The following is a 56836-nucleotide window of genomic DNA, read 5'->3' as shown; positions in this document are numbered from 1 at the left end:
GAGCGTGATAACAGGTTCGAGGCTGAATAGGGTCCTTGGAGCAGCGTGAAACCGGTTATCCAGAAAGAAACGACAGGTTGCGCTATAGCAAGTGCTGCAGCGATTGCCGGTCTGTCCTATGAAGTCGTCAAGGCGGTGGCCAATGAAATGGCTATCCGCGCGGATGATCCTTCACTGTGGTCGGAGACGGCACATGTTCGTCGTCTGTTGAACAGGCTTGGTTTTCCTTCAGAAGAGAAAGAGAAGCCGTTTACGGGCTGGGAGACTCTGCCGGATTGTGCGCTGCTTGCAATCAAGTGGCATCTGGAAAAGGGCAAGCCATTTTGGCACAGGGTGGTTTTCATACGTGAAGACGGGCGGCAGTATGTGCTCGACTCAAAGGCGACGCTCAAGAACAAGGTGCGGACCGATTTTGGCAGGATGAAGCCAAAGTGGTTTATCGAAGTTGAAGCCAGCAGCTAGACTCTCGGGCGTCAGGGTGGGCGTGCCCGGTTTGCGAAGTCAGGTTTTTTTGCTGGCCCTGGCCAGTAACAGCGCTGACTCGATGGCAGCTTTGAGGCTGCCGGTTTCAGCATTGCCTGTGCCCGCAAGATCCAGCGCCGTGCCGTGGTCCACGGATGTGCGGATGATGGGCAGGCCGAGGGTAATGTTGACCGCATGGCCAAAGCCCAGGTGTTTGAGCACCGGTAAACCCTGGTCGTGATACATGGCCAGTACTGCATCCGCCTGTTCCAGGTAGCGGGGTGTGAACAGGGTGTCCGCCGGCAACGGGCCGTTCAGCGTCATGCCTTCCCCTCTGAGCATTTCAAGGACGGGCTCGATGGTCTCGATCTCTTCCCTGCCAAGATGACCTCCCTCGCCGGCGTGGGGGTTGAGTCCACAGACCAGTATGTTTGGGCGGTCGATGCCGAAACGGTTTGTAAGGTCTCGGTGCAGAATGCGTATCACCTCTTCCAGGGAGTCCCGGGTGATGGCGGCGCTCACATCCTTCAGGGGCAGGTGGGTTGTGGCCAGCGCGACGCGTAGCTCCGGGCAGGCCAGCATCATTACCGGACGGCCTCCGCCGGTCAATTCCGCCAGAAGTTCGGTGTGGCCGGTGAAGGGGAGTCCGGCTTCGTTGATAATGCCTTTGTGTACCGGGCCGGTGACCAGGGCGGCAAACAGGCCGTCGACGCAGCCCTTGGTGGCGACCTCCAGGGTCTTGACCACATAGCCGGCGTTGGCACTGTTCAATGCGCCAGGCCTTGCCGGTTGCTCCATCTCGACAGGCATTACGCTGATGGTGCCCGCTTCGTGATGTACCACGGGGTTGGCCGGGTCAAACAGGCGGATTGCCAGGGGCAGTTTCAGCTGCTCGGCCCGCTGGGTCAGTAAACCGGGATCGCAGACGGCGACCAGGGATGCCTCCCGTGGCTGCTGTACGTACTGGACAAGCAGGTCGGGGCCTATACCGGTGGGCTCACCCGGGGTGACGGCTAACAGTGGATCCTGTGGCATCGGGCAGACTCTGTAGTGGTTGAATCAGTGTTCTTTGTACTACAGATCTTCCAGGCGAATGTCGACGTAGGCCTCATCTCTGAGACGCCGCAGGTAGAGTTCGGTCTCTTCTGACATCTTGCGCTTCTGGATCGCTTTACGGGCTTCGGCTTTCTGCACTTCCCTGGTGCTGTCGTGCTGCCTGCGATCGAGCACTTCGGCAAGGTGCCAGCCGAATTCTGTGCGGAAGGGTTCGCTGACCTGCTTGGGAGGCAGCTTGTTGATCTCCTCTTCAAAGCGCGGCAGCAGGTCTCCCGGGGAGGTCCAGCCCAGGTCCCCACCCTTGATGGCGGAAGATTTGTCATCGGAGTGGGAGCGGGCCAAGGCGGCGAAATCGTCACCGCCGTCTATGCGCTGCTTGAGTTGTTCCAGGCGAATGCGTGCGTTCTGGTCCGAGGTGATCTCGTTGGTGTTGATGAGAATGTGGCGCACGTGGGACTGCTCGATGATGTGCCTGTCTCCGCCCTTGTAGTCTTCGAGCTTGATGATGTGATAGCCGCTCGGGGTGCGGATGGGATCGCTTATCTCACCCTTCTCCATTGTTTGTACCCGGTCGACGAACAGGGTCGGTAGCTGGTTGGCGGGCCGCCACCCCAGGTCCCCTCCCTCCAGGGCCTGCCTGCCGTCTGACTCGGTGAGGGCCAGGGTGCGGAAGTCGTTGCCGCTTCGCAGTTGTTGCACGAGTCCCGCTGCCTTATTCCTGGCGCTGCCAAGTTGTTCAGCAGATGCGCCTTCAGGGGTCGATATCAGAATATGGAACAGGCGATAGGCTGAGCGCTCTGAGAGTGTGCTGCCCAGGCGGGCGATAAAGGCGGCCACTTCCTGGTCGGTGATGCGGATGCGGCGGCGGATCTCCTGTTCCCGCAAACGGCGTATGATCATTTCATTGCGCACACCTTCGCGATAGCTGGCAAAGCTGATGCCACCCTGCTCTAGGACCTGGCGAAACTCACGCAGGGTAAGATCGTTGTTGCGGGCAATGTTGCCCACTGTCTGGGCCAGTAAATCTTCACCTATGGTAATGCCGGCCCGTTCTGCGGCGGCCAGTTGCAACTTCTTGAGGATCAGTCGCTCCAGCACCTGGCGCTCGAGAACATTGCGAGGTGGCAGTTTGGTGGTTTGTTGCCTGAGCTGGGAGACGATAGTTGCGAACTCCCGTTCCAGTTCACTCTTTACTACCACGTCGTCGTCGACAACGGCCACGATGCGGTCAACGGCCTCAACCTGGGCGGCAAATGGGGTTTGAAAAACGGAGAAGAGCGCAAGGCCCAGGAGCATGGCTCCCAGGCCGGATTTGAACAATCGAAAGGTCATGAATAGTGTCTAGCTGTCAGTTGTCTGCCTGGTAGCCGAGGATACCACGTTCCAGGAATTCGTCGATCTTTTCGCCAAAACCGGTCAGGCCCTTGAGTTCCAGCTGCAGAAAGATACCGAGATCCGGCTCTTCATCGGCGTCGGTGCGGTGTTGCCTGAGCACGACGCGGGTATTCCAGCAGCAGCTGTCGTACTCGAGACCACCGAATACCTCCATGGTGGTGTTGTCCCGCAGGGAGTAGTTCCAGCGGCCGACCAGGTGGGTGTGGCTGCCCACGGCCCAGCGCGCGGAGAGGTCGGTTTGCTCGATTAGGTCCTCGCTGAAGCGGTAGGCGAAATTGAAAATACGCTCATTTTCATCATTGTAATGAAATGAAAGGGCGCTCTTCTCCACCTCTTCATCGTTGTGCGGATTCCACTGTACAGCAGCCCGTGCGCGCCAATTCTGCCCCAGCTTGGTGTCCACCTCGGCTACCAGCGCAGAACTGTCATCGGTCTGTGTCGGGCCGGAGAGCTGCACTTCCCGGTCGCGGAAGTAGTAGATCTGCCCGATGCTTGCACGGAACAGCTCTTCGCCACTCTCGTCACTGAACTGGCGGCTGGTCAGGGCCAGGGTCAGTTGGTTGGCGTCGCCAACCCGGTCAGAGCCACTGAAGCGGTTCTCCCGAAACAGGCTGGCAAAGCTGAAGTCGTACTCGGATGTGTCGAAGTCGGGTAGGCTGCTCTGGTCCTCTTCGGGGGTATAGAGGTAGAAGAGTCGGGGCTCCAGTGTCTGGATGGTGGCATTGCCAAACCAGCTGGTTGTGCGTTCATAGAACAGGCCGCCATCCAGGCTGAAGGTGGGCAGGGTGCGGCTGGGGATGTCATTCGGGCCGGTGTGGTCTTCCAGGCTGTAGCTCGTGTAGCGTGCACTGAGCTTAGGTGTCAGGTAGCCCCAGGGTCTGCGCATGGGCAGGCTGATGCCGGGCTGGAGATCGAGGCGCGAACCGTGCACAGCGTCGGACTTGTCGAAATAGACATACTCCGCATGGAGGTGATACGTCAGGCCTGCCGCCTGGTTTGGCTTGTCCAGTTCGATCAGCAGTTGTGGCAGCTTTGCGTATGGCTTGGGGTCGTCTCCCACGATCTGGTAGTCATGTAGCCGGAGTCTCGCAAACCACCCATCACCGTTGTACTTGAGGTCACCCCTGCGCTCCAGTTTTTTCTGGCTGCTTACCGCCAGGCTCTTGCCCAGGTCATTTAAATACTCGTCATCGGAAACGTGGTTGATATCCACGTCAAAGCTCCAGTGGTCTGCCGGGGCTCCCTTGGCCTGGTAGGAGAATGATCCTCTGTTTTCGTCGATGCCGGGAGACACATTCTGATCGCCAGGCAGAATCTCTGCCTTGATCTCACCCTCGTGCCATTCGGCCAGGTATCTGAACTCCCCACCCAACATCAGGCCGCGGTCGGTCATGATACGGGGTGTGAGGGTGGCATCCATGTTGGGTGCGATGTTGAAGTAGTAGGGTATTTCCACATCCAGGCCGGTCTTGTCGCCGTAACCTGCGGAGGGGATCAGGAAGCCCGATTTTCTTCGGTTGTCCACCGGGAAGGTGATGGTGGGGACGTAGAACAGGGGGACTCCCTTGGAAGTGAGTTTCGCATCCTTCGCGCTGCCAACGCCGGTGGCCTTGTCTACGTGGAGCTCTTCCGCCTCGATCAGCCAGTCACTGTTGCCGGGACGGCAGGTGGTGTAGTTGACCTGTTGGAAATGGGAGCGGTCGCTGTTCTCGAGCTGTGCCAGTTTTGCACTGCCGCGGGCGCTCTTGTCCAGGAGCCTGTACTCCAGCTCTTCGATTTCACCTGAGTGTTCTTCGAGCTGCATGGTCGCTTTTTGTCCCGTAATTCGCAGACCGGGTTGCTCGAAGTAGATGCCTTCCTTCGCTTCCAGGGTATCGCTGGTCTTGTCGTAGCGGATGTGCTCCGCCTCAACCAGCTGATCCCCTTCTCGTACCACGACATTGCCGGTGAAGATTGCGATTTCGTTGTCGCGCTGGAACTCAAGTCCGTCGGCGCTCGCGTGGGTCAGGTTGTCTGGCAGGGGTGAGAGTGGCGGTACGTCGAAGCCCTTGTCAGGGGAGCACTGCTCCCAGTTCAGACCCTGGTCGATGCGTGGGATGCCTTGCTGGCTGAGCGGGCGGGAATCGACGGCTGCAACCTCAGCCTGGGCTGGTGGTTCTGCAGTGACCTGGCCGGGTGCGGCCTCTTCTCTTGCTTCTTCAGGTGCCTGTTCCGGCGCCGGTTCGCTCTCGACAGCTTCTGCTATTTGGGGTGCCTCTTCAACCGCCGGCTCCGGTTCAGGCGCTTCTTTTGTCTCGACCCGGTCTTCGGCAGGGGCGGTTTCCTGGGCGGTCTGGGGCTGCGCTACGGGTTGCCGTTCTGCCGGCTCAGGCTCAGGTGCCGGTTCGGGCTTGGGTGGTTCGTCTGCCAGCTGCTGTTCCGGCTGGGGTATTTCAGCCTCACGGACCGACTCTTTGGCCGATTCAGGTTCGGTTGCCGGTTCCCGTGTCTCTGTAACAGCAGGTTCAGCAGCAGGTGCGAGGGCTGCCGGCTCGGGTGGTACCCAAACCCCTTCCTTGAAGCAGTCCCATCCCCCATCGGGGCTGGGTCGACAATCCCACTGGGGGGCAGCTTCGACGCCGGGCGCCAGCAGCAGGCTGCTGATGGCGATGGGCAGAATCCTTCTTTTACCTGGCACGGCAACTCTCTGGTTATTCGTTATTTTGGCCTGTTAGGGCGGATCGAGGGCGCCACTGCAGTACTATTCTCTCCCCGCTGCAGGGGGCAACTCATTGTTAACCCGGTACATGTAGGCTGCCGGGTTGATGTTATTTTCCCTGCCATTGGCGGGAAGCGCATAAAATCGCATAGAATCGCCATTTCTTCAATGGTGAACCGTCGATAAAGGTCGCCGGAACCGACATAGAAACAGAGTCTGAATGGTGCTCATCAATGCCTGAACGTATGCGTGCCCTGGAGGTGTGGCTATCCAGCTCGGTGGGGTTGGAGGCGTTCGATCTGGCGCCCGCCTCGGCAGATGCCAGCTTTCGCCGCTATTTTCGAGTGACTCTGCCTGGAGGGCAGAACTATGTCGCCATGGATGCGCCTCCAGAGCAGGAGGATTGCCGGCCTTATGTCGCTATGGCGAGGCAGCTCGAGGCGCTCGGGGTGCATGTGCCGAAGATACACGCAGAGAACCTGGAGCAGGGTTTTCTGCTGCTTGAGGATTTCGGTTCGCTTCACTATCTGGACGCACTGGACGAGGCGTCGATGGGCAGGCTCTATGGCGATGCTCTTGACTCGCTGGCAATCATCCAGGCACGGGGTCCCCGGGAAGGTCTGCCCAGTTACGACGAGCCCATGCTGCGCAGGGAGATGGCGCTGTTTCCGGAGTGGCTGCTGGAGAAGCAATTGGCTATCGTTCTGGATACAGGTGAACAGGCGCTGCTTGATGCTGCATTCGATCTGCTGGTGGACAACGCCTTGGAGCAGCCGCAGGTGTGCGTTCACCGCGACTACCACTCACGCAACCTGCTTGTAACCGCTGAGCGCAATCCAGGCGTGCTTGATTTTCAGGATGCCGTGGTGGGTCCCGTTACCTACGACCTCGCTTCGCTGTTGAGAGACTGCTACATAAGCTGGCCCAGGGAGCGGGTGGAGGCCTGGGCCATGGATTGTTTTGCCCTTGCCGTACAGTCTGGGGTGTTGCGGCAGGAGCATGAGGCCCGTTTCATACGCTGGTTCGATCTGATGGGTATGCAGCGTCACCTTAAGGCCAGCGGTATCTTCGCCAGGCTCAATCAGCGGGATGGAAAACCGGGTTACCTCAAGGATATTCCCCGGACACTGGGTTACGTGGTTGAGGTGGCCGGTCGCTATCCGGAGCTGAATTGCTTTGGTGAGTTATTGGCTCAGCGGGTGATACCGCGGGTTGAAGCATTTGCAGGGTAGGAGCCCGGTTCCCCGGGTGATATTGTCATGCGCTTTCTTTTCGCCCGGGTGGGGGCGGGCTCCTACGGGTATGGATTTAGTGCACTCACCGCATCAGCGGATAGGCGGCTTGATGCTCCAAACCTTCTCTGCATACTCCTGGACCGTACGGTCGCAGGAGAAGTGGCTCATGTTGGCTGTATTGAGGATGGCCGCCTTTGCCCAGGCCTTTTGATCACGGTAAAGGGCGCACATTTGCGCATCGCTCTCCATGTATGAGTGGTAGTCCGCAAGTACCATGAAGTGGTCGCCCTTGTGGAGCAGGTTGTCGACAATGGTGTGGTAACGTTTCGGCTCTTCCGGTGAGAAGTAACCCTGTCCTATCATGTCGATGATCCGTTTCAGCTCAGGATCGCTTTCGTAAACTTGGTGGGGATCATAGCCCAGCCGGCGTTTTTTCTGGATCTCCTCTGCAGTGAGGCCGAAGGTGAAGAAGTTCTCCGGTCCGACACGCTCCCTGATCTCGATGTTGGCTCCATCCAGGGTGCCCATGGTCAGGGCGCCGTTGAGGGCCAGCTTCATGTTGCCAGTGCCCGATGCCTCCATGCCGGCGGTGGAGATCTGCTGGGACAGTTCCGCAGCGGGAATGATGTCGCATGCGGTAGAGACATCGTAGTTGGGGATGAAAACCAGCTTCAGCCGTCCGGCAACCGCAGGGTCGCTATCGATAATCGATGCCACATCGTTGATCAGCCGGATGGTCAGCTTGGCCATCTGGTAACCCGGTGCAGATTTGCCAGCCAGGATTACGGTGCGTGCAGGCGCATCGTAGTCCGGGTTTTCGCAGATCCTGAGGTAGAGGGCAATGATTCTGAGCACATTGAGCATTTGGCGCTTGTATTCGTGGATGCGCTTGATCTGTACATCGAACAGCGAGTCAGGGTCAACGGTCACTCTCATGTAGAACATGATCAGGTCGGCCAGCCTCGCCTTGTTGGCGCGCTTGGCTTCCAGGAACCGCTGTTGAAACTCGCTGTCGTCAGCAAGGGGTTGCAGCCGTTCCAGTTGCCCCAGGTCTTTGATCCACTCCGAGCCGATAGCACCACTGATCAGCTGTGACAGGATCGGGTTTGCCTCGTTGAGCCAGCGCCTTGGCGTCACGCCATTAGTGATGTTGATGAAGCGGTCGGGAAAGAACTCGTGAAAGTCCGAGAAGGTCTTCTCCTGCAGCAGGTTGCTGTGCAGTTCGGATACGCCGTTGACCTTGTGGCTGCCCACAATGGCCAGGTGGGCCATGCGTACCTTCTTGCCACCCTCTTCCTCGATCAGCGACATGCGTTGCAGCAGGGTGATGTCATCGGGGTGCAGGTGGGTAACGGTGAGCAGGAAGCGCCGGTTGATCTCGTAGATGATTTGCATGTGGCGGGGCAGCAGGCGTTCGAGCAGTCCCACGGGCCAACTCTCCAGTGCCTCGGGAAGGAGGGTGTGGTTGGTGTAGCTGAAGGTTCGTGTGGTGATGTCCCAGGCGTCACGCCACTGCAAGTGGTATTCGTCCAGCAAGAGGCGCATCAGCTCCGGGATGGAGATCGCCGGATGGGTGTCGTTGAGCTGGATGGCGATCTTCTCGGGCAAGTCCTGGAAGTCGCTGTTGATCTGCAGGAAACGGCGCAGGATGTCCTGCAAGGAAGCGCTGACGAAGAAGTACTGCTGGCGCAGGCGCAGCTCCTGGTTTTCGCTGGAGCGGTCGTCCGGGTAGAGTACCTTCGACAGGTTTTCCGAGATGGTCTTGTCCGCCACTGCCCTGATGTAGTCGCCCTGGTTGAAACACTCCAGGTCGAAGTCGTGGGAGGCCTTGGCTGACCAGAGCCGCAGGTTGTTCACGGTCTCGGTGTGAAAGCCCGGTATCGGGGTGTCGTAAGCCATGGCGAGCACCTCGTCACCCTCTATCCAGCTGTGGCGACGCTGCCCATCCGGTGCCTGGTACTCCATTACCTGGCCGCCGAAACGGACCTTGTAGACCACCTCGGGTCGGGGGAACTCCCAGGGGTTGCCGGCGGCCAGCCAGTTCTCGGGCAGCTCTATTTGCTTTCCGTCTTCAATGGCCTGGCGGAACATGCCGTACTCGTAGCGGATGCCGTAGCCGGTTCCCGGCAGGTCCAGGGTGGAGATGGAGTCCATGATGCAGGCGGCTAGCCTGCCGAGGCCGCCGTTGCCCAGTGCTGCATCGTATTCCAGTTGCTGGAGCTCCTCCAGGTCCAACCCGAGTTGCTTCAGCGCCTCTTCACAGTTCTCCCGGAAGCCGATGTTGAGCAATGCGTTATTGAGGCTGCGCCCGATCAGGAACTCCATGGAGAGGTAGTAGACCCGCTTTGCCCCTGTGCGGTAGTAGCTGCGGTGGGTCTCCATCCAGCGCTCGATCAGGCGGTCCCGCGTGATATAGGAGAGGGCCTGCAGCCAGTCGTGGGCAACCGCGGTATAGGGGTCCTTGCCGATGGTGTAGACTAGGCGGTTGTTTATCGAGAGCTGGATATCGTCGGGCTCGGTGCCGAGGTAGTCGTGCTTGAAGGTATCCGGGTCGAAATTACTCATCGCTTAGTTATGCTTCCGTGGCTTGATACTAATCGATATCGCTTCAGATTAATCGTTGGCCAGCTCTCTGGCAACGGCCCTGTAGCCGATGTCGGTACGGTAGTAGACGCCGTTCCACTGGATCTGCTCGGTCAGCAGGTAGGTATTGGATTGAGCCTCTGAAACCGACTCCCCCAGGGCGGTGGCGCAGAGTACCCGGCCACCGCTGGTGACTACCTCGCCGTTCTTCTCGGCGGTGCCTGCATGGAACACTTTGAGTCCCGGGCGCTCCTCCTGGGGTAGGCCGGTGATGATGTCCCCCTTGTTGTAGCTGCCGGGGTAACCGCCGGCTGCAAGCACCACGCCGAGTGATGGGCGTTCGTCCCAGGCAGCACTTTCCTGGTCCAGCTTGCCCTCGAGTGCAGCCAGGCAGTGTGCCACCATGTCGGATTGCATGCGAAGCATGATGGGTTGGGTCTCGGGGTCGCCGAAGCGGCAGTTGTATTCGATCACCTTTGGGGTGCCGTCGGCCATGATCATCAGTCCGGCGTAAAGGAAACCGGTATAGGGCAGGTTCTCTTCTGCCATACCGTTCACGGTGGGCATGATGACCTCGTCCATGATGCGCTGGTAAATCTCGCCGGTGATCACGGGGGCCGGGCTGTAGGCGCCCATGCCGCCGGTGTTGAGACCGGTGTCACCATTACCGGCGCGCTTGTGATCCTGGCTGGTGGCCATGGGCAGAACATGCTTGCCATCGGCCATCACGATGAAACTGGCCTCCTCGCCGTCCAGGAACTCTTCGATTACCACCCGGTGGCCCGCCTCGCCGAAGGCGTTTCCGGAGAGCATGTCACGTACTGCAGTCTCTGCCTCTTCCTCGGTCATGGCAACGATGACGCCCTTGCCTGCGGCCAGGCCGTCGGCCTTGATCACGATCGGGGCGCCTTTTTCATCGAGGTAGGCGAGGGCCTGGTGGACGTCGGTAAAGGTCTGGTATTCGGCGGTTGGGATGTCATGGCGGGCCAGGAAATCCTTGGTAAAGGATTTCGATCCCTCCAGCTGGGCGGCGCCCTGCGTGGGGCCAAAGCATTTCAAGCCGGCCTCGGTGAAGGCGTCCACCACGCCGATGACCAGGGGTGCTTCCGGTCCGACGATGGTCAGGCCGATCTCCTTCTCCTTGGCAAAGCTGATCAGGCCGTCGATGTCTTCAACGCCGATGGCCACGTTTTCAAGCTTCGGTTCCAGGGCGGTACCGGCGTTGCCGGGTGCGACATAGACGATGTCCGCGAGAGGAGATTGAGCTGCTTTCCAGGCCAGCGCATGTTCGCGCCCACCGCTGCCGATAACCAGAATGTTCATGTCTGTATGCCTTGAAAGATAGTGAGTTCTATTCCGGGCCAGCCTCGGCCGGTTTTGTCTTCGATTTGATTGTACGATGCGTGATAACGCCACGCTCGCTCTGCTCGAAAAAGCGGACGATCTTTTCCGTCTCGGGGGTCATTGTGCCACGCTTCAGTTCGGCCAGTGCCTGGCTTGTGTTGAGGTCCGAGTGATAGATGACTTTGTATGCCCGCTTGATAGCACTGCGTGCCTCGGCACGGAAGTCCGACCTTCTCAAGCCGACCACGTTGAGGCCGCAGACCCTGGCCGGGCTGCCGTCCACCATAGTGTAAGGCGGTACATCCTTCGCGATTTTCAGCACGCCGCCCAACATGGCGTTGTCGCCCACCCGGCAGAACTGGTGAATCCCCACCAGTGCGGAGATGAAAGCGCGGTCACCTACCTCCGCATGGCCACCAATGGTGGAATTGGGACCAAAGACGTTGTTGTCGCCGAAGATTATGTCGTGCCCGGCATGGAAGCCGCACATGAAGTAGTTGCCGTTGCCGACAACTGAACCCGCTTCGGTTTTTACCCCGCGGCTGAAGTTGACGCCTTCCTTGATGTGGTTATCGTCTCCGAAGGTCAGGGGGGTACTCTTCTCGGGGGTGAAGCTCAGGTCCTGAGGTTCGCAGCCGAGGGTGGCGCCGTGATAGACGCGGTTGTTCTTGCCGAGCCGGATGAGTCCGAAGATGCGTACGCCGCTTTCGATAACGCAACCTTCGCCAATGACCGCGCCGGCCTCAATGATTGAGTAGGGCCCCACCTGCACCGTGTCGTGCAGTGTTGCGCCCTCTTCTATTATTGCGGTGGGATGAATGTCGGGCATGGATTGTTATGTGGTGCCAATGGTCTTCAGAATGACAGGGTATTCAGAGAGAAACCCGGAGATCACAAAGCGGTCGAGAGCGCATTTTCTTTGTGAACCCGGTGTTCCTGTGCAGTCATTTTTGATCAGTGGCGGAAGTGGCGCATGCCGGTGAATACCATGGCGATGTCATGTTCATCGGCGGCGGCGATCACCTCTTCATCACGCATGGAGCCTCCGGGCTGGATCACGGCACGGATGCCCGCTTCGGCAGCATTGTCCAGGCCGTCCCTGAAGGGGAAGAAGGCGTCGGATGCCATTACGGAGCCCGGGACTTCGAGTCCGGCATGCTCCGCCTTGATGCCGGCGATGCGTGCGGAGTTCACGCGGCTCATCTGGCCGGCACCCACACCGATGGTCATGCCATCCTTGCCGTAGACGATGGCGTTGGACTTGACGAATTTTGCCACCTGCCAGGTGAAGATGAGGTCGTTCATCTCCCGCTCGGTAGGGGTACGCTTGGTGACCACTTTGAGCTCGTTGTTGATGAGCAGGTCTGCGTCCTGCACCAGCAGGCCGCCGTTGATCCGCTTGAAGTCGAGGCGGTGGATCTGCTCGGAGGTCCATTCGCCACACTCGAGCAGGCGCACGTTCTTCTTGCTGCTCACTGCTTCGACTGCAGCGGCTGAGATCTTGGGTGCGATGATCACCTCGACAAACTGGCGGTCGACGATGGCCTGGGCGGTCTCGGCGTCGAGCTCCTGGTTGAAGGCGATGATGCCGCCGAAAGCGGATTCTGGGTCGGTGCTGTAGGCGCGGTCGTAGGCGTACAGCAGGTTGTCACCGAAGGCGACACCGCAGGGGTTGGCATGCTTTACGATGACGCAGGCCGGACCTTCGGCGAACTGCTTCACGCACTCCAGGGCCGCGTCGGTATCGGCGATGTTGTTGTATGAGAGTTCCTTGCCCTGCAGTTGGCGGGCAGTGGAAATGCAGGCCTCGGGCTGATCGCACTCCACGAAGAAGGCTGCCTTCTGGTGAGGGTTTTCGCCGTAGCGCATGGTCTGTACCTGGCGGTACTGCAGGTTGATGGTGCGCGGGAAGTCGCTCGGCTCGTCGTCCAGTCGTGCGCCCAGGTAGTTGGCGATGGCGCCGTCGTAGTTGGAAGTGTGCTCAAAGGTCTTCACGGCCAGGTCGAAGCGGGTAGCGGCGGTGACCTCGCCATTGTTCTCGAACATCTCTTCGAGGATGCGCTCGTAGTCCGTGGCATCCACCACGACGGTGACGTCGGTATGGTTCTTGGCCGCGGCACGCAGCATGGTGGGGCCGCCGATGTCGATGTTCTCGATGGCAGTCGGCAGGTCGCAATCGGGATTGGCCACGGTCTGCTCGAAGGGGTAGAGGTTGACCACGATCATATCGATGGGAGCGATGCCGTTGTCTGCCATCACCTGGTCATCGGTACCGCGTCGGCCAAGAATGCCGCAATGGATTTTCGGGTGCAGGGTTTTGACCCGGCCGTCCATCATCTCGGGGAAATCGGTGTGCTCGGATACTTCGGTGACAGGGATCGATTGCTCGGTAAGCAGGCGGGCGGTGCCTCCGGTTGAGAGGATCACGATGCCCCGTTCATGTAGTGCACGTGCAAATTCCACGATTCCGGTTTTGTCGGATACGCTGATAAGGGCTCGGGTAATGGCTGCCATATCGCTCTCTCTGGTCTCTGTTTAATACAAACGCGGCCATGAGGCCGCGCAAAACATGAATTCTGTCCAGGTGCTCAGTCCAGGCCGTAAAGGGCCAGTTTCTTGCGCAGGGTACTACGGCTTATGCCCAACACGGTGGCGGCCTTGGTCTGGTTGCCCTCGGTGTGGTGCATAACGGTTTCGAGCAGGGGTTTCTCCACCTCGGAGATGACCATCTGGTAGAGGTCGGAGGTGGTGTGGCCGTCGAGTTGACGGAAATAACTGGTCATGGCATCACGAACGCACTCGCGCAGCGGCTCTGTTGATTTGTTCTTCGAGACGGTAAAACCGATCACCTTCTCTTCGTCGATGCGCGCTGCTTCCAGTGTCATGCTACCAGCTCCTTCTTTGTCGTTATTCGTCCGAAAAACGCGGCAATCTCTGCCAGCTGTTTTTCGGCGCTATCTGTCTGATTAATTGTTTTTCTAAATGCTGCTCCGCCGGGCTGTGTCTTGCTGTACCAGGCGATGTGTTTCCTTGCTACGTACTCCCATGTACTCCCCGTAAAAGGCGTAGAGGTTCTCCAGGTGTTCGAACAGTACATCCCTGATCCAGTCCGTTTCGGGCGGCTCAAGCAGGTCTCCCGTCTCCAGGTAGTGAGCGATCTCCCTGAAGATCCAGGGGCGTCCCTGGGCCGCTCTGCCGATCATGACGGCGTCGGCCCCGCTCAGTTCCAGTACCTGCCTGGCCTTCTGCGGGTTGTCGATATCGCCGTTGGCGATAACGGGAATTCCGATGCACTGCTTGATCTGCCGGATCGTGCCATATTCCGCCTCGCCAGAGAAACCGTCGGCCCGGGTGCGGCCATGCACGGCCAGCGCCTGTATGCCGCACGCCTCTGCAATTCTGGCGATGGCTGTGCCGTTTCGGTTCTCGTGGTCCCACCCGGTGCGTATCTTCAATGTTACCGGCACTTCGGTGGCACCAACCACGGCTTCCAGTATCTCCCCTACCAGGCGCTCATTTTTCATGAGTGCCGAGCCGGCGGAAACTTTGCAAACTTTTTTTGCCGGGCAGCCCATATCGATAATCTGGGCGCCGAGGTCGACGTTGACCTTAGCTGCTTCCGCCATTGCCTTGGGATCCGCACTAAGGATCTGAACCGATATCGGTCCCGGCTCCCCTGCGAAGTCCAGTCTGCGGACTGTCTTGGTAGTGCCCCGTAAAGCAGAGTTGGCCGAAACCATCTCCGAGACCGCCATGCCTGCGCCCATCCTGCGGCAGAGCTGGCGGAACGGTCGGTCGGTGACGCCGGCCATGGGTGCAACCACCAGGTTGTTATTCAATTTATAGGGTCCGATCTGCATCCCGAGCCTGTTCCGGATCCAATTATTCACAAGGGAAGGGCGGAATATTTTACGCCGAAACCGGGAGCAGGCAAGCCCTGATTTCATAGATGAGGGAAATGTAGGGGAGTGTTATTCCTGGGCGCCTTTCCATTAAGTGGGAAAAACTTCCAGGTGATTTCTTTTAGTTGTTAATATCTGTCGATAAATGATCTCGAATGGACGTGAAGTACCTGCCAACTTCGATTTGTCCGGTAGGCGTGTCAGGGCCTGTCATCAGACCCTAGAAAAAATCGAACTGAAATCCGGTTACGCTGCTGCCCGGATCCTCCAGGGGTAGCTCGATACTCACGTTGCCTCCAGCGGCGATGACCTCCGACCGGTCGATTTTGCGGCCCATGTATTCGTCCGGTGAGAAGAGGCGTCGCGCCGTCAGGTTTTCGTTGATGTCATAGAGGCTGAGTTGAAGACGGGGGTATGGTTGGGGGTGGCGGGCCTGGTTGGTGAAGTTCATGAGCAGTATCAATGCGTTTTCCTGCTGCGGATGGCTCGCCATCATCCGGCTGATGACCTTGAATTTCCCAGGTTCGTGCTTGGGTTTCAATTCGCATCCTGCAAAATCACAAAACTGCTCAACAACGTTAAGCATGCCAGGGTAGCTTGCGAGGTGCTCACGTCCGAACCAGGCAAGCTGGAATTGTGCGACCAGTACGAGCAGTATGATCACCGCTGCCCAGCCGACAGTTCCTTTATTGCGTTTGCGCTTTACGGCTACAAGTTCGTCCAGATCCGGAGGGCTGGATTCGCTGGGTTCGATATCCGGCAGGTTGTCGGGAACAGAGAATGGCAGCGTCTGCTCCGCTTCTTCGATCGCTTCAGGCAGTGCAGCAGTGTCCGGTTCTTCTGTATCGCCTGAAGAGGTCATCTCGGTCTCATTCAGTGCGAAGTGGGAGGGGATGGTGTCGGGTTCGTCGTAGAAGCCCTCTTCTTCTTCCGGTGAGGCCTCGTCATGGGGTTCTGAATATGGGGGCTCGGGTTCCGGTAACTCGACCATTGAGGAGGTGGCGGCCTCTTCCAGGGCAAACTGCGGGTGGGTGGAGTCAGGTTCGCCGTAGAGATTCTCTTCTTCTGAAACGGTTTCGCCCTGTTGCCCTGAATAGAGGGCGTCCGTCTCCTGGGGTTCGTCCGCAGGGGGGGGCGCTGCCTCTTCCACTGCAAACTGAGGGGAGGCGTCAGGTTCCTGTTCGAGGTTTTTCTCCGGCTCATCAAACGTCGCTTGATCCTCTTGCTCGAGGTAAGCGGCATCGATCTCCTCGCTATCGGCATCAAGTCCGGAATAGATGCTGGTGAAGCCGTCATCAGGCTCTTCTTCCGGGGCTGTTTCACACTCCTGGTTCCACTCGCTGGCCCATGGTAGCTGCTCTGCCGAGGGTTCAGCGGATTCCTGGCCGTCCTCCAGAATGTGAAAACTCAATTGGGAGTGGCCGGGGGAATCGGTGGTGTTCTCCTGTTCGCTGTCCAGGGATGGGATGGCGAGGTGTTCATCCTGGTCGTACAGTGTGAAAGCGTCGAAGCGTGGCTCCTGGTCCCTTGTCGATCCCGTCTCTTCACTCTCTTCATCGCCAAGCTCAGCAAGGTAGCCACTGAACACGGTGGGTGTCTCGGCAGTTGGCTCATCGCCATTCAGGGGTTGAGCGTGCGGGGTGGTGTCCGTGTCTGGCGTTGGAGGCGAATTTACAGCCACCTCGTCATGGGGTGCGAAGCTGTCGGTTTGCAGCTCCTCCAGCAGCCGCGAAAGGCTGTCGGTCACGTCTCTGTGTGGGAGAGGGAGGGGGGCGTCGTCTTTCGTTGGGTGGGATAACGTTGCACCGCTATCCCTCAGGTTACCAAGGGCATTGAAGACGTTGTCGCAATGACAGCAGTGCGCCTGTCCATTTGCAGCGCGCAACTGCTCAGCGCTGATTCTGAAAACCGTTTGGCAGTGTGGGCATTGTGTATGCACGGCGTAAAGGTATCAGGCGTTTCCTAGTTTTCTTTTCTAACGCCTTCCAGCAGAACCCAATCCTTGAGCTGTTCCGGCGGGTTGAGCTGGAAGTGTGTGCTGTAGGCTGCGCTCACATCTGCAGCCTGCTCTGCGAGTATACCCGATAGTGCAAGCCTGCCGCAGGGCTTGAGGTGGTCTGCCAATATGGGTTCGAGAGAGATCAATGCGCCTGCCAGAATATTGGCCAACAGTATGTCTGCCTTCAGCTCGGGGGCCTCTGTGTTGCTGTAGATCTCGAGTTCATCCAGTACGCCGTTCTTCTCGGCGTTGGCGCGAGTGGCTTCCAGGGCTTGGGGGTCATGATCAATCGCGATGGCCTTCCGGGCACCGAGGCGCAGGGCGGCAACCGCCAGGATGCCGGAGCCGCAACCGAAGTCGATAACGGTGGCCTCTTGTAGCGGTTGCTTGTCCAGTCACTTGAGACAGAGTGCAGTGGTTGGGTGGGTGCCTGTTCCAAAGGCCAGTCCCGGATCCAGTTCGACGACTATCGCCTCCCGGTCATCGGGCAGTTGTCCATTGGGACAGATCCACAACCTGTCCCCAAAGCGCATGGGGTGAAATGCATCCAGCCAGGCCCGTTCCCACTCCTGGTCCTTGAGTGTCTCCAGTCGCAACCCCTGGCTCACATCATCGTTGAGTGCCTGGTTGATCGCGGTTCGCAGGTTGTCAGAGTCGGTGTCGCCACTGAACAGTCCGGTCACCCGTGTCTGCTGCCAAAGCGGTGATTCCCCCGGTTTCGGTTCCAGCAGGGGCTCGTCGGCAGCGTCGCCCAGGGTGACCGAGAGTGCGCCCAGGTTATCGAACAGCAGTTCGATGAGGGGGGCGTTCTCCTTGCCGGTGATGAGATGGGCTTGTAGCCAGGGCATAGCTCGTCCTATGGGACCGCCCCAGGCAGGAAGGCCTGGGGCGGGTGTTTGGAGTATGGATCAGATTCCCAGCATCTTTTCCAGGTAGTGGATGTTTGCGCCGCCGGCGATGAAGGCAGCGTCTTTCATGATCTGCTGGTGCAGTGGGATGTTGGTCTTGATGCCGTCGATGATCGCCTCGCTGAGCGCGGTGCGCATTCTGGCGAGGGCTGCGTCACGGGTTTCACCATGGGCGACGAGCTTGCCGATCATGGAGTCGTAGTGGGGTGGAACCCGGTAACCCGAATAGATGTGGGTGTCGACACGGATGCCTGGGCCTCCCGGTATGTGCAGGTGCTTGATATCGCCGGGGCTGGGCATGAAGTTGGTCGGGTCTTCCGCGTTGATGCGGCATTCTATGGCGTGTCCGCGAATCTCAATGTCTTCCTGCTTGTAGGAGAGTTCCATGCCGGAGGCGATACGCAGTTGCTCCTTGACGATGTCGACACCGGTGATCATCTCGGTGACCGGGTGCTCAACCTGCACGCGGGTGTTCATCTCGATGAAGTAGAACTCGCCGTTCTCGTACAGGAACTCGAAGGTGCCTGCGCCACGGTAGCCGATCTGCCTGCAGGCTTCGGCGCAACGTTCGCCGATCTTGCTGCGGAGCTCTTCAGTGATGCCGGGCGCCGGGGCCTCTTCCACCACCTTCTGGTGGCGGCGCTGCATGGAGCAGTCACGTTCGCCCAGGTGAATGGCGTTGCCGTGTGTGTCAGCCAGTACCTGGAACTCAACGTGGCGCGGGTTCTCCAGGAACTTCTCCATGTAAACGGTATCGTTGCCAAAAGCTGCGCCGGCTTCTGCCTTGGTCAGGGATATTGCGTTGAGCAATGCGGCTTCGGAGTTGACCACGCGCATGCCACGACCGCCACCACCACCGGCAGCCTTGACGATTACCGGGTAGCCGATTTCGCGGGCCAGCTTTATGGTGCGCTCATTGTCTTCGTCGAGGGGACCGTCGGAGCCGGGTACACAGGGTACGCCGGCAGCCTTCATGGCTTCGATGGCGGTGATTTTGTCGCCCATGAGGCGAATGGTGTCCGACTTTGGGCCGATGAAGGTGAAGCCGCTCTCTTCCACGCGTTCTGCGAAGTCGGCATTCTCTGACAGAAAGCCGTAACCGGGATGGATACCCACGGCATCGGTTACTTCGGCAGCGCTGATAATGGATGGGATCTGCAGGTAGCTGTCCGCTGATGGCGCAGGTCCAATGCAGACCGATTCGTCTGCAAGGCGTACATGCTTCAGGTCACGATCCGCCTCAGAGTGTACGGCGACAGTCTTGATGCCGAGTTCACGGCAGGCGCGCAGGATGCGCAGGGCGATCTCACCCCGGTTGGCAATGACGATTTTTTCAATCATGGCGTGCTGTCGTCCTTACTCGATGACGAACAGGGGTTCGTTGTACTCGACCGGTTGGCCGTTTTCGACCAGGATCTTTTTCACAGTACCTGACTTGTCGTTTTCGATCTGGTTGAGGATCTTCATCGCCTCGATGATGCACAGGGTGTCCCCGGCGCTGACCTGCTGGCCCTCTTCAACGAAGGCTTTTGCGCCGGGTGAGGGCGCCTGGTAGAAGGTACCGACCATGGGAGAGAGGATCTTGTGACCACTGATCTCTTCAGCTTGTGGTTCTGCTGCAGGCGCAGCCTCGGCTGCCGGTGCAGCTGCGGGTGCGGCGACCGGGGCAGGTGTCGCGGCAACAGCTGTGGTTACGATGGAGCTGGTACGGCTGATGCGAACGGACTCTTCACCTTCGTGAATCTCGATCTCCGCAACATCTGATTCTTCGATCAGCTCGATCAATTTTTTTACTTTTCTGATATCCATGTTTTTATGTCTCTAGTGCTGTGGCTAGCCGTTGAGTCGTTTCACTGCGGCCTGCAGGGCCAATTCATAACATTGGGCGCCAAGGCCGCTGATCACGCCTTCGGCAATGTCTGAAAAATAGGAGTGTTTCCTGAATGGTTCGCGGGCATAAACGTTGGACAGGTGTACCTCGATAAAGGGGATCCTGACGCCCGCCAGTGCATCTCGTAGCGCCACGCTCGTATGAGTGAACGCTGCGGGGTTGATAATAATGAAAGCGGTTCCGTTTTCCTGGGCTGAGTGAACCCGATCGACCAGTTCATGTTCTGCGTTGCTCTGGGTGAAAACCAATTGATGACCGGCGTCCGCTGCCAGGGCTTCCAGCCGCTCCAGGATACTCTGCAGGGTGTCGCTGCCGTAATGTTCGGGGTCTCGGCTGCCCAGTAGGTTCAGATTGGGGCCGTTGAGTACCAGGATGGTCGCCATTTTTTTATTTTCCAAGCCGAATGGGTCTGTCCAGGGGTGCTGTTATCCAGCCGAAAAAGGGTAATACGCTCATTGGCCCAGGCCTTTCTCGGTGATTGGGTTCAGGGCTTGGATTTTGCCTGAAATCAGCGAAATTGTCTAGATTTTGCGCCTTTTTCTGTCAATTTCGTGAAACTTGTACGCTTCCCGACTGCTTTGCATGGCGCTATAGAAGGGGTTTTAGCTGTTCTTCGAGGATAATTTCGGTCATCAGGCCAGCGTGGACATAGCGGGTTGTGCCTTCCCGGTCAAAAATGGCCGTGAAAGGGAGGGATTCGAAACGATTGCCCAGCCTGTTGGATAGCTGGATGGCGTCTGCGCCCGCGATCAGAACCGGAAAGTTGATGCCATAGACATCATTGAAGTCCTGAACCAAGTTCGGGCTGTCTATGGCAATGCCCACGAACTGCAGCCCCTTGGCGGCGTGCTTCTCCTGCATCTCGATGAACATCGGCATTTCCTGCCTACAGGGGGGGCACCAGGTGGCCCAGAAGTTGACTACCAGCACCTTATCCTTCCACTCGCTCTGCTGGCGCAGGGTTCCTTCAAGGTCGGTGAAGGCAAATTTCGGCAGGGTTTTCACCCCTTTACCGGCAAGTTGTATTTTCGATGGGCCGGGTTGCTGTATCGCTTCGTTGGTGAACCATGCGCCGGCGGCAAGAACGCCGATCAGCACTACGCCGAGTAATAATTGGTTACTGCTCATCTCATGGCCTTTCTGACGTGGGCTTCAAACTCGTCTGCGGGTATGAAGCCTACCACGCGATAGTTTTTCTTTTCGATGCCGTCAGTGCCGTAGAACATGATGCTTGGGGGGCCGGGAAGACCGAAGTGTCCCTGCATCAATGCCTGGTCGGTTTCGTCATTTGCAGTCACATCTGCCTGCAGTAAAACGAAGTCACCCAGGGCATCGATGACCTTGGGATCAGAAAATGTGTAGCGCTCCATCTCCTTGCAGGAGACACACCAGTCGGCGTAGAAGTCCAGCATTACGGGTTTGCCCGCCTTGCTGGCAGCCGCCAGTTCCCGGTTCAGGTCATCGACGGATTTGATGCGTTTGAATGCAAGGTGCTGGGCTTCACCTGCAGTTCCTCCTGCTGATGCGAAGCCCAGGCCGCGCAAGGGCTGTACCGTGTCCTTGCCGCCTGCGGCAGCGCCCACCAGCATCAGTGCGCCGTAGACCAGCAATACCACGCCTAGACTCTTCCAGAGGCGATCCCAACCCGATGCTTCAACAGGCAGTTGTTGAAGAGCCCCCATGTAGACCGCACTGCTTATGAGTAGCACGCCCCACAGGATCATGGCTACAGCCGGAGGCACAATGCGCACAAGCATAATGATGCCCACGGCCAGCAGGCCAACGCCGAAGACCGCCTTGATGGTGTCCATCCATGCGCCGGCCCGTGGCAGCAGCTTGCCTGCTGAAGTGCCGATGGCCAGGAGCGGGGCGCCCATGCCCATGGAGAGGGCATATAGGGCTACTCCGCCCAGCATGGCATCCTCTGTTTGGCCGATGTAGATCAGTGCGCCAAACAGGGGCGGTGCCACACAGGGGCCCACGATGAGCGCGGAGAGCAGGCCCATGATGGCGACACCTTTCAGGCTGCCTCCCTGCTGCTTGTTGCTTACCTCGGTCAGTTTGCTCTGCCACTTGCTCGGCAGTTGCAGGTCGTAGAAACCGAACATGGAGAGTGCCAGCAGCACAAATACGAGTGCGAAGGCGGAGAGTATCCAGGGGTCCTGGAATGCCGCCTGAAGGTTGGCCCCGGTCAGGCCGGCGATAATGCCGACCACGGTGTAGGTCAGCGCCATGGCCTGCACATAGACCATGGAGAGAATGAAGCCCTTTTTCGCCGAAATGTTGGTGCCGTGGCCTGCAATGATGCCGGAGAGGATTGGAATCATGGGGAATACGCAGGGCGTCAATGCAAGCAGCAGACCGAAACCGAAGAATGTGAGGATGATAAGCCAGGTGTTGCCGCTCTTTATGGTTGCGGCGATCTGGTCCTGCTCTGATACCGGTTCTTCAGCGGCGGGCTTTGTCGCTTCAGGTGCTGCTTCAGCGGAACTGATGCCTGGCAGGTTCAGAACATTGGTTTGGGTGATGGGCGGGTAGCAGACACTGGCCTCGGCGCAACCCTGGTATTTGATCTGGAGTGTGATGTCTGTGGCTGCGATGTTGCTTCTGAGCAGGGTGACGGCGAGGTCGATCCCGTCATGGTAGACCGGCAGGTCGCCTGTTGTGCCGTCTGGGCGGATGGCATCCTTCTTGATGTCGGCCTTGGGCAAGGTATATTCGCCGAGGCTGACCCCGTCCGCCTTGGTCAGCAGCAGTTTGATCTTGTCCTGGTAGAGATAGGTGCCCTTTGCGATCTTCCAGTTCAGTCTCAGGTTTTTGCCGTCTTCGACTTCGCTGTTGAAGATGAAGGCAGCTTCCGGGGGCAGTATCTCGTCCTCTTCATCTTCCAGGCCGAGCTCTTCGTTTAGCGCAGTAAGCGCACCAAATGGAGAGACTGGCGGTTTTTCTGCGGCTGCAGGAAGTGCTATGGCGACTTTCTGGGTGTGGGGCGGGTAGCAGAGACCTGCATCAGCGCAGCCCTGGGATTTAGTGGTGAGGTTGAGCGTTGTGGCACTGGCTGGACGCTTTATCAGCGGCACCTGGATACTTACCCGTTTGCGGTAGATCTCTACCTTGCCGAAGAACTCGTCGTCCTTGATTGTGGCAGGAGGGAAAACCGGACTCCCCAGTTCAAAGCCTGGATCATCCGTGCTGAATTTGAACTTTTTCTGGTAAAGGTAGTAGCCATCTGCGATGTCCCAGGTGACTTGCATGGCATCGGGTGTATCGCTCTTAGCGGAGATCCTGAAGGCGTCATCCGGCAGCAGGTAGTCATCGTCGCCCTGGGCCATGGCGAGGCCGGCGATCAGGATCAGGAGCAGGCCTGACAGTAGTTTTAGAGGGTTCATTTTTCTGTTGTGCATTGTTTTACCCAGTCGAGATAGCCTGGAAGTCCCTGTTCTACAGGGACAACGATGATTTCGGGAAGTTCATAAGGATGCAGGGTGACGATCTTCTTCTCTAGTTCACGATAGCGTGGTTGGCTTGTCTTGATCAGAAGCAGGCTCTCCTCTGCGCGGTCACGCTCTCCCTGCCACTGATAGATGGAGACGATACCTGGGACCAGGTTGACGCAGGCGGCCAGACCATCGTCCACAAGCTGTCCGGCAATCTCTTCGGCAGTCTTGAGGTCAGGGCAGGTGCAGTAGATCAAAAGTGTATCTGCAGGCATCGGGCAAAGATACAGGAACTGTCAGCCAAGGATCAATTTGTTCTTGGGCGCGCTATTGATTTCCACGTATTTCGTCCCAAAATCAGGTATTAATGGGGTAACCTATTGACACTGTCTCCCCTAAAACCCAAGCATCAGGCTATGAATTCGTTATTAATATTCTTGTTGTTATTCGTCGGGATTCCCCTTTTCGAGCTCTATTTTCTGATAGAGGTCGGTTCAGAGATAGGGGCGCTTCCGACCATCTTTTTTACAATATTTACTGCAGTGCTTGGTGGTTTTCTGGTCAGAATGCAGGGGTTTACCACTGCCCTGCGTGTGCGCGATGCCATGGAGCGGGGCGAGGTGCCCGCGGTGGAGATGATGGAGGGCGTGATGTTGCTGGTGTGCGGCATTCTGCTGTTGCTGCCGGGCTTTTTTACCGATGCCTTCGGCTTCGTCTGCTTGATTCCCCAGGCCCGTCGCGGCCTGATCCTATGGGTGCTGAAACGCTCACAGATCATCCAGCCCGTTCACGGTGGAGGCCAGCAACAGGATGACCAGCCGGCCCGGAGTGGTCGGGTTATCGAGGGTGAGTTCAAGCGGGATGAAAAATAAGGTCTGTCAATAGACCCTAGATATCAGTCCAGTCCTTCAGCTGATACCAGATCTTTCCCAGGCGCTCATGAATTGCGGTTGAACTCCGTCCCAGGCTGACTGCTTCAGGGCGCCAATCCTTGAGGGTTGGTTCGAACATGGCCCGCCGGTTGAAGCCGGTAGGTGCGGGGATAGCCTGAATGCCAGCCTGTTCGAACACCTCCAGGGCCCTGGGCATGTGCCAGGCGTGGGTGACCAGCAAAACTTGCTTTATCATCAGCTTGTCCAGGAGTGCTTTGGTCAGCTGTGCATTCTCCTGCGTGGTGCGGCTCTTGTTCTCTACTGCGAGTACCTTGCGGCCGAACTCTTTCTCCAGGATCCGCCTGGACATATCAGCTTCGGGCTCACCCTCGTCAAGGCCACTGCCTCCACTGGGGATAATCGGGAGCCCGGTGTCCCGGGAGAGCCAGGCGGCATAACGCAGGCGTTCCAGCAGGTTGCTGTTTACGGTGTCTTTGCTACCGTATTCGGGGGCGCCGGTGTGTCTTCCGCCCCCCAGCACCACGATGGCCTGGGGCTGGTGGTTCGCCAGCCGTGCCAGGTTGATGGGTGGCACGGTTTCAATACTGCTGATCAATTGGCGTGAGATGAAAGGTGTGCTGAGCAAATAGAGCGAAGCCAGGGTTACGAGCAGTAATAGTTTGCCGAAAAAGCGCCGGCTCAGCATCAGGCCCAGGAGCCCCAGGATGACCAGTCCCCCTGGCGGAATGATGAGGCTTTTAAGAAACCATATTGCTTCCTGGTTCATAGCTTTGTCCTTGGGTTGCCGGGTTAATTATAGTAGCGGATTTGCCTGCAGGTCTGCATGGTAGGATGAGCGGACCATGGGGCCGCTGGCGACGTTGGAGAATCCCATCGCCTCTCCAAGCTCCCGCAACTGATCAAACTCCTCGGGGGTCACGAAACGTGCCACCGGCAGGTGCTCACGGCTGGGTTGCAGGTATTGGCCCAGGGTGAGCATGTTGCAGTCGTGTTCTCTGAGGTCGGTCATGACCTGCTTTACCTCCTCCATTGATTCCCCAAGGCCCAGCATCAGTCCTGACTTGGTCTGTACCTCGGGATGCGGCTGCTTGAAGCGCTTGAGCAGTTGCAGCGAACCCTCATAGTCCGCGCCTGGCCTCGCCTTGCGGTAGAGGGCGGGGACCGTCTCCATGTTGTGGTTGAAGACGTCGGGTTGGATCTCTGTGAATTGGTCGAGAGCAATATCCATGCGACCCCGGAAGTCCGGTACCAGTATTTCGATCCGGGTGTCAGGAGTGGTGTTCCGTATTTCGCGGATACAGTCGGCGTAGTGAGCTGCTCCGCCATCGCGCAGGTCGTCACGATCCACCGAGGTGATGACCACGTATTTGAGCCCCATCTCCTTCACGGCGGCTGCCAGGTTGCGGGGTTCTTCCGGGTCCAGGGGTTTTGGTTTACCGTGGGCCACGTCGCAGAAGGGGCAGCGGCGAGTGCAGATGTCCCCCATGATCATGAAGGTGGCGGTTTCGTGGTTGAAGCACTCGCCCAGGTTGGGGCAGGCTGCCTCTTCGCAGACCGAACTGAGTTTTGTCTCTCTCAGGATGCGCTTGATGCGGGATATTTTCTGACCCTGAGGCACCTTGACTCGAATCCAGCTGGGTTTGCGGGGCATCTCTAGGGTGGGTTCCACCTTCATCGGAATGCGTGAAACCTTCTGCTCGCCGCGCTGGTGGGTTTCGGGTGTGCTTCTTGATGGTGCGTTGACGTCGTCTGCTTTGCTCATTGTCGTGCCAAGTGTTGTGCCGGGGTGGTGTCGTTCATGAGAGTGTAGCCGAGCCTGCGACTGATGTGGCCGACCAGGTCGGCGGCAACCGTTTCCATGTCCGTGGGGCCTCCCAGCTCTGCGAGCTGGGTTACCTGCAGCCCCGGAAAGCCGCAGGGATTGATTCTTGAAAAGGGCTCCAGGTCCATGTCGACGTTGAAGCTCAAACCGTGGAAACTGCAGCCGCGGCGCACGCGCAGGCCGAGAGAGGCGATCTTGCTGCCATTGATATAGACGCCGGGTGCGTCGGGTCTTGTCTCGGCATCGATGCCGTAGCCTGCCAGGAGGTCGACTATGCTCTGTTCGATCAGGCTGACCAGTTGCCTGACACCCAGGTTGGCCCGGCGGAGATCGAGCAGGACATAGCAGACCAATTGCCCGGGGCCGTGATAGGTCACCTGCCCCCCGCGGTCGGTCTTGATTACGGGGATCTCTCCGGGGTTGAGCAGATGCTCCGGTTTGCCGGCCTGCCCCAGGGTATAGACCGGGGTGTGCTCAACCAGCCAGATCTCATCCTTGGTATCCCTGTCCCGGCCATCGGTGAACGCTCGCATCTGGTCCCACACAGGGGCGTAATCCTGTTGTCCCAGTTGGCGAAGGTGGATTTTGTGGTTTTTTGTCGGGGTGGCCATTTGTCGGGCTGGAGTGCCGGCCTCGGACTGCAGTTGTCCTAGAGGCTCATGAGGACCTTGTCGTGGTCGGTCAGGGCCTGGTAGATATTGTTGAGCTGTTGCTTGCTGGTGGCCTCGAAGGTGACCGTCACTGACAGGTATTTGCCGCCGTTACTGGCCCGGCTCTTGACTGCCCCTTTACCCAGGTTGGGCACATGACGGCCCACGATCTCGGCAACCAGGGCATCGAAGTCCGGGGTGGCGTATCCCATTGCCTTTACGGAAAACTGGCATGGGAATTCCAGGAGTGTCTCTTTCTCTTCGCTCATTGACTCAGTCGTTTGGGATCAGCTTTCAGCTGCGCCGCGCTCTCTTTGCTGTTTGTAGTCGGCATAGATGCCGTGCATGGTCCTGAACATGGGGCCGGGTTGGCCGTTTCCAACCTTTTTTCCGTTCAATTCCACCACCGGTACGATCTCGCGGGTGGAGCTGGTGATCCAGACCTCGTCCGCCTCCAGGAGGGCCCGTTCACTGATATCCTCTTCGAGGAAAGGGATCTTCTCGGTGGAAGCCAGTTCAAGCACCAGGTCCCTGGTGATGCCCGGCAGCAGTCGTTCGCTCTTGGGGGGCGTTCGAATGATGCCGCCCGAGACGATGAACAGGTTGCTGGCGGTGCCCTCGATGGCAAAACCGTCACGCAGCAGGATCGCCTCGCTGGCGTCATTGTCACCTGCCTCTTCCCGTAGCAGCACATTGGCCAGCAGGGTAATCGCCTTGATGTTGCAGCGGTGCCAGCGGATGTCCTGCAGGGTGATTGCAGAGATCCCCTTTTCAGCCAGTTCGGGGTTTACCGGTGCAATGGGGTTGCTCATGGCGAACACCGTGGGGGTCGCCTGCTCGGGGATCAGGTGGTCGCGTTTCTCCGCTGCCCCTCGGGTGACCTGGAGGTAGACGGCCTGGTCCTCTCCGGGTCGCCTGGCTACGAGTTCCTCCAGGATCTCGCGCCACTCTCCACGGGTGTGTGGGTTCTCCATGTGGATGGCCAGCAGGCTGTCGTTGAGCCGGTTGAGATGGTGCTCGAGCCTGAACAGCTTGCCGCTGTAACAGGGGATTACTTCATAGACGCCGTCGCCGAACAGGAAGCCGCGGTCCATTACGGATATTTGCGCCTGCTCACGGGGCAGGAACTCCCCGTTCAGAAATACGCTGTTCTGCTCGGTCAATGCAGGGGTCCTCACTCGAACATCAGCAGGGCGCTGTCCTTGATGGTTCGCCAGATGCCGCCCTCTTCAATCGTTTCAAGTGCCACCAGTGGATTCTCAGAAATCGTCTTATCGCCGAGCATGACCTTGACGGAGCCGATTTCCTGGCCCTTCTGCAGGGGGGCAATGATCTTCGGTGGGATGCTCATGCTGGGTTTCAGGTTCTTGTATTGGCGCCTGGGTATGGTGACAACAAGGTCCTCTTTCAGGCCGAGACGGAGCTGTTCCGACGCCCCCTTCCAGACCCGCACATTGGTCAGTGCTTCACCCGCACCATAGAGCCGGTGGGTCTCGAAGAAACGGAAGCCGTAGTTGAGCAGTGCCTGGCTCTCCTTGGCCCGGGCATTTTCGCTGGAAGTGCCCATCACTACCGATATCAGGCGCATGCCGTTGCGCTTGGCAGATGCGACAAGGCAGTAGCCGGCCGCTTCGGTGTGGCCGGTTTTAACCCCGTCCACCGAGTCGTCCCGCCACAGCAGCTTGTTGCGGTTGTGCTGCTTGATGTCGTTGAAAGTGAACTCTCTGACGGCATACCAACCGTAGAAATCCGGGAACTCCCTGATGGTCGCGGCAGAAACGATGGCCATGTCGCGGGCCGTGGTGTAGTGGTCTTCGGCAGGCAGGCCGGTACTGTTGACGAAGTTGGTATTTGTCATGCCAAGGCGCCGGGCATGCTGGTTCATCAGGTTGGCGAAGGTCTCTTCGCTGCCCGCGACGTGCTCCGCCAGGGCGATGCTGGCGTCATTGCCGGATTGGATGATCATGCCCTTGAGCAGCAGTTCCACGGATATCTGTTTCCCCACCTCGATGAACATGCGTGAGCCGGGAGCACGCCAAGCCTTTTTGCTGATCATGACCTTCTCGTCCAGCTTGATATTGCCCTCCTTGAGCTCACGCAGAACCGCGTAGGCAGTCATGATCTTGGTCAGGCTGGCCGGCTCGAGGCGTTCGTCCGCATTGTTCTCGGCCAGGATGGTGCCGCTGTCGTAATCCAGCAGCAGGTGGCCGGAGGCTGCGACTTTCGGGGGGGCAGGAACCGGCAGTGCGGCAAGGGTTATTGCACTGAACGCGCCAAGCAGAAGTACTGAGAAAACCGTGTTTCTGAAGAGTGAGGCAAACACTGCTAGCATGATGATCCTGTTTCCGGTTAGCTGAAATCCTGAATAGAGACAACGGACGCACCGCTGGGTTCGCCGGCTCGTGGCGATATTTTAACCCGACTGTGTTACGGGTGGTATGGAGGTATTCCCGCCTTTATTAACCCGGTCACCTATTTGGTCGCCGGGTCAATAACTAATCGATGATGATACGGGATTCTCCCAGGCCCAGTTGCGTCAGCCTGATTGTAAGAGCATCCGCCTGCTCGACGCCTGTCAATGGTCCCACCTGTACCCGGTAAAGTTGTTGTCCCTGTCGCTCTGTGCGCTGGATGCGAATGCTGCGGTTGAGCTCGTCAGTCAGCCGCTCACGCAGGCGATCGGCGTTGTATTGGCTGGAGAAGGCGCCGACCTGGACGAATATCCCCGGCTTTGAGGGCAGGGAGGGTTCAGGGGCGGCATAACGCCGCTTTGGTGCAGACTGGCCCGGTTCCAGTGCCCGGACCTCCACCAGGCCTGTTCCTTGTCCCAGGATGCCCAGCTTGGTAGCTGCGGCATAGGAGAGGTCGATGATGCGGTTGTCGTGGAATGGTCCGCGATCATTCACCTTGACCACGGTGCTGCGGCCATTGCGCAGATTGGTGACCTGAACATAGGTCGGCAGGGGGAGGCTTTTGTGCGCCGCGGTCATGGCGTACATGTTGTATGGCTCGCCGCTGCTGGTCCGGCGGCCGTGAAACTTGGTGCCGTACCAGGAGGCCACGCCCCGTTCCACGTATCCCTTGCTGCTGTCCATGACGTAATAACGCTTGCCGAAGACCACGTAGGTGTCAGGGTTGCCGTACCTGCTGCGCGGTTCATACCGCGGGGTGGCATCGGCAATGGTGCTTGGGTCCAGCTTGCGGCTCGGTGCGCTGTCGGTGGTTTCAGGAAGGCCCGGAATGGAGGGCGGGCGAACCGAACAGCCTGCCAGCAGAAGCACGGCAAGTACAATGAAGAGGCGGTTACGATCAGGAGTTATCAACGTGCTGCTCTCCGGCTTTGCGCAGTTCTACTATTTTCCGGCTCAGTTGATAGACCGCCATCGCGTAGAGGTTGCTGTGATTGTAGCGGGTAATGACATAGAAGTTGGGAAGGCCGAGCCAGTACTCGTTGCCGTTCTTGACTCTCAGGCGGACCAGGCTACTGAGTGAATCCTGCTTCAGTTCTGCAGGAACGGTAATGCCGGCTGCGCTCAGTTCAGAGAGGCGGATGCTGGGCTTCATGCCCGCCTTGACGTACTTGCTGTGGTCCTTGCCTGCTCCTTCCGCTTTCACGGTGACCGGCGCATCCTTGGTCCAGCCGTGGCGCTTGAAATAGGCGGCTACACTGCCGATGGCGTCGGCGTTGTTCGACCAGATGTCCCGCTTGCCGTCGTTATCGAAATCAACGGCGTAGGCGCGGTAGCTGCTCGGGATGAACTGGGGTTTACCCATGGCGCCTGCGTAGGAGCCTTTCAGGGACAGTGCGTCGACCTCCTCCTCTCTTGCTAGCAGCAGGAACTCCTCGAGTTGGCGTTTGAAAAAGGCACTGCGCCTGGGGTAGCCGAAGGAGAGGGTGGCAAGGGCATCGATCACCGGGTACTTGCCTGCGTGGCGGCCATACCGTGTCTCGACACCGATGATCGCTACGATGGTCTCTGCCGGTACGCCATAGCGAGCTTCAGCTTGTTCCAGCAGCGCCTGGTTCTCCCGGCAGAAGCGGACTCCCTCCCTGGCGCGGCTGTCGGTGACGAAAATGGGTCTGTACTTGTGCCAGGGCTTGGCCTCTGCCGGCCGGGTGATGGCATCGATGATGCTCTGCCGATACCGTGCCTTCTTCAGCAGCGCGGTGAGCTCTGCAGGATCGAATTTATGCTTTTTGCTCGTCTCCTTGGCGAATGCAAGGATTTGCGACTGAAAGTCCGGAGGCGGTGCAGCGTTGGCCGTGGCCCAGTGGCAAGAGCCTGCAAGCAGTATTGAAAATAGTGCGATGGTTCTCCGCATTTTGTTTACAGGCCTTCCGGTATCTCCCTCAGGTCGGTAGCAGTTTGCGGTGCGTATGTATGGACATCAGGATACCGAACCCGGCCATGATGGTCACTAGGGATGTACCCCCATAGCTGATCAGGGGCAGTGGCACACCCACCACCGGCAGGATACCGCTCACCATGCCGGTGTTAACGAAAAGATAGACAAAAAACACCAGGGTTAGTGCCCCGCCAAGGAGTCGGCTGTAGGTGTCCTGGGCCTGGCTGGCGATATAGAGCCCCCTGAGAATGATGAAGATGTAGAGCAGGAGCAGGGTGGCAATGCCGGTGAACCCGAACTCTTCGGCGATGACCGCAAAGATAAAGTCGGTGGTCCTCTCAGGAAGAAACTCCAGGTGGGATTGGGTGCCGTTGAGCCAGCCCTTGCCGTAGAGGCCACCCGAGCCGATGGCGATCTTCGATTGAATGATGTGGTATCCGGTGCCCAGGGGATCGCGCTCCGGGTCGAGAAAGGTGAGTACCCGGTTGCGCTGGTACTCATGCATGCCCCATTGCCAGAGTGCCCAGGCTGCCGGGATTGCGGTCAGGATCATACCGCCAATAAAACGCCAGCTCAGACCTGCCAGGAAGAGAACGAAAATGCCGGCACTTGCCACCAGCAGGGAGGTGCCAAGATCCGGTTGCTTGGCGATCAGCAGCACCGGCACAAGGATCAGGAATCCGGCGGTGGCAAGGCGCTTCCACTTGGGTGGCAGCGACTTCTCGGCCAGGAACCAGGCGATCATCATGGGTACCGCCAGCTTGAGCAGTTCCGAGGGCTGGAAGCGGAAGAAGCCGAGGTCCAGCCAGCGCTGGGCGCCTTTCCCTACCTGGCCCACGGCCAGGACTGCAATCAGCAGCAGGATACCGATGCCGAACAGCCAGGGTGACCAGCGGCGTAATACGCTGGTCGGGATTTGGGCCATCACTACCATGACGCCGAATGCCAGTGCCAGGCGAATGGCCTGGCGCTGGACCTGAGCCATGTCCTGGCCGCTGGCACTGTAGAGCACAATCACCCCCAGTCCGCACAGTAGTACCAGGCCGGTCAGCAGTGGCAGGTCGAGGTGAAGATCTGCCAGCAGGCCTTCAGCCTTGGTCGGATTGGACTCACGGAGGCCGCTGGGTTGGAATGCGCGGTTCACATCGGCTCCTCTGTGAGATATTTATCCATGATGCGGCGAGCAATGGGCGCGGCAACCGATCCGCCATGGCCGCCGTTCTCCACGATCACTGCAACCGCAATCCGGGGATTCTCTACCGGTGCGAAGGCGACGAAGAGGGCGTGGTCCCGCATCTTTTTGGCGATCTTCTCCTCATCGTACTCCTCTTCCTGTTTTACAGTGAAGACCTGTGCAGTGCCGGTCTTGCCCGCAATGCGGTACTCGGGAGTGCGAATCCGCTTGGCAGTGCCCCTCAGTCCCTCGATCACCTGGGTCATGGAGTGGATGATGTCATCCCAGTTGTGGTCCGATTCGTGGGGCAGCGTCTCAGCCGGCCAGGCTGGGAGCCGTGTCGGGGTCTCCGAGCCATTCTCCTTTATGGCGCTCACCACCTTTGGGCGGTTCTTCAGACCACGGGTGGCCAGGGTTGCCGTGGCGCTTGCCAACTGCAGTGGCGTGGTGAGGAAATAGCCCTGTCCGATACCCATGATCAGCGTCTCGCCGGGATACCAGGAGGTTCGGCGAGCCCTTTTTTTCCACTCCCGTGATGGCAGCAGGCCGCCCAGTTCGCCGGTGATGTCGATTTGGGTTTTGCTGCCGAAACCGAACAGTTTCAGGAAGCCGTGAAGTTTGTCTATGCCCATCTGGTGTGCGAGGTCGTAGAAGTAGACGTCGCATGACTGGGTGACGGCGTCGCTCAGGTTTATCGGTCCATGGCCGGTCTTTTTCCAGTCGCGGTACTTGTGGCTGTGATTGGGTAGCTGGTAAAAGCCGGGGCAGTATTTTTTCTGGGTGAAGTTCACGGTGCCGGTTTCAAGTCCTGCCAGGCCGATGAAGGGTTTTACCGTGGAGCCGGGGGGGTACTGCCCGCGCAGTGCCCGGTTGAACAGCGGTTTGTGCTCTGAGGACTGCAGGTCCTTGTAATCACTCGGGCTGATACCCTCCACGAACAGGTTGGGGTCGAATCCAGGCTTGCTGGCCAGTGCCAGGATGTCGCCAGTTTGCGGATCAATGGCCACGGCTGCGCCGTTCTCCTCGCCGAATGCCCCCATCGCCACTTGCTGGAGTTCGGCATCGAGGGAGAGATAGAGATCTTTCCCCGGCATGGGTGGGGTGCTCTCCAGTGTGCGGATTACCCGTCCGAGGGCGTTGACCTCCACCTGGCGCAGACCGACCTGTCCGTGCAGGTCGTCCTCGTAGGTCTTCTCGATACCGGTCTTGCCGATATGGGAGGTGCCGGAGTAGTTCGAGGTGTCGATGATCTGAAGTTCACTCTCGTTGATCCGTCCCACGTAGCCAAGAACATGGGCTGTTTCATAGCTCATCGGGTAGTCGCGCAGCAACTTGGCATTGATGTCCACGCCCGGGAAGCGGTGGCGGTTGATGGCGAACCGGGCAACTTCGTCCTCTTCAAGGCGTACCCTGATGGGTATGCTGTCGAAACGGCGGCGCTGTTTGCGCAGACGCTGAAAACGCTTCAGGTCCTTCTCGCTGATGTGAATGATCTGTGAGAGCGACTCAATGGTTTTGTCCAGGTCCTTTACCTGTTCAGGTGTGATCTCAAGACTGTGTGCAGGGAGGTTCTGGGCCAGGATGATGCCGTTACGGTCATAGATCAGTCCGCGGGTAGGCGGGATAGGCTGTACCTTTACCCGGTTGTCCCTAGAGAGCGTAGTGAAGTGGGTGTGGTCGATGATCTGTAGATCCACCAGGCGCAGCATGAGGAAGCCAAGAAGCAGGATCACTGCGGCGGCGGCGGTGATCGCCCGGTGCTGGAACAGCCGGCTTTCACGTAAATAGTCCTTCAGTGTGATTTGTGGCATTGTCTAAAGCGGCCTACATCAACTGACCTGGAATTTCCTGCGCAGGTCACGAAGAATGATATAGACCCACGGCCAAAGAAACATCCCCACCAGTGGCGGCGCCCAGTAGAGCAGGGGTGGTGTAGGGCGGTCCGCAACACCCATCACCCAAAGTGAGAGCAGCTTTTCGAGCAGCAGCAGTACCAGCACGGTCAGCGATTGCTGCCAGAGAGGAAACAGGCGAACACGCTGATGCATCTTGTAAGTAAGAAAGGCGATCAGTGATAGGGAGAGTGCATGCTGGCCCAGCAGTGTGCCAGTCATCACGTCGATGGAAAGGCCGATCATCCATCCTATGGCGACGCCGACCCGTTGGGGTAGGGCCAGGGTCCAGTAAATCAGTACCAGGGTGTGCCACTGGGGGCGGAAGGGCTGAGCCCATTCAGGCAGGGGCAGAATGGTCAGCAGCAGGGCAACTAGGATGGTCAGTGCAATGACAATGCCGCCGCGTTTCGGTGCCAGGGTCATTGTTCCGCTCCCTGGGTTGTATCTGGATCGTCTGGGTTGGCGTTGGCAATCTCGCTGCGCGCTTCGGGTGGTGTCAGTGTCCAGACCAGGAGGGCTTCCCGGGTGCGGTCCAGGTGCGCGCTGGGCTGTGCCTTGATGACGGCAAAGGGCTGCTGGGGTTCCCGCTCCACCGAGACGACCTCGGCAACGGGGTATCCCGGCGGAAAGCGTCCACCCAGGCCTGAAGTGACCAGCAGGTCGCCGACCTCGATGTCTGCGTTGTTGGGCAGGTGGGGCAGTTCAAGCTCGTTGATTCGGCCGGTGCCCATGGCAATGGTGCGCAGACCGTTCCGGTTGACCTGAACCGGAAGGGCGTGGCTGGCGTCGGTGATCATCAGTACGGTGGAGTTGTAGCGGTTGACATGGACCACCTGGCCCATGACCGCATCGGCATCCAGTACCGGTTGTCCCTTGTAGGCGCCGGAGGTATTGCCCTTGTTGATCAGTACCTGCTGCCGGTAGGGGTCGAGGTCGACGGCGATGAGTTCGGCAATCAGGATCCGTTCGCCCACTTTGAACGAGGACTCGAGCAGGTTGCGCAGCCGCATGTTCTCTTCTTCGAGGGCGGCGAATTTCTGCTGGCGTGCCCTGAAATGGAGGTTCTCCTTGTGCAGCCGCTGGTTTTCGCTCTCCAGATGATTGCGTGTAGCGAAGACTTCCGTTACCCAGTTGGTTGCAGAAACCGGCAGGTCGGCAATGAAGTGCAGCGGGTAGGTGGCGACCGAGAGCGCGGACCTTACCGTTTCAAGGTGGTGATAGCGGTGATCGACAACCATCAGGGCGAGCGACACCATGACCGCGATGACAACGCGGGTGGTGACGGACGGTCCCTGTGTGAAGATCGGTTTGATGGATGCTCAGCCTTAGCAAAACAGGTTGCGGTGTCGCCGGAAGCAGCTACTCCAGTGCGAACAGCAGTTCGCCGCCGCGCTCGTCCAGCATCTCCAGGGCGCGGCCGCCGCCGCGTGCTACGCAGGTCAGCGGATCTTCCGCGATCAGTACCGGCAGGCCGGTCTCCTCTTCGAGCAGGCGATCGATGTCGCGCAGCAGTGCGCCACCACCGGTCAGCACGATGCCACGCTCCGCCACGTCGGCGCCCAGTTCCGGCGGTGTCTGCTCGAGAGCCGCTTTGACTGCGCCAACGATGCCTGAGAGAGGCTCCTGGAGTGCTTCCAGTATCTCGTTGCTGTTGAGGGTGAAGCTGCGGGGGATGCCTTCTGCCAGGTTACGGCCCTTGACCTCCATCTCCTTCACTTCGTTGCCCGGGAAGGCGGAGCCGATCTCTTTCTTGACCCGCTCGGCAGAGGCTTCACCGATCAGTGTGCCGTAGTTGCGGCGCACGTAATTGACAATGGCTTCATCGAAGCGGTCACCGCCGACACGCACGGAGTTTGCGTAGACGATGCCGTTGAGGGAGATGATGGCGACCTCGGAGGTGCCGCCGCCGATGTCCAGGACCATGGAGCCCCTGGCCTCATCTACCGGCAGGCCGGCGCCGATGGCTGCTGACATGGGCTCGTCGATGAGGTAGACCTCCCGGGCGCCGGCGCCTGCAGCGGATTCCTTGATGGCGCGCCGCTCAACCTGGGTGGAGCCGCAGGGGACGCAGACCAGCACCCGCGGGCTGGGGCGGATCATCCTGCTCTCGTGGACCTTGTGGATGAAGTGCTGAAGCATCTTCTCGGTGACGGTGAAGTCGGCGATCACGCCCTCTTTCATCGGGCGGATGGCGGTGATGTTGTTGGGGGTGCGCCCAAGCATCTGCTTGGCTTCGTCGCCAACCGCTGCAACGGATTTGCCACCGCCCGGTCCGCGGTCGTGCCGGATGGCGACCACGGACGGCTCGTCGAGCACGATTCCCTGGCCTCTGGCATAAATGAGTGTATTTGCGGTGCCGAGGTCGATCGACAGATCGTTGGAAAATAGTCCGCGTATGCGTCTGAACAACATATTAAGCTTGCTTCTCTGTGGGGCCTGAGTCGTGAAAAAGACCGGGAGCCGTTTCTGATGACGGTTTGGGCCTGTAAAAAGCGTAATCTAGCAATCACATGGGGTTGGGGCAAGGTCAAATTTTACCAAAATGCGCAATTCATCGCGCCGGTCCTGTCTTTTTAACTGCAACCCAATGGCCAAATATGATAACTTTACCCTTTTTTCCCTGAGTCGAGGGCAATAATGTCTCTGGAAAGAACCGATGTGGAAAAGATCGCTCACCTGGCCCGGCTGGCGGTGAGCGAGGATGAGCTGGACTCAATGGCCAGTGATCTCTCAAATATTCTCGACCTGGTAGAGCAGATGAACGCGGTGGATACCGATGGCGTAGTGCCCATGGCCCATCCCCTGCACATGGTTCAGCGGTTGCGCGAGGATGCGGTGACCGAGGTGGACCAGCGGGACCACTTCCAGTCCGTAGCGCCCCTGACGGAAGACGGCCTCTACCTGGTTCCCAAGGTAATCGAATAATTCGCTGATCAGCGGTTTTAACCTTTTCTTTGAAGAGTTTGTTGCATGTATAGCAAAAGTATTGCGCAGCTGTCCGCCGGCCTGGGTGCCGGGGAGTTCTCCAGTGTTGAATTGACAAAAGCTTATCTGGAGCGGATCAAGGCACATAACGGTGAATTGAACGCCTATGTCACGGTTTCGGAGCAGGCTGCAATGGAAGCCGCCGAGGCGGCGGACGCCCGTATCCGGGCGGGTAACGGAACTGCCCTGACCGGCGTTCCCATCGCCCATAAGGACATTTTCTGCACCAACGGCATCAAGACCACCTGTGGGTCCCGTATGCTCGATAATTTCATTGCTCCCTACGACGCGACGGTGGTGAGCCGTTTCAAGGAGGCTGGTGCGGTGCTGTTGGGCAAGACCAACATGGACGAGTTCGCCATGGGCTCATCCAACGAGACCAGTTTTTTCGGCCCGGTGCGCAACCCCTGGGACAGGCAGAGCGTTCCCGGCGGTTCCTCTGGCGGTTCCGCGGCTGCTGTGGCGTCGGGACTCTGCGTGGCAGCTACCGGGACAGATACCGGCGGCTCCATTCGCCAGCCCGCAGCGTTGTGCGGTATTGCCGGGCTCAAGCCCACCTACGGCCGGGTCTCCCGCTATGGCATGATCGCCTTCGCCTCTTCCCTTGACCAGAGTGGGCCGATGACCCGCAGCGCCGAGGATGCTGCCGCCATGCTGCAGGTGATGGCCGGTTTCGATCAGCGTGACTCCACCAGTGCCCAGGAGCCTGTGCCAGACTACGCCGCATCGCTCAACGATGATCTGCAGGGTCTGATAATCGGTTTGCCCAAGGAGTATTTCGACGAGGGATTGGATTCCGGTGTTGCAGCATCCGTAGAGGCTGCCATCAATGAGTACAGACAACTGGGTGCCGAGGTAGTCGAGATAAGCCTTCCCAACACCGGCCTGGCCGTACCGGCCTACTACGTGGTGGCGCCGGCAGAGTGCTCCTCGAACCTGGCCCGTTTCGATGGTGTGCGCTATGGCCACCGTTGCGATGCGCCCGGTGATCTCGAGGATCTCTACAAGTGCTCCAGGGCCGAGGGTTTCGGCGCCGAGGTCAAACGGCGCATCATGATCGGCACCTATGCGCTCTCGGCCGGTTATTACGACGCCTATTACCTGAAAGCCCAGCAGATCCGGCACCTGGTATCCGATGATTTCGCCAAGGCCTTCGAGCAGGTGGATGTGATCATGGGGCCCACCGCGCCGAGCACGGCCTTCGGCCTGGGCGAGAAGGCGGACGATCCGGTGAGCATGTACCTGTCGGACATCTACACCATCGCCGTCAACTTGGCGGGTTTGCCCGGCATGTCCATTCCGGTGGAACCGGTTGCAGGCAAGCCGGTGGGGCTGCAGATCATCGGCAACTACTTCCAGGAGGCCAAGCTGTTGAACGTGGCTCATCGCTACCAGCAGGCCACCAGCTGGCACCAGACTTTTCCGGCCGATTACGAGTAACGGGCGTTTTTTATAGGAACCGAGGTTTAACATGCAATGGGAAACCGTCATCGGGCTTGAGATTCATGCCCAGCTGGCTACCAAATCCAAGATTTTCTCCGGCGCCTCCACGGCATTTGGCGCGGAGCCAAACACCCAGGCCTGCAACGTCGACCTGGGACTTCCCGGTGTATTGCCGGTGCTCAACCGCAACGTGGTGAAAATGGCGGTCAAGTTCGGTGCTGCCATCGATGCAGAACTGGGCCGCCGCTCTGTCTTTGCACGAAAGAACTACTTCTACCCAGACCTGCCCAAGGGTTACCAGATCAGTCAGTTCGAACTGCCCATCGTCGGCAAGGGCCACGTGGAGATCGTGCTGGAGGACGATGAGACCAAAACCGTTGGTGTAACCCGTGCTCACCTGGAAGAGGACGCCGGAAAATCACTGCATGAGGATTTTCACGGCATGACCGGTATCGATCTGAACAGGGCGGGTACCCCGTTGCTGGAGATCGTCTCCGAGCCTGATATGCGTTCGGCCAAGGAGGCAGTGGCCTATGCCCGCAAGATTCACCAGGTGGTTCAGTACCTGGGTATCTGCGACGGCAACATGCAGGAGGGTTCGTTCCGGGTGGACGCCAACGTTTCCGTTCGTCCCATGGGCCAGGAGGCGTTCGGCACCCGTGCGGAGCTGAAGAACATCAACTCTTTCCGTTTTCTTGAGCGCGCCATTAATTTCGAGGTGGAGCGCCAGATCGACGTGGTGGAGTCTGGAGGCGAAGTGGTCCAGGAGACCCGCCTCTACGACGCCAACAAGGATGAAACCCGCTCCATGCGCTCCAAGGAGGAGGCCAACGACTATCGCTATTTCCCTGATCCCGACCTGCTGCCGGTGGAGTTGGATGACCAGTTCATCGAGTCAGTAGCCTCGGATATGCCCGAGTTGCCGGATGCCAAGCGCCACCGTTTCAGTAGTGAATATGGCCTCAGTGCCTATGACAGCGAAGTGTTGACCAGCAGTCGCGCCCTGGCCGACTATTTCGAAGCGGCAGCAAAGGTTGGCGGTGACGCCAAGGTGGCCGCCAACTGGGTCATGGGCGAACTCTCCGGCGCACTGAACAAGGAGGGGCTGGATATTACCCAGTCCCCGGTTTCCGCTGAGCAGTTGGGCGGCATGCTGCAACGTATCGCAGACAACGCCATCTCCGGCAAGATCGCCAAGCAGGTGTTCGAGGCGATGTGGGCCGGTGAGGGCAGTGCCGACGAGGTGATCGAGGCCAAGGGGCTGAAGCAGATCACCGACTCCGGTGCCATCGAGAAGATCGTCGACGACGTGATTGCCGCCAATCCCGACCAGGTGGAGAACTACCGCTCCGCAGAGGAGAAGAAGCGCGGCAAGATGCTCGGCTTCTTCGTGGGCCAGGTGATGAAGGCCTCCCAGGGTAAGGCGAATCCCCAACAGGTGAACAAGTTGCTTCGCAGGATTCTTCACCTTCGCGGTAGAGGGCGACGCCACCAGAGATGGTGATCTGCCCCAGGGATTCGCGGCTGCCGGTTTTCACCAGGTTGGTGTCGGCAATGATTTCGTGGATGTGATTGGCAAGTTTTTCTGCGCCTTCGTGGGAGGTTTCCGGCAGTATTACGGCGAACTCCTCGCCACCGTAGCGGGCTGCCGTGTCCTGTCCCTTGATGCTTTTGTGCAGTGTGTCCGCTACGAAACGGATCACCTTGTCGCCAATAATGTGGCCGTGGGTGTCGTTGACTCTTTTGAAATGGTCGATGTCCAGCATGATCAGGCAGATCGGCGTCGGGTTGTCGTAGGTGGTAGTGATTGCCGCATCCAGTGAGTCGAAGAAGGCGGTGCGGTTGGCGAGACCGGTCAGTGGATCGGTGATGGCCTGTTTGCGAACCTGTTCGAGCTCCTGTTTCAGCAGATCCATTTCGGAAGTCTTGGATTCGAAATCCTCTCGCATCTGCTCAACCGACTGGCGCATCGAGTTGGTCTCTTCCAGCATCTGCCTGAGCAGGGTCATCGGATCTGCACTCTGATCCCGCTCTATTGATTCGTTGAGTTGGGTCAGTGCCTTGCCGTAGCTCGCAGCTTGGCTCTCTGTCGAGGTGAGAGAGCCGGAGGTCTCTTTCAGAATCTCCTGCAACTGACGACTCACCTGCTCGAGCCGCTCACGGTTGCCTTCTGCTACATAGTCCTTGTAGAGAGATCCGTTGAGGCTATCGGTAAATTCGGTTTCCTGTTTCAGCAGTGAGTCGATTTTGTCACTCAGCAGATGATTGTCGCCCGCGACATAGTGGTACCAGACGGCATAGTTTTCAGGGGTAACCGGAATCTTGTGCTGAGACATGTATGGCAGGACCAGCCTGAGTCTTTCAGCATTCTCCTGAAGCGCCTAGTTTTCGTTGGCCGAGTTCAAGATCGAGGGTCTCCATACGTTTTACATTTTTAGTATGCAACGTATGGTAGAGAAAAAGAGGGTCTACTGGAAGTGTGAGCGTGCGCTTTCTTGTGCAGCCGGCGCAATTCCGCCGATCGTTCAAGTCCCGCTTCGATTGAGGGGACCAACTGGTGGGTGTCAATCGGCTTGACCAGGTAGCCAAGTGCGCCTTCCTTGATCGCGGTTTCGACCAGTTCCTTGTCGGAGTAGGCGGTTAGAAATATGGAGTCGATGTCCGCACGTTTTCGAAGCTCTCTTGCCACTTCCAGTCCGTCCATGCCGGGCATGCGTATGTCGAGCACAGCAAGATCGGGCACCGTTTTGATGCCCAGTTCTACAGCCTGCTTACCGTCGGTTGCCGAGATGATCTCGTAACCCGAGCTCTCGAGACCCCTGGAGATGATGGAGAGGATCAGTTCATCGTCATCGGCGACAAGGATTTTATTATTGCTCATATACCAGGGTGCTCTGGCAAACTGCCTTTTCTAGTCAAAAGAATCCCAAATTATAGGGCGTAATTTCCGGGGTTCAAGTTGAAGTGTTGGTCAATTTCACGGTGGTTTGATTCGGCCCAGGCTTACTCCACACGGCCCATCGCAACAGTATAGGTCTTCCCCTGCTTTATTTTTTTATAGTTGCCGAAGACTTCCATGAAAGCCTTCTGAACGAATTTTCTCAGGCCGGAGATGGTGACAACATAAAATCGTGCCCCAGGTTTCATGCGAACCAGTGCATCGTAAAAATAGAGGTAGTAGAGCTCCTTCCCGGTTTTTGCAGGAAGATTGGAGACGATCAGGTCGAATTGGCGATCACCTACCTGGTCGAATCCGTTGCTCAGAAATACCTCTGCATTGTCGATATTGTTGAGCCGGGCGTTTTTCTTGCTGTACTCCACAGCCATGAAATCCTTGTCCACCAGTACGCTGGTACCTTTTGGGGCAAGGCGTGCCATGGTCAGGCCCAGGGGGCCGTAGCCACATCCGAGGTCCAGGGTGTCGTCGGTTTCGTTGATCTCCAGGTGATCCAGCAACAAACGGCTGCCCTCGTCGACATTCTTTGGTGAAAACAGTCCCCATGTGGTGTGGTAGGTCAGCTGCTGGTTGCAGACCGTCTCGGTGAACACTATATCCTGGCGCAGCTTGTCCAGGTAGGCAGTCGTGTCTGCGTCGAGTCTCTTTTGATTCATGGTTGTTCTCTGCCGCTGCAGACCGGACATTGCAGGTCCGCTTTCAGTTTCAGTGTACGCCACTGCATCTCCAGTGCGTCCAGTATCATCAGCTTGCCATTGAGAGGGGTGCCTGCGCCGGTGAGCACCTTGATTGCCTCGGTTGCCTGGATGCTGCCGATGATGCCGACCACGGAGGCGAGCACGCCATTTTCCGAACAGGTCTCTTCGATCTCGCCTTCGCCGCCATAGAGGCAGCGGTAGCAGGGTTCATTGGGGCCGGGAACGAAGACCGATATGTGGCCCTCCAGGCGTATCGCTGCACCCGAGACCAGGGGGGTTGAAGTGGCGACACAGGCTTCATTGATGGCAAACCGGGTAGCGAAATTGTCGCAGCAGTCGAGAACCAGGTCGGCTTTGGCGGCCTGTTCGGCAAGGTCGTTGTCCATGAGTGCCCGGTTGATGGTTTCGATGTCACACTCCGGGTTGATCTGCTCAAGGGTCTGTTTGGCGGACTCCACCTTGGGTGTGCCGATGTCCCCTGTGAAATGGGTGATCTGGCGCTGAAGGTTGCTGAGGTCGACCTTGTCGAAGTCCACAAGGGTAAGGTGGCCGATGCCTGCCGCTGCAAGGTACATGGCAACCGGTGAACCGAGGCCGCCCATGCCAATGATCAGAACACGGGCATTGAGCAGTTTCTCCTGTCCCTCGATGCCAATGGAGGGCAGCATGATTTGTCGGCTGTAGCGCAGCAGTTGGTCGTCGTTCATCGGGTGAAGGATGTGAGCCGGTTAATGAGGGTGCCAATCCTAACACCGGAACGGGTTTATTGGTATTTGCGCCAGTGGCCCGGTCGGCCGTCGCGGCAGCTGTGGTTGATCTGCTGATATCGGTTAATGAATATCTGGCGGGTGCATTTGGATTCGCCTTGGGGACAACCGTTGTTGGCGCGTTGGATCTCTTCTGTGTAGTAGAAAAGCGCGCGGCGCAGCTTGTGGATGAGTCGGCTGCTGATGTGAAATCCGGCTTCAGTCAAGGCGCTCTCGATCTGCTCGAGGGTAATCTCGAGGACGTGATAGCGGATTCGCAGTTGGGTTGGCGACTCCGCATGTGCGTCCAGGATGCCGTCGATCTGCGACAGGTGTTCGGCAGCAGTCTGCGCCTGATTTGGATCAGGGTGCATCTCGACGAACACTATTTCGCGCTGCTTTATGGAGTCAGACGCCTGGTTATCCATGGTTGGGTCCTAATCGCTTGCCGTGTTGAGAGGCATGAGAGAGGGTGCAGCTTTATCCCTCTCCGTGGATTAGAGCATAACCAAAAGGAGCTGGGTTGTCAGCGTTATCAGGCCCTGAATCCTTCGGTCACACGTTCGCGCCGCTCCAGGTCCTGCAGTGTCTGTGTCTTGTGAAACCCGTTTTCCTTCAGTATGTTGCGCACGCTTTCGCCCTGGTCCAGTCCGTGCTCTAGGAGTAGTCCACCTCCGGTTTTCAGGTGACTGTGGGCCTGGGCAGCGATCAGGCGAATATCGTTCAGGCCGTCTGTTCCGGATGTGAGGGCCGTGCTGGGTTCCCAGGGAAGATCCCCGCGCTCGAGATGAGGGTCGCCTTCCGCGACATAGGGGGGATTGCTCAGAATGAGATCCAGCCGCGTCCCGGGAGGAAATGCATCACACCAGGAGCCGGCGAGAAACTCTACATTCACTATCCCGCAGTTCTTGGTGTTGCGTGTTGCAACCTCAAGGGCCTGGGGCGATTGCTCGACTGCAAGTATTCGGCTGTTTGGGCGTTCGCTGGCCAGGGCCAGGGCGATGGCGCCACTGCCGGTCCCGAGGTCGGCGATGGTCCAGGTGGTATCCAGGGGGATCAGTTCAAGCGCGCGCTCCACCAATAGTTCGGTCTCGGGCCGGGGAATCAGGGTGGCAGGGGTGACATCGAGATTCAGTGACCAGAATTCCCGTTGTCCGGTTATGTAGGCCACGGGCTCACCCTCGAGTCGACGTGACAACAGTTCGGCAAACCGCTGTTGTTGTTCCCGGGTGAGGATTTTATCCGGCCATGCCGCGAGGTGGGATCGTGGTTTGCCAAGGGCAAAGCAGAGCAAAACCTCGGCCTCGATTCTGGGTTCGCAGTCCGTGCGCTTGGCGAGTTGCCCGATGGCCTGGTTGAGGGCCTCTGCAAGGGTGGACTGAGATGCCGTCATGGTGCTTTGGCTTGGGGCTCAGCCGTTCTCTTCAGACAGGGAAGCGAGGAGTTCCGCCTGGTATTCATGGGTCAGGGGGTCGATGACCTGATCCACCGCGCCGGTCATGATCTCATCCAGCTTGTATAGCGTGAGATTGATCCTGTGGTCCGTAACACGGTTCTGGGGAAAGTTGTATGTGCGAATCCGCTCGGACCGGTCGCCGCTGCCTACCTGCAGTTTGCGCGCGGCGGCCTGTTCACTGCTCTGTTTCTCCTGGATACTTGCGAGCAGTTTTGCCTGAAGCAGAGAAAGCGCACGGGCCTTGTTTTTGTGCTGGGAGCGTTCGTCCTGACACTCCACAACAATACCCGTTGGCATGTGGGTAATGCGCACAGCCGAGTCGGTCTTGTTTACGTGCTGGCCGCCGGCGCCGGAAGCGCGGTAGGTGTCGATGCGCAGGTCGTTGTTGTCGATATCGACCTCGTCGACCTCGTCAGCCTCCGGCATGATGGCAACGGTGCAGGCAGAGGTGTGAATGCGTCCCTGGGACTCGGTCTCCGGGACCCGCTGCACCCGGTGGGTGCCGGATTCGAACTTGAGCCGCGAATAGACGTTACGGCCGGTGATGCGGCTGACCACCTCCTTGTAGCCTCCCTGTTCGCCGGCGCTCTCGCTGATTGTCTCGGTCTGCCAGCCCTGGGTTTCGGCATAGCGCAGGTACATGCGATGAAGATCGCCCGCAAACAGTGCCGCTTCGGCACCGCCGGTGCCTGCGCGGACCTCCAGGAAGATGTTGCGCTCATCGTTGGGGTCGGCGGGGATCAGCAGCAACTGCAGTTGGGGCTCCAGTTCATCCTTCTGGTTTTCTGCCTCTCTCAGCTCTTCTTTCGCCAGGTCGGCCATCTCCGGGTCGGTGAGCATCTCGTTGGCGCTTTCTATATCATCCTCGATTCCGAGGTAGCGGTTATAGCACCCCACCACCGGCTCGAGCTGTGAATGCTCCTGGCTCAGACTGCGGAATTGATTTTGATTCCCCTGAACATCGGGGTCTGCCAGCAGGGCGGTAATCTCTTCGAAGCGTTCTGAAATGTGGTCCAGTTTACTGCGGATGGAATCCTTCATTTACTGCTGTCGCCATCTTTGATTTGGAACAGGGTGTTGGCCGCTTCCAGCAGTTCGATATGACCGTCGAAGCCAGCCTGCCTGATCTGGGTGCTTGGGGTGTGCAGCAGTTTGTTTGTGATGGTGTGGGCCAGGAACTGCAGGGCCTCTTCAGGTGATTTGCCGTTTGTCAGCTGCTTCATTGCCCTGTCGAGGGCCTCGTCACGCATGCATTCGGCCTGGCGACGGTAGTCCTGGATCATGCCGACTGCATCAAGGGAGCGAAGCCAGCCCATGAACTCTTCGGTGTGGAAGTCAATGATCTCCTGGGCCTGCTCCGCGGCCTCCAGGCGAGAGCGGAGGTTTTCATCGATGACCTCCTGCAGGTCGTCTACGGTATAGAGGTAGGCGTCATTCAGGTTGCCGACTTCGCTTTCGATATCCCTGGGTACCGCAATGTCCACCATGAACATCGGCTGGTGTTTGCGTTTTTTCAGGGCGCTCTCCACGGTGCCCTTGCCCAGTACCGGCAGGGGGCTGGCGGTGGAGGAGATGACGATATCGGCCTCTGCGAGATGGGAGGGTATTTCGGTCAGTGCGATGGCGTAGCCGTCGAACTGGTTGGCCAGGGTGTGGGCGCGCTCCAGTGTACGGTTGGCGACGATGATGCGGCCAATGCCGTGCTGGTGCAGGTGTCGGGCGGCCAGTTCAATGGTTTCGCCGGCACCGATGAGCAGTGCAGTCTGATTGGTCAGGTCGCTGAATATCTGTCTTGCAAGGCTTACCGCTGCAAAGGCTACCGAAACCGGGCTGTGCCCGATGGCGGTGTCCGTGCGTACCTGCTTGGCCACGGAAAAAGTGTGCTGAAACAGCCGGCCCAGGAGTTTTCCCGTGGTGGTCGCATCGCATGCGGTCTGAAAGGCGGACTTCACCTGGCCAAGAATCTGGGGCTCGCCCAGGACCATGGAGTCGAGTCCGCTGGCCACTCTCAGCAGGTGGCGAACGCTCTCCCTGTTCTCGTGGTCGTAGAGATAGGGCGAGACTGTTTCAGGCTCCACGCCGTGGAAGTCACTGAGCCACTGGCAGATCTCCTGGCGCCCACCTTGGTTGAGTGCGCAGTAGATCTCTGTGCGGTTGCAGGTGGAAAGAATTGTCGCCTCATCGACGCCCGGCCGCTCGGAGAGGCTGCGCAGGGCAGCCACGATGATATCGGGGCCGAAGGTGATTCGTTCCCGTATATCGAGAGGGGCAGTTTTATGGTTAAGGCCGAGCGTCAGGAGTGCCATATGTTTTGTTTTAGGATGTCTTGAACCCGAAATTTTGTATTATCAATTGCTTAAATTCAAGTTATGTGTTCAGAAGAGGTGCTGGTGCTTGTAGATTTTGTACAGGCTGAATGATCTGTTTGGTGGCTTTTGATGGGTTTAACAGGCTACTATCCTGCCTATGGGTCGTCTGGGTGATACTTGATTCTCAGCTCCAATGTAAAGCCATTTGATGGCATGCGCTCCCCCCGGAGCGTGTGCATTGCCGGGATTACCGGTGGGAAAGGGAGTAATGAAGCTGGTTTTGTCGAAAGCTACTGTATTGTTTCTGCTGCTGCTGGTTGGTTGTGCAGCTGTGCCTGAAAAAGATGTGACGGTTGAGGGTGCCCAGGAGGGAGAGGGGGCGGATACTGTTGTTCAACCCTTTGATCAGCCGCCGACGCCCGTAGATCAACTGGATTCAGAGATTGTCTTCAATGCCCTGGCTGGTGAGGTAGCCGCACAACGCCACGAGTTGAGCCTGGCATATGAGCATCTCCTGAAGGCGGCAGCCCTGTCGGGTGATGCAAAGGCTGCGGAGCGGGCAGCACGCCTTGCAATTTTCCTCAAACGCGACGATTTGGCTCTGGAGGCTGTTGGCCGGTGGGTCGAATTGGCGCCCAACGATTTGTCGGCACGCCAGCTGGGCGCCGCACTGGCCCTGCGCAGTGGTGAGCTGGAACAGGCTTACAGTCAGTTGAAGGCGGTTGTTGCGATCAGTGTTGCCAAGGGGCAGGGCGGTTTTCTCTACGCAATGGCGGCGGTGAGTCGGGAGAAAAACCACAAGGGTGCCGTTGGGCTGCTGGAGCGCCTTGCTGCCGACTATCCGGATGAACCCATGGGACTGTACGTGGTGTCACTCTCGGCCCTGATGGGTAAATCGTATGATTTGGCGCAGGAGAGAGCTTCTCAGCTAATCGAGCGACACCCCGGGTGGGTCAAAGGCTATGTGCTATTGAGCCGTATCCACGTTGCACTAAACGGCAACGATGCAGCCCGCGACCTGCTGGCGCGGGCCGTAGAGCAGTACCCGGAGGAGAAGCTTCTGCGTTCGGCTTACGGCCGGATACTCCTGGAGTTTGGGGAAAAAGAGCTGTCTTATCAGCAGTTTCAGCAGATCAGCAGGCAAACCCCGGACGATGGAGATGTGCTGTTCCCCCTCGGCGTGCTGGCGCTGGATATGGAGCGCTTCAGGGAAGCGCGGAGGCATTTCCAGCAGCTCCGCAAGCTGGAGCTGAGAATGGATGAGGCGGCCTACTACCTTGGTCGTATTGATGAGAGTCAGGGGAGAGCGGAAAAGGCGATTGAGTGGTATCGCAAGGTCCAGAAGGGCGATGTGTCTTATTACGCACAGGTGCGAATTGCAAAGCTCATGGCCGGCGATGGTCGGCTGGTGGAGGCCAGGGACTGGCTGAAAAATATGCGTATCCGCATACCGAATCAATCTGTCCGCCTGTACCTGGAAGAGGTTGAAGTTGTTCGCGAACACGGTTCATCGGCCCAGGTCATGTCTCTGTACGATGAAGCCTTGCGGGCACACTCTGATGACCAGGATATTCTCTACTCCCGCGCGCTCTATGCGGGGACTCTCGACAGAATCGATATTCTCGAACGCGATCTTCGCAAAGTACTTGCTGCCAATCCCGAAAATGCCAATGCTCTCAATGCCCTGGGTTACACGCTGGCGGATCAGACGACACGTTTCGATGAGGCATTGGAGCTCATTACCAGGGCATTGGAGCTGAAACCCGAGGCGCCGGCAATTATTGATAGCATGGGTTGGATCCAGTATCGCCTGGGCAATCTGGAGAAGGCCCTTGGTTATCTGAAAAAGGCGATGAGCATGCTTCCGGATTCGGAGTTTGCAGCCCACCTGGGTGAGGTGCTCTGGGTCATGGGAGAGCAGGCTGAGGCGAGAGCAGTGTGGAAGAAAGCACTGAAAGAGGAGCCCGAGAGCAAGCACATTCTCGAGACCATGCAGCGGCTTACCAAGTAATATTCGAATGTCATGACTCAAGCGCCACTGTCTACAGGCATGGGGCCGATCGGTGATACCTGGTGGCCTGCTCCAGCAAAACTCAACCTGTTGTTGCGGGTCGTCGGGCGTCGCCAGGATGGCTATCACCTGCTTCAAACCGTTTTCCAATTTCTCGATTTCGGCGACCGGCTTCGTTTTCGGCTGCGCGATGATGGCCAGGTTCGGCGCCTCGTCGAGTTGGCTGGCGTGCCAGAAGCCCGGGACCTGGTGGTGCGGGCTGCGCGTCTGCTTCAGGAAGAGGCGGGAATCACCCTTGGCGCTGATATCGAACTGGACAAGCGCCTGCCCATGGGGGGTGGCCTGGGAGGTGGGAGTTCAGATGCGGCTACGACCCTGGTTGTATTAAATAAGATATGGCGTGCAGGTCTGTCCACCGAGCACCTGGCGGAACTCGGCTTGACGCTGGGGGCTGATGTTCCGGTTTTCGTACGGGGGGTCTCAGCCTGGGGAGAGGGTGTAGGTGAGCACCTGACGCCCGTGGAACTCCCGGAGCCCTGGTTTCTGGTTTTGGTGCCTGGTTGCGAGGTGCCCACGGCTGATATTTTCGGCGATCCTGATTTGACACGGGACTCTCCCCGCATCACAATACGCGACTTCCTCGCTGGCAGGGTGGAAAATGATTGTATTCCAGTCGTTTGCCGCCGTTTCCCGGAAGTGGCCGAGGCGATGGATTGGCTTGCGCAACCGAGACTAACCGGCACTGGCGCCTGCGTGTTCGCGGTCTTTGCTTCAGAAGCGGATGCTTTGCGGGTGAAAGAGGCGGCTGCCGGGCGCTACCAGGCATTTGTGGCAAGGGGGGTAAATCACTCACCCCTGCTGAAGATGGTAGAGCAATAGCCTGGGCTGTGAAGGTTTATTGGGGCGTCGCCAAGCGGTAAGGCACTGGGTTTTGATCCCAGCATTCGTAGGTTCGAATCCTGCCGCCCCAGCCATATTTTGCTGTGATGTCAGCGCTGGATGATCAACTCATCCCCGGCGCTCCGGCGATACGATTTTCGCATGGAATGAGTGGGCATAATTACAGCTCCCCTCAGTCCCTGCTCCAATCAATGTTGAGCGAAGAGAGGGCTTAACGGTGCCAGCCAGCGGAATGATGGTTTTTTCGGGTAACGCCAATCCCGAACTCGTTTCCGAGATCACCGGGCGTTTGAACATTCGCCTGGGTAAGGCGATCGTGGGGCAGTTCAGTGACGGCGAGGTGATGGCCGAAGTGCAGGAGAGTGTGCGTGGGCGCGATGTGTACATCGTGCAGTCCACCACCCAGCCAACAAACGACCACTTGATGGAATTGCTGGTGCTGATCGACGCACTGCGTTGGGCATCGGCCGGGCGTATCACTGCCGTGATGCCCTATTTTGGTTATGCTCGCCAGGATCGCCGTCCTCGCTCGGCAAGGGTGCCGATCACGGCGCGGCTGGTTGCCAAGCAGATAGCGGCAGCAGGCGCGGACCGGGTAGTCACCGTGGATCTGCATGCAGATCAGATCCAGGGCTTTTTCGATATTCCGGTGGACAATATTTACGCCTTGCCCACCCTGCTGGCAGATGTGTGGCGGCAGGAGTACAACGACCTGATCGTCGTATCCCCGGATGTCGGCGGCGTGGTTCGGGCCAGGGCATTGGCGAAGCAGTTGGATGACGCAGGCCTTGCCATCATCGACAAGCGTCGTCCCGCGGCCAACGTGGCCCAGGTGATGAACATCATCGGTGATGTCGAAGGGCGCACTTGCGTGTTGGTCGATGACCTGGTCGACACTGCCGGTACCCTCTGCAAGGCCGCGGCGGCACTGAAGGATCATGGCGCTGAGCGGGTGGTGGCTTACTGTACTCACCCTGTGCTTTCAGGGCCGGCAGTGAGCAATATCACCGAGTCGAAGCTCGATGAGTTGGTGGTCTCCAACAGTATTGCGCTGAATGGGGCAGCCCGTGATTGCGGGAAGATCCGCCAGGTAAGTATCGCGGAGTTGTTGGCCGAGACCATGCGTCGGATCGCCAACGACGAATCGGTCAGTTCGCTTTTTCTGGACTGATAAGTGAATTCCAGCCTGAATCAGGTGATTTGGGCTTAACCATTGCCAGCACACTGGTCGCGGCGTGCTGGCGATTTTTTCAACAGTAATGATTTGGAGAAAATCATGAGTGACCTTTTTGAAATTGAAGCGCAGCCGCGTAGTGATGCAGGGAAGGGTGCGAGCCGCCGTCTGCGTCGTACCGGCCAGGTTCCAGGTATCCTATATGGTGCCCACCAGGACCCTGAAATGATCTCGGTAGGCCATAACGAGCTGATCCAGCACCTGGAGCACGAGGTCTTCTACTCTCATATCCTGAGCCTGAAGCTGGACGGCAAGGAGCAGCAGGTGATCCTGAAGGACCTGCAGCGCCATCCCGCCAAGCCTTTCGTTACCCACGTGGATTTTCTGCGTGTCAGTGCCGATGAGAAGATCAAGACCCACGTTCCGGTCCACTTCATCAACGAAGACACAGCCCCTGGTGTGAAGATGGGTGGTGCGGTTTCCCACCACATCACCGACCTGGAGGTGAGCTGTCTGCCCAAGGATCTGCCCGAGTTCATCGAGGTGGATATGGACGGCATGGAGATTGGCGACATCATCCTGATGTCCGGCGTTGCCCTGCCCGAAGGTGTCGAGCTGCCTGCACTGGCAAGTGGAGCACCCGAGCATGATCTGCCTGTCGTTTCCGTTCACGGTGCACACGCCGTCGAGGAAGAAGAGGAAATGGGCGCAGCAGAAGGCGAGGCTGAAGGCGAAGAGTAATTCTTGCCGAATAAAAACCGGGGATCGGGTGTTATTACCCGGTCCCCGGTTTTTTTATGCTTGTTTCTCCATGTACTCTGCGTTCGGCTTTTGATAGTTTGCGCATAAGTTGATGAATATTTGGAATCTTTATGAGTGCTAAGGACTCAACACCAATTCGCATGATCGTTGGGCTGGGAAATCCCGGCGCTCAGTACGAAGACACACGCCACAATGCCGGCTTCTGGTTCGTGGGCCTGGTGGCACGGCGTCACGGGGGCATGTTTAAAAGTGAAAGCAAGTTTCACGGGCAGACCTGTCGGGTGCGTATCGATGGTCAAGAGTGCTGGTTACTGAAGCCGTCTACCTTCATGAATCGAAGCGGCCAGGCCGTCTCTGCGCTGTCCAAGTACTTCAAGATCCCCATGGAGGAGATCCTGGTTGCCCATGATGAGCTTGATATTCCGGCTGGTGCGATCCGTCTCAAGAAGGGTGGTGGCCACGGTGGGCATAACGGTTTGAGGGATATCGTCAGTACCCTGGGGGGCAAGGACTTCTGGCGGTTACGTATCGGTATCGATCATCCCGGAAATTCCAGGCAGGTGGTGGACTATGTGCTCGGTCGCCCGTCGAGGGACGATGCCGATGCGATCGAGCAGGAGATTGCCAGGGCCGAAGCGTTACTGCCAAAAATCGTTGCCGGAGAGGTTCAGCGGGTGATGAACCTGTTGCACGCGGTGAGGTAGTGCCGGCTCCTCTGGTTGAGTTGGTTCGTTACAGTAGCGTTCTGCAACAAGCTCAACTGAAAGATCCACCCTGTCTTCCGCCAGGCTTGGAAAGGCATCCATTCCAAAATCCGAGCGCTGGATGCTTGTGACAGCCTTCATCCTGATCGATCCATCACTTTCAATGTGCTGGTCATGAAAGGCCCCAAGATCCACGTTGAATACTACAGGTCTTGTTATACCGCGAAGGGTCAGATCCCCCGCCAATAGGCCTTCATCTGGGTTGATTCGCTGCAGGCTTTTGCTGGCAAAGTACACATCCGGACAATTTTTCACATCAAAGAAGGTGCTGCTCTTCAGCAGACCCCTGACAAAAAATCCCCTGGTATGGAGACTTTCAGCCTCTATTCGTACGAGAGCGGGGCCGTCTCCGGTGTCGATGGAGGGTTGAAGTGAAATGCCGCCCTGGAAGGAGGTGAATTCTGCCTCGATAGGCCCGATGATGCTATCGATGACAAATCCGAAACTGGAGAAAGTTGGCTGAAGCCGGTAGAGGTGCCCGCTCTCTGCAGCGCCAAGCATCGTTGATACGAGGGTTTGATCGATAAGGCTGTTCTCTATGAATGGCGCGCAGGGTCTTGAAGATTCTGCAAACGACCCCCCAGTTGTCCCCAGGAGCGCTACAAAAAGCACGAATGCATTCATTAACTGCTTCTGCATGTCCATAGCTACTCTCTTCCATGTTGATTAGGGGTACCTACCGAATATCTGCAAGTAAAAAAGAGTGGTGACACCCCTCTTTAAATCAGTAGTTTTTAAAACCACAAAATTCTAATGGAAATATTTGACAATCTGCGATTTTATTGATAGGGCACGATTATGCGCTTTAAAGTACTATCTATCGTGTAGATTAATAATGAATTCTTGAAGAATAAAGACCCCGGGAGCCATTAATCAGGCTGCGGGGTTTTATTCTTCGAATGGGGGGCTTGCTCCCTGGTTGCGTGGCTTATCTGCCCTTAGATATGGTTGGCATAGCGTGCCGCAACCATCTGGATAGAGAGATCAACCTTATCCTCGGCCAGGTTGGGAAACGCATCCATGCCGAAGTCTGAGCGCTGGATAGTCGTAGTGGCCTTCATCCGGATCTGGTCTGCAGTATCGATTTCCATTGTATCGGCTTTGGCTAAATCGACATGAAAGGCGACAGGCCGGGTGACGCCGCGCAGGGTCAGTTCACCTTCAAGAATGCCCTTGGATGGGCTCTCCCAGTGGAGATGCTTGCTTACGAAAAAGACTTCCGGGTAATTATCCACATCGAAGAAATCATCACCCTTGAGCATCTGCCTGACCAGGAAACCGCTGGTTTTCAGGCTGCCGGTTTCGATGCGCACGAGGGCAGGGCCCTGGCCGCTTTTCTCATTTTCATTGAGAGAGATGCCACCCTGAAAATCGGTAAATTCAACTTCGACTCGTCCGGTCACGGTCTGAACGCCAAAGCCGAAGTTGGAGGGCTGGAGCAGGTAGAGTTCTCCATCTTCTGCCGCCTCGAGCATCAGGGAGACAAGATGCGGGTCAACTGCATTGCTCTGCTTGAAGGGGGCGCAGAGCTGTGGGCGGTTTTCCGCTCCAAGGGTAGAGAAACCCAGCAAAATTACCGCGAAAAAGATTCCTTTCGAAAACGACTTCCAGATATTCATGGTACTTCTCATGTATGTCAATACATTAGAAAATGCAAATAAGCTGTTATCGCGTAAGATAGTACTTTCCCTAATGCTTGTCAATCGTACTAATCGACTTATTGGTAGTACTGATATTCCTGAATGGGGCAGGGGGAATGGGTTTGGATGTGTTCCTTATCCTACCCTATTGATTTCCAAGCTAATATTTTGCGAGTTCTTGATTAATTCGAGGGTTCTTGCCACCAGAGTCCCCGGGGGTGTTGGAGTCGTTCAAAGCTGGGTATGGCGGGCACTGTGGCGAGGTATTCGGCAATTGCAACCATGTCCTCAGCAGTGAGTTTGCTGGTGCTGTCCCTCACGACTTCGGCCATTGAGCCTGTTATGGGTTGCATCTTGGGAGTCATGCCGCTCGCCAGGAAGGCGATTACTTGTGATTTTGTCCAGGATCCGATGCCATCACGCCTGTGGCTGCTGATATTGGGCACGTGTTCATTCTTTGCGCCATGGTAAGTGCCTGCAAGATGCCGGTGTCTCATGGGGTCGCCGGCTGAATAACGCGGGGTGTGGCACTCCCCGCAGTGAAGTACTGCCTCTACCAGGTAGGCCCCACGGTTCCACTCCGGTGACATCATCGGGTTCTCCCTCATTGTGCCGGGCTGGAAACTGTTCCTTTTCCAGAAACCGAGCAGATCGCGGTTTCTGGCCGGCCAACTGAGGATATGTTGGCGCTGTCCCTTCTTTACCGGGGGGAGAGAGTCCAGGTAAGCCTTGATGGAGAGCATGTCTTCCCGGTTCATTCGTGTGAACGAGGTGTAGGGAAAGGCGGGATAGTAGTGTTCGTTCTTGGGTGAAATACCGTGCTGCAGGGCGCGTAGGAAATCTTCGTTACTCCAGTTGCCGATGCCTGTTTCGGGATCAGGCGTGATATTGGGGGAGTAGAAGGTGCCGAAGCGGCTTTTCAGTTCCCTGTCACCGGAAAGCGGTTGTCCGTTATTCTCGGAGTCTGTATGGCAGGTGACACAGCCGGCGATCTTGGCGATGTATGCGCCATTCTGGACCTGGTCAGCTTTTTGATCTGCCTGGATTGCCAGGCTGAGCGCTGCGAAGCCGAAAAATACGCCAATCTTTCCCCAGTTTACTGCCATGTCTAACCCTGCAATTTCGAAAACCGTTGTGAGTAGTATTGAGCTACCTGCCTGTTGAAGGCAAATTTCATTGAACCGGTTATCTGGAGGCAATAAAAAAGCCCCGCATGTGCGGGGCTTTTTGGTTTTGCCAGGTGTTGATTACATCTCCCAGGCGACGGATACGCCGAAGGAATCCTGGTGCATCTTGATATCAAAAGGTGCGGCAGTGCCTCTGATTTCCTTTTCAAAGGCGTGCATATAGTGAGCAGACACTTCCATGCCGCTGTCCATCTTCCAGGTGGCACCCAGGGTCAGGTGGTTTTCAACCGTTGCAGGTGCCAATACGTTAAATTGAGTCTGTGATGAAGGAATCGGACTCTTGGCGTGATTGATGCCGGCCCGGAGTGTGAGGTCGTCACTGTAGTCGTAGGCAAGACCGAGCTTGTAGACGGTCTGATTCTTCCAGCCAAAACCGGCGCTATTATCTGCACCAAGGGGACCGCCTTCAGTTTCAAGGTTAGCGATAGATCGTACGTCGCCATAGTTGATGCGCATGACGTCGAATGCAACAGTCAGTTCGGGCGTGGCTGCGACGGCGATACCTAAGGCATAGTTCTCTGGAATATCAAAGTCACCCTGCTCAGCGAAGAGGCCGGCATAGCCTTCAAATTCTTCCATGCGGGTCTTGGACTGGTAAGTGGCACCCAGGGTCACGGTGTCGCTTATCTTGCCCTGCCAGCCCAGACGCAGTCCGTAACCAGTGGCCCAGTCTTTGCCTCTGTCGGTCATCAGTCCAGGGTTTGAGGACAGGCCGGCAAATTGGTCGATACCCTTGGCTGAGAAGCTCTGGGAGACTAGGTTGAGGCCCACGCCGAAGCTGTGGTCTTCGTTCATTTTCCATGAGAGGGTGGGTACGATATAGGCTTGCACCATATCAATACCAGAGTTTCGGCCAACCAAGCTAAACATGGGGCGATCGTAACTGGTATTCATACCGCCATTACCAAAGATGGAGACGCCGAGGGAGAGGTTGTCGTTGAGCATGCGGTTATAGCCGATCTCGGGAATTAGGAAGTTCTGCTTCTGGTTTCCATCAACGTCCACTCCAGGGTATGAAGGGTGGGTAGAGCTGCGGGTCGGGCGGAAGAGATCTGCGCCGACTTCAAGGCGATTACCCTGGTGAACCATGCCGGCTGGGTTGACTCCGCCTGCTAGGGCGTCCTGTGAGAATGCCACACCTGCACCGCCCATGCCCTTGGCCTTCTGGCCAACACCGTGCATGAAGTAACCGTTGGTTGCCCAGGCCGGGGATGCGGCGAGGATAGAGATGGCGACTGCCAGTAACTGCTTTTTAAAATTCATCTTTAGTCCTCCGTCCGGTGCCTTAATTCCCTTAAATCCCGGGCATGTGGTTTTTATGTTGCATTGATTAGTTAATGTTAATTCTTTATTTCGCTAATAATTGTACATATGTTATCCAGTGTCAATCAGGGTTTTCCGCTATATAAGATGGGTTAAATGTATGAAATGTCTAATATATCCGGGCATTTGTGACTGAATCCAGGGGTGTTCTGGCTCCAGGATTGTTGCATTTTATGGTCGTGGTATTTAAGCAACAATACTTCCGGATGCGTATGATTTCAATGTTGTTTTATTTAACCTGAAAAGTTGTTGACAGCCTGTTCTTACTGAAGCAGAATAGCGGGCTTTCTGGAGGGGTTCCCGAGTGGCCAAAGGGATCAGACTGTAAATCTGACGGTTCCGCCTTCGGAGGTTCGAATCCTCCCCCCTCCACCAGTTAAAGGCGCGACGCGATGGGCGTTCGCATGACCTGCGCGGGTGTAGTTCAATGGTAGAACTTCAGCCTTCCAAGCTGACTACGTGGGTTCGATTCCCATCACCCGCTCCAACTTTTAGATTGTATATCTAAAAGGTGTTGAAGAAGTTTTGCCCATGTAGCTCAGTTGGTAGAGCACACCCTTGGTAAGGGTGAGGTCAGCAGTTCAAATCTGCTCATGGGCTCCAAATATTAGGTGGCGTGCGGATCGGCGCACGAATTGGTCTTTATTATCATTTGTATATAAATTTTAAGAGTCGGAGATATTTCGATGTCCAAGGAAAAATTCGAGCGTACAAAGCCGCACGTTAACGTGGGCACCATTGGTCACGTTGACCACGGTAAGACCACGCTGACCGCTGCGATCACCACTCAC

At 57.6% G+C, this 56836-nt stretch carries 52 protein-coding genes, 4 tRNA genes and 4 pseudogenes (1 of these 60 cut by a window edge); 17 read left to right on the top strand and 43 right to left on the bottom strand.

What is annotated here, in order from left to right; translation table 11 throughout:
* Both BOW53_RS00720 and BOW53_RS00715 read left to right on the top strand, forming a co-directional pair.
* Positions 1-30 carry the end of an antibiotic biosynthesis monooxygenase family protein gene (locus tag BOW53_RS00720; protein ID WP_078485614.1) on the top strand. 300 nt of this gene lie to the left of the window's left edge, so 30 of the gene's 330 nt are visible here — the last part of the coding sequence; its start codon lies off the left edge, out of view; it ends in the stop codon at positions 28-30.
* A 15-nt stretch (positions 31-45) separates the two neighbouring features.
* Positions 46-462 carry a hypothetical protein gene (locus BOW53_RS00715; protein ID WP_078485613.1) on the top strand — a complete coding sequence of 139 codons (417 nt, stop codon included), beginning with the start codon at positions 46-48 and terminating at the stop codon, positions 460-462.
* Between the two features lie 39 nt (positions 463-501).
* Here the strand turns inward: BOW53_RS00715 and pdxA are convergent, their stop codons facing one another.
* The 3 genes from pdxA to BOW53_RS00700 are packed head-to-tail and all read right to left on the bottom strand — an operon-like array spanning position 502 to position 5590.
* Entirely contained in the window at positions 502-1497 is a 996-nt protein-coding gene (gene pdxA, locus BOW53_RS00710; RefSeq protein WP_078485612.1) for a 4-hydroxythreonine-4-phosphate dehydrogenase PdxA, read from the bottom strand.
* Between the two features lie 39 nt (positions 1498-1536).
* Positions 1537-2823, bottom strand: coding sequence for a peptidylprolyl isomerase (locus BOW53_RS00705; RefSeq protein ID WP_078485625.1), 1287 nt, complete (start codon positions 2821-2823; stop codon positions 1537-1539).
* A 43-nt stretch (positions 2824-2866) separates the two neighbouring features.
* The gene (locus tag BOW53_RS00700) at positions 2867-5590 is read right to left on the bottom strand and encodes an LPS-assembly protein LptD (protein WP_078485611.1); all 2724 of its coding nucleotides are present in this window, start codon (positions 5588-5590) and stop codon (positions 2867-2869) included.
* Between the two features lie 254 nt (positions 5591-5844).
* On the opposite strand from BOW53_RS00700, the gene BOW53_RS00695 reads away from it, so the two are divergent.
* Entirely contained in the window at positions 5845-6843 is a 999-nt protein-coding gene (locus tag BOW53_RS00695; RefSeq protein ID WP_078485610.1) for an aminoglycoside phosphotransferase family protein, read from the top strand.
* 93 nt (positions 6844-6936) lie between these two features.
* Here the strand turns inward: BOW53_RS00695 and BOW53_RS00690 are convergent, their stop codons facing one another.
* The 15 genes and pseudogenes from BOW53_RS00690 to cutA form a co-directional block, all read right to left on the bottom strand.
* Positions 6937-9411 carry a glycogen/starch/alpha-glucan phosphorylase gene (locus BOW53_RS00690; protein WP_078485609.1) on the bottom strand — a complete coding sequence of 825 codons (2475 nt, stop codon included), beginning with the start codon at positions 9409-9411 and terminating at the stop codon, positions 6937-6939.
* A gap of 48 nt (positions 9412-9459) precedes the next feature.
* Positions 9460-10752, bottom strand: a complete 1293-nt coding sequence (gene purD, locus BOW53_RS00685) for a phosphoribosylamine--glycine ligase (protein WP_078485608.1) — start codon at positions 10750-10752, stop codon at positions 9460-9462.
* A 28-nt stretch (positions 10753-10780) separates the two neighbouring features.
* Positions 10781-11602: an acyl-ACP--UDP-N-acetylglucosamine O-acyltransferase gene (gene lpxA, locus BOW53_RS00680; RefSeq protein WP_078485607.1), complete on the bottom strand. Its 822-nt coding sequence runs from the start codon at positions 11600-11602 to the stop codon at positions 10781-10783.
* A 125-nt stretch (positions 11603-11727) separates the two neighbouring features.
* Entirely contained in the window at positions 11728-13287 is a 1560-nt protein-coding gene (gene purH, locus BOW53_RS00675) for a bifunctional phosphoribosylaminoimidazolecarboxamide formyltransferase/IMP cyclohydrolase (protein WP_078485606.1), read from the bottom strand.
* Between the two features lie 74 nt (positions 13288-13361).
* On the bottom strand, positions 13362-13658 hold the full coding sequence (gene fis, locus BOW53_RS00670) for a DNA-binding transcriptional regulator Fis (protein ID WP_078485605.1): 297 nt from the start codon (positions 13656-13658) through the stop codon (positions 13362-13364).
* A pseudogene (gene dusB, locus BOW53_RS00665) lies at positions 13655-14633 on the bottom strand (tRNA dihydrouridine synthase DusB). Before dusB ends, fis begins: the two are co-directional and overlap by 4 nt.
* 262 nt (positions 14634-14895) lie before the next feature.
* The gene (locus BOW53_RS00660; protein WP_245831905.1) at positions 14896-16422 is read right to left on the bottom strand and encodes a DUF3426 domain-containing protein; all 1527 of its coding nucleotides are present in this window, start codon (positions 16420-16422) and stop codon (positions 14896-14898) included.
* Positions 16423-16515: 93 nt separating this feature from the next.
* Positions 16516-16614, bottom strand: a pseudogene (locus BOW53_RS13765) (MJ0042-type zinc finger domain-containing protein); the annotation flags it as partial.
* 23 nt (positions 16615-16637) lie between these two features.
* A pseudogene (prmA, locus tag BOW53_RS00655) lies at positions 16638-17522 on the bottom strand (50S ribosomal protein L11 methyltransferase).
* 60 nt (positions 17523-17582) lie between these two features.
* Complete coding sequence (gene accC, locus BOW53_RS00650) at positions 17583-18923, bottom strand: acetyl-CoA carboxylase biotin carboxylase subunit (RefSeq protein WP_078485603.1); 1341 nt, start codon at positions 18921-18923, stop codon at positions 17583-17585.
* Positions 18924-18938: 15 nt separating this feature from the next.
* Positions 18939-19391 (bottom strand): acetyl-CoA carboxylase biotin carboxyl carrier protein, encoded by a 453-nt coding sequence (gene accB, locus BOW53_RS00645; protein WP_078485602.1) that lies wholly within the window; start codon positions 19389-19391, stop codon positions 18939-18941.
* A 24-nt stretch (positions 19392-19415) separates the two neighbouring features.
* Positions 19416-19856: a type II 3-dehydroquinate dehydratase gene (aroQ, locus tag BOW53_RS00640; protein ID WP_078485601.1), complete on the bottom strand. Its 441-nt coding sequence runs from the start codon at positions 19854-19856 to the stop codon at positions 19416-19418.
* Between the two features lie 205 nt (positions 19857-20061).
* The gene (locus BOW53_RS00635; RefSeq protein WP_078485600.1) at positions 20062-20601 is read right to left on the bottom strand and encodes a TlpA family protein disulfide reductase; all 540 of its coding nucleotides are present in this window, start codon (positions 20599-20601) and stop codon (positions 20062-20064) included.
* Entirely contained in the window at positions 20598-22877 is a 2280-nt protein-coding gene (gene dsbD / locus BOW53_RS00630; RefSeq protein ID WP_078485599.1) for a protein-disulfide reductase DsbD, read from the bottom strand. The genes BOW53_RS00635 and dsbD overlap by 4 nt, the downstream gene beginning before the upstream one ends.
* A complete protein-coding gene (gene cutA, locus BOW53_RS00625) occupies positions 22859-23185 on the bottom strand; it encodes a divalent-cation tolerance protein CutA (RefSeq protein ID WP_078485598.1) in 327 nt (108 codons plus the stop codon). Before cutA ends, dsbD begins: the two co-directional genes overlap by 19 nt.
* 141 nt (positions 23186-23326) lie before the next feature.
* Between cutA and BOW53_RS00620 the strand changes: the two genes are divergently transcribed.
* Positions 23327-23782, top strand: a complete 456-nt coding sequence (locus BOW53_RS00620) for an FxsA family protein (protein ID WP_078485597.1) — start codon at positions 23327-23329, stop codon at positions 23780-23782.
* A 16-nt stretch (positions 23783-23798) separates the two neighbouring features.
* Here the strand turns inward: BOW53_RS00620 and BOW53_RS00615 are convergent, their stop codons facing one another.
* The 13 genes from BOW53_RS00615 to BOW53_RS00555 all read right to left on the bottom strand — a co-directional run bounded on the left by BOW53_RS00615 (position 23799) and on the right by BOW53_RS00555 (position 36103).
* Positions 23799-24569 (bottom strand): YdcF family protein, encoded by a 771-nt coding sequence (locus tag BOW53_RS00615; RefSeq protein WP_078485596.1) that lies wholly within the window; start codon positions 24567-24569, stop codon positions 23799-23801.
* A 27-nt stretch (positions 24570-24596) separates the two neighbouring features.
* Positions 24597-25565 (bottom strand): lipoyl synthase, encoded by a 969-nt coding sequence (gene lipA, locus BOW53_RS00610; RefSeq protein ID WP_078485595.1) that lies wholly within the window; start codon positions 25563-25565, stop codon positions 24597-24599.
* Complete coding sequence (gene lipB / locus BOW53_RS00605; protein WP_078485594.1) at positions 25562-26236, bottom strand: lipoyl(octanoyl) transferase LipB; 675 nt, start codon at positions 26234-26236, stop codon at positions 25562-25564. Before lipB ends, lipA begins: the two co-directional genes overlap by 4 nt.
* 38 nt (positions 26237-26274) lie before the next feature.
* Complete coding sequence (locus tag BOW53_RS00600; protein ID WP_078485593.1) at positions 26275-26544, bottom strand: YbeD family protein; 270 nt, start codon at positions 26542-26544, stop codon at positions 26275-26277.
* Positions 26545-26562: 18 nt separating this feature from the next.
* Positions 26563-27438 (bottom strand): D-amino acid aminotransferase, encoded by an 876-nt coding sequence (locus BOW53_RS00595; protein WP_245831903.1) that lies wholly within the window; start codon positions 27436-27438, stop codon positions 26563-26565.
* Between the two features lie 11 nt (positions 27439-27449).
* The gene (locus tag BOW53_RS00590; RefSeq protein WP_078485592.1) at positions 27450-28607 is read right to left on the bottom strand and encodes a D-alanyl-D-alanine carboxypeptidase family protein; all 1158 of its coding nucleotides are present in this window, start codon (positions 28605-28607) and stop codon (positions 27450-27452) included.
* A 163-nt stretch (positions 28608-28770) separates the two neighbouring features.
* Positions 28771-29598 carry a septal ring lytic transglycosylase RlpA family protein gene (locus tag BOW53_RS00585; protein WP_078485591.1) on the bottom strand — a complete coding sequence of 276 codons (828 nt, stop codon included), beginning with the start codon at positions 29596-29598 and terminating at the stop codon, positions 28771-28773.
* Positions 29585-30598: a lytic murein transglycosylase B gene (gene mltB, locus BOW53_RS00580; RefSeq protein WP_078485590.1), complete on the bottom strand. Its 1014-nt coding sequence runs from the start codon at positions 30596-30598 to the stop codon at positions 29585-29587. Before mltB ends, BOW53_RS00585 begins: the two co-directional genes overlap by 14 nt.
* A 28-nt stretch (positions 30599-30626) precedes the next feature.
* Positions 30627-31766, bottom strand: a complete 1140-nt coding sequence (gene rodA / locus BOW53_RS00575; protein WP_078485589.1) for a rod shape-determining protein RodA — start codon at positions 31764-31766, stop codon at positions 30627-30629.
* Positions 31763-33607 carry a penicillin-binding protein 2 gene (gene mrdA, locus BOW53_RS00570; RefSeq protein WP_078485588.1) on the bottom strand — a complete coding sequence of 615 codons (1845 nt, stop codon included), beginning with the start codon at positions 33605-33607 and terminating at the stop codon, positions 31763-31765. The genes rodA and mrdA overlap by 4 nt, the downstream gene beginning before the upstream one ends.
* Positions 33608-33625: 18 nt before the next feature.
* Positions 33626-34114, bottom strand: coding sequence for a rod shape-determining protein MreD (mreD, locus tag BOW53_RS00565; RefSeq protein ID WP_078485587.1), 489 nt, complete (start codon positions 34112-34114; stop codon positions 33626-33628).
* The gene (gene mreC, locus BOW53_RS00560; protein ID WP_281254005.1) at positions 34111-34995 is read right to left on the bottom strand and encodes a rod shape-determining protein MreC; all 885 of its coding nucleotides are present in this window, start codon (positions 34993-34995) and stop codon (positions 34111-34113) included. Before mreC ends, mreD begins: the two co-directional genes overlap by 4 nt.
* A 55-nt stretch (positions 34996-35050) precedes the next feature.
* The gene (locus tag BOW53_RS00555) at positions 35051-36103 is read right to left on the bottom strand and encodes a rod shape-determining protein (RefSeq protein ID WP_078485585.1); all 1053 of its coding nucleotides are present in this window, start codon (positions 36101-36103) and stop codon (positions 35051-35053) included.
* 225 nt (positions 36104-36328) lie between these two features.
* Between BOW53_RS00555 and gatC the strand changes: the two genes are divergently transcribed.
* Genes gatC through gatB form a run of 3 tightly spaced genes read left to right on the top strand, consistent with a single transcriptional unit; the run spans position 36329 to position 39623 of the window.
* A complete protein-coding gene (gene gatC, locus BOW53_RS00550) occupies positions 36329-36616 on the top strand; it encodes an Asp-tRNA(Asn)/Glu-tRNA(Gln) amidotransferase subunit GatC (protein ID WP_078485584.1) in 288 nt (95 codons plus the stop codon).
* Between the two features lie 45 nt (positions 36617-36661).
* Positions 36662-38116, top strand: coding sequence for an Asp-tRNA(Asn)/Glu-tRNA(Gln) amidotransferase subunit GatA (gatA, locus tag BOW53_RS00545; RefSeq protein ID WP_078485583.1), 1455 nt, complete (start codon positions 36662-36664; stop codon positions 38114-38116).
* Between the two features lie 31 nt (positions 38117-38147).
* A complete protein-coding gene (gatB, locus tag BOW53_RS00540) occupies positions 38148-39623 on the top strand; it encodes an Asp-tRNA(Asn)/Glu-tRNA(Gln) amidotransferase subunit GatB (protein ID WP_078485582.1) in 1476 nt (491 codons plus the stop codon).
* A 4-nt stretch (positions 39624-39627) separates the two neighbouring features.
* On the opposite strand, the pseudogene BOW53_RS12965 reads toward gatB, so the two are convergent.
* From BOW53_RS12965 to hemA, 8 genes and pseudogenes are all read right to left on the bottom strand, one after another.
* Positions 39628-40035: pseudogene (locus BOW53_RS12965) on the bottom strand (GGDEF domain-containing protein); the annotation flags it as partial.
* A 518-nt stretch (positions 40036-40553) separates the two neighbouring features.
* Complete coding sequence (locus BOW53_RS00530) at positions 40554-41000, bottom strand: response regulator (protein ID WP_078485580.1); 447 nt, start codon at positions 40998-41000, stop codon at positions 40554-40556.
* A 122-nt stretch (positions 41001-41122) separates the two neighbouring features.
* Positions 41123-41731, bottom strand: a complete 609-nt coding sequence (locus BOW53_RS00525; protein ID WP_078485579.1) for a class I SAM-dependent methyltransferase — start codon at positions 41729-41731, stop codon at positions 41123-41125.
* Positions 41728-42480, bottom strand: coding sequence for a HesA/MoeB/ThiF family protein (locus BOW53_RS00520; protein WP_078485578.1), 753 nt, complete (start codon positions 42478-42480; stop codon positions 41728-41730). Before BOW53_RS00520 ends, BOW53_RS00525 begins: the two co-directional genes overlap by 4 nt.
* Before the next feature lie 56 nt (positions 42481-42536).
* A complete protein-coding gene (locus tag BOW53_RS00515; RefSeq protein WP_078485577.1) occupies positions 42537-42947 on the bottom strand; it encodes a hypothetical protein in 411 nt (136 codons plus the stop codon).
* A gap of 107 nt (positions 42948-43054) precedes the next feature.
* Positions 43055-43912 (bottom strand): peptide chain release factor N(5)-glutamine methyltransferase, encoded by an 858-nt coding sequence (prmC, locus tag BOW53_RS00510; RefSeq protein WP_078485576.1) that lies wholly within the window; start codon positions 43910-43912, stop codon positions 43055-43057.
* Positions 43913-43930: 18 nt separating this feature from the next.
* Positions 43931-45016 carry a peptide chain release factor 1 gene (gene prfA, locus BOW53_RS00505; RefSeq protein ID WP_078485575.1) on the bottom strand — a complete coding sequence of 362 codons (1086 nt, stop codon included), beginning with the start codon at positions 45014-45016 and terminating at the stop codon, positions 43931-43933.
* Positions 45013-46281 carry a glutamyl-tRNA reductase gene (gene hemA / locus BOW53_RS00500; protein WP_078485574.1) on the bottom strand — a complete coding sequence of 423 codons (1269 nt, stop codon included), beginning with the start codon at positions 46279-46281 and terminating at the stop codon, positions 45013-45015. The genes prfA and hemA overlap by 4 nt, the downstream gene beginning before the upstream one ends.
* Before the next feature lie 271 nt (positions 46282-46552).
* Here hemA and BOW53_RS00495 point away from each other — a divergent pair, with 271 nt between their 5' ends.
* The 6 genes from BOW53_RS00495 to pth all read left to right on the top strand — a co-directional run bounded on the left by BOW53_RS00495 (position 46553) and on the right by pth (position 51835).
* On the top strand, positions 46553-48295 hold the full coding sequence (locus BOW53_RS00495; RefSeq protein ID WP_172838712.1) for a tetratricopeptide repeat protein: 1743 nt from the start codon (positions 46553-46555) through the stop codon (positions 48293-48295).
* A gap of 12 nt (positions 48296-48307) precedes the next feature.
* On the top strand, positions 48308-49174 hold the full coding sequence (gene ispE / locus BOW53_RS00490) for a 4-(cytidine 5'-diphospho)-2-C-methyl-D-erythritol kinase (protein WP_135606932.1): 867 nt from the start codon (positions 48308-48310) through the stop codon (positions 49172-49174).
* A gap of 20 nt (positions 49175-49194) precedes the next feature.
* Positions 49195-49269 (top strand) — tRNA-Gln (locus BOW53_RS00485).
* 143 nt (positions 49270-49412) lie between these two features.
* Positions 49413-50366 (top strand): ribose-phosphate diphosphokinase, encoded by a 954-nt coding sequence (locus BOW53_RS00480; protein WP_078485571.1) that lies wholly within the window; start codon positions 49413-49415, stop codon positions 50364-50366.
* 105 nt (positions 50367-50471) lie between these two features.
* Positions 50472-51110 carry a 50S ribosomal protein L25/general stress protein Ctc gene (locus tag BOW53_RS00475; protein WP_078485570.1) on the top strand — a complete coding sequence of 213 codons (639 nt, stop codon included), beginning with the start codon at positions 50472-50474 and terminating at the stop codon, positions 51108-51110.
* Positions 51111-51241: 131 nt separating this feature from the next.
* Entirely contained in the window at positions 51242-51835 is a 594-nt protein-coding gene (gene pth, locus BOW53_RS00470; RefSeq protein ID WP_078485569.1) for an aminoacyl-tRNA hydrolase, read from the top strand.
* Here pth and BOW53_RS00465 read toward each other — a convergent pair.
* The 4 genes from BOW53_RS00465 to BOW53_RS00450 all read right to left on the bottom strand — a co-directional run bounded on the left by BOW53_RS00465 (position 51770) and on the right by BOW53_RS00450 (position 55985).
* Entirely contained in the window at positions 51770-52540 is a 771-nt protein-coding gene (locus BOW53_RS00465; protein WP_078485568.1) for a YceI family protein, read from the bottom strand. The genes pth and BOW53_RS00465 overlap by 66 nt on opposite strands.
* Before the next feature lie 293 nt (positions 52541-52833).
* Positions 52834-53514: a YceI family protein gene (locus BOW53_RS00460; RefSeq protein ID WP_172838710.1), complete on the bottom strand. Its 681-nt coding sequence runs from the start codon at positions 53512-53514 to the stop codon at positions 52834-52836.
* Between the two features lie 203 nt (positions 53515-53717).
* Positions 53718-54641 (bottom strand): cytochrome c, encoded by a 924-nt coding sequence (locus BOW53_RS00455; protein ID WP_078485566.1) that lies wholly within the window; start codon positions 54639-54641, stop codon positions 53718-53720.
* A 141-nt stretch (positions 54642-54782) separates the two neighbouring features.
* Positions 54783-55985 (bottom strand): OmpP1/FadL family transporter, encoded by a 1203-nt coding sequence (locus BOW53_RS00450; protein WP_078485565.1) that lies wholly within the window; start codon positions 55983-55985, stop codon positions 54783-54785.
* Positions 55986-56335: 350 nt separating this feature from the next.
* On the opposite strand from BOW53_RS00450, the gene BOW53_RS00445 reads away from it, so the two are divergent.
* The 4 genes from BOW53_RS00445 to BOW53_RS00430 form a co-directional block, all read left to right on the top strand.
* Positions 56336-56420: transfer RNA gene (locus tag BOW53_RS00445), tRNA-Tyr, on the top strand.
* Positions 56421-56458: 38 nt separating this feature from the next.
* Positions 56459-56532 (top strand) — tRNA-Gly (locus BOW53_RS00440).
* A 40-nt stretch (positions 56533-56572) separates the two neighbouring features.
* Positions 56573-56648, top strand: a tRNA-Thr gene (locus tag BOW53_RS00435).
* Positions 56649-56731: 83 nt separating this feature from the next.
* Positions 56732-56836, top strand: a 105-nt coding sequence (locus BOW53_RS00430) for a GTP-binding protein (protein ID WP_078485623.1), incomplete at its 3' end; no start/stop codon positions are given.

It is taken from the genome of Solemya velesiana gill symbiont (genome assembly GCF_002020805.1).
GTDB lineage: Bacteria > Pseudomonadota > Gammaproteobacteria > Chromatiales > Chromatiaceae > Sedimenticola_A.
This window is presented reverse-complemented; position numbering and strand designations above follow the sequence as displayed.

Coding starts and splice junctions, on each gene's coding strand:
- pdxA (WP_078485612.1), bottom strand. CDS start 1,497: ATGCCACAGGATCCACTGTTAGCCGTCACCCCGGGTGAGCCCACCGGT.
- BOW53_RS00695 (WP_078485610.1), top strand. CDS start 5,845: ATGCCTGAACGTATGCGTGCCCTGGAGGTGTGGCTATCCAGCTCGGTG.
- BOW53_RS00690 (WP_078485609.1), bottom strand. CDS start 9,411: ATGAGTAATTTCGACCCGGATACCTTCAAGCACGACTACCTCGGCACC.
- purD (WP_078485608.1), bottom strand. CDS start 10,752: ATGAACATTCTGGTTATCGGCAGCGGTGGGCGCGAACATGCGCTGGCC.
- lpxA (WP_078485607.1), bottom strand. CDS start 11,602: ATGCCCGACATTCATCCCACCGCAATAATAGAAGAGGGCGCAACACTG.
- purH (WP_078485606.1), bottom strand. CDS start 13,287: ATGGCAGCCATTACCCGAGCCCTTATCAGCGTATCCGACAAAACCGGA.
- fis (WP_078485605.1), bottom strand. CDS start 13,658: ATGACACTGGAAGCAGCGCGCATCGACGAAGAGAAGGTGATCGGTTTT.
- accC (WP_078485603.1), bottom strand. CDS start 18,923: ATGATTGAAAAAATCGTCATTGCCAACCGGGGTGAGATCGCCCTGCGC.
- accB (WP_078485602.1), bottom strand. CDS start 19,391: ATGGATATCAGAAAAGTAAAAAAATTGATCGAGCTGATCGAAGAATCA.
- aroQ (WP_078485601.1), bottom strand. CDS start 19,856: ATGGCGACCATCCTGGTACTCAACGGCCCCAATCTGAACCTACTGGGC.
- BOW53_RS00635 (WP_078485600.1), bottom strand. CDS start 20,601: ATGAGCAGTAACCAATTATTACTCGGCGTAGTGCTGATCGGCGTTCTT.
- dsbD (WP_078485599.1), bottom strand. CDS start 22,877: ATGCACAACAGAAAAATGAACCCTCTAAAACTACTGTCAGGCCTGCTC.
- cutA (WP_078485598.1), bottom strand. CDS start 23,185: ATGCCTGCAGATACACTTTTGATCTACTGCACCTGCCCTGACCTCAAG.
- BOW53_RS00620 (WP_078485597.1), top strand. CDS start 23,327: ATGAATTCGTTATTAATATTCTTGTTGTTATTCGTCGGGATTCCCCTT.
- BOW53_RS00615 (WP_078485596.1), bottom strand. CDS start 24,569: ATGAACCAGGAAGCAATATGGTTTCTTAAAAGCCTCATCATTCCGCCA.
- lipA (WP_078485595.1), bottom strand. CDS start 25,565: ATGAGCAAAGCAGACGACGTCAACGCACCATCAAGAAGCACACCCGAA.
- lipB (WP_078485594.1), bottom strand. CDS start 26,236: ATGGCCACCCCGACAAAAAACCACAAAATCCACCTTCGCCAACTGGGA.
- BOW53_RS00600 (WP_078485593.1), bottom strand. CDS start 26,544: ATGAGCGAAGAGAAAGAGACACTCCTGGAATTCCCATGCCAGTTTTCC.
- BOW53_RS00590 (WP_078485592.1), bottom strand. CDS start 28,607: ATGCTAGCAGTGTTTGCCTCACTCTTCAGAAACACGGTTTTCTCAGTA.
- mltB (WP_078485590.1), bottom strand. CDS start 30,598: ATGCGGAGAACCATCGCACTATTTTCAATACTGCTTGCAGGCTCTTGC.
- mrdA (WP_078485588.1), bottom strand. CDS start 33,607: ATGCCACAAATCACACTGAAGGACTATTTACGTGAAAGCCGGCTGTTC.
- mreD (WP_078485587.1), bottom strand. CDS start 34,114: ATGACCCTGGCACCGAAACGCGGCGGCATTGTCATTGCACTGACCATC.
- BOW53_RS00555 (WP_078485585.1), bottom strand. CDS start 36,103: ATGTTGTTCAGACGCATACGCGGACTATTTTCCAACGATCTGTCGATC.
- gatC (WP_078485584.1), top strand. CDS start 36,329: ATGTCTCTGGAAAGAACCGATGTGGAAAAGATCGCTCACCTGGCCCGG.
- gatA (WP_078485583.1), top strand. CDS start 36,662: ATGTATAGCAAAAGTATTGCGCAGCTGTCCGCCGGCCTGGGTGCCGGG.
- gatB (WP_078485582.1), top strand. CDS start 38,148: ATGCAATGGGAAACCGTCATCGGGCTTGAGATTCATGCCCAGCTGGCT.
- BOW53_RS00530 (WP_078485580.1), bottom strand. CDS start 41,000: ATGAGCAATAATAAAATCCTTGTCGCCGATGACGATGAACTGATCCTC.
- BOW53_RS00525 (WP_078485579.1), bottom strand. CDS start 41,731: ATGAATCAAAAGAGACTCGACGCAGACACGACTGCCTACCTGGACAAG.
- BOW53_RS00520 (WP_078485578.1), bottom strand. CDS start 42,480: ATGAACGACGACCAACTGCTGCGCTACAGCCGACAAATCATGCTGCCC.
- BOW53_RS00515 (WP_078485577.1), bottom strand. CDS start 42,947: ATGGATAACCAGGCGTCTGACTCCATAAAGCAGCGCGAAATAGTGTTC.
- prmC (WP_078485576.1), bottom strand. CDS start 43,912: ATGACGGCATCTCAGTCCACCCTTGCAGAGGCCCTCAACCAGGCCATC.
- prfA (WP_078485575.1), bottom strand. CDS start 45,016: ATGAAGGATTCCATCCGCAGTAAACTGGACCACATTTCAGAACGCTTC.
- hemA (WP_078485574.1), bottom strand. CDS start 46,281: ATGGCACTCCTGACGCTCGGCCTTAACCATAAAACTGCCCCTCTCGAT.
- BOW53_RS00495 (WP_172838712.1), top strand. CDS start 46,553: ATGAAGCTGGTTTTGTCGAAAGCTACTGTATTGTTTCTGCTGCTGCTG.
- ispE (WP_135606932.1), top strand. CDS start 48,308: ATGACTCAAGCGCCACTGTCTACAGGCATGGGGCCGATCGGTGATACC.
- BOW53_RS00475 (WP_078485570.1), top strand. CDS start 50,472: ATGAGTGACCTTTTTGAAATTGAAGCGCAGCCGCGTAGTGATGCAGGG.
- pth (WP_078485569.1), top strand. CDS start 51,242: ATGAGTGCTAAGGACTCAACACCAATTCGCATGATCGTTGGGCTGGGA.
- BOW53_RS00465 (WP_078485568.1), bottom strand. CDS start 52,540: ATGGACATGCAGAAGCAGTTAATGAATGCATTCGTGCTTTTTGTAGCG.
- BOW53_RS00460 (WP_172838710.1), bottom strand. CDS start 53,514: ATGAATATCTGGAAGTCGTTTTCGAAAGGAATCTTTTTCGCGGTAATT.
- BOW53_RS00455 (WP_078485566.1), bottom strand. CDS start 54,641: ATGGCAGTAAACTGGGGAAAGATTGGCGTATTTTTCGGCTTCGCAGCG.
- BOW53_RS00450 (WP_078485565.1), bottom strand. CDS start 55,985: ATGAATTTTAAAAAGCAGTTACTGGCAGTCGCCATCTCTATCCTCGCC.